The 54159-nt window shown below is 63.4% G+C and carries 61 protein-coding genes and 1 pseudogene (1 of these 62 only partly in view); 32 read left to right on the top strand and 30 right to left on the bottom strand.

Going from position 1 to position 54159, the window contains the following annotated elements:
- The 12 genes from ACM9HJ_RS28170 to ACM9HJ_RS28115 all read left to right on the top strand — a co-directional run.
- Positions 1-5 carry the end of a S8 family peptidase gene (locus ACM9HJ_RS28170; RefSeq protein ID WP_416575122.1) on the top strand. It extends 2473 nt beyond the left edge of the window, so only the last 5 of its 2478 coding nucleotides appear in the window; its start codon lies beyond the left edge, outside the window; it ends in the stop codon at positions 3-5.
- Between the two features lie 492 nt (positions 6-497).
- Complete coding sequence (locus ACM9HJ_RS28165) at positions 498-836, top strand: DUF736 domain-containing protein (protein ID WP_416575121.1); 339 nt, start codon at positions 498-500, stop codon at positions 834-836.
- 176 nt (positions 837-1012) lie between these two features.
- Positions 1013-1252, top strand: coding sequence for a helix-turn-helix transcriptional regulator (locus tag ACM9HJ_RS28160; protein WP_089290451.1), 240 nt, complete (start codon positions 1013-1015; stop codon positions 1250-1252).
- An 80-nt stretch (positions 1253-1332) separates the two neighbouring features.
- Complete coding sequence (locus ACM9HJ_RS28155) at positions 1333-1815, top strand: S26 family signal peptidase (protein WP_416575120.1); 483 nt, start codon at positions 1333-1335, stop codon at positions 1813-1815.
- A complete protein-coding gene (locus ACM9HJ_RS28150; protein ID WP_416575119.1) occupies positions 1803-2339 on the top strand; it encodes a lytic transglycosylase domain-containing protein in 537 nt (178 codons plus the stop codon). The genes ACM9HJ_RS28155 and ACM9HJ_RS28150 overlap by 13 nt, the downstream gene beginning before the upstream one ends.
- Positions 2340-2563: 224 nt before the next feature.
- Positions 2564-2839 (top strand): hypothetical protein, encoded by a 276-nt coding sequence (locus tag ACM9HJ_RS28145; protein WP_416575118.1) that lies wholly within the window; start codon positions 2564-2566, stop codon positions 2837-2839.
- 286 nt (positions 2840-3125) lie between these two features.
- Positions 3126-3491, top strand: a complete 366-nt coding sequence (locus ACM9HJ_RS28140; RefSeq protein WP_416575117.1) for a hypothetical protein — start codon at positions 3126-3128, stop codon at positions 3489-3491.
- A 263-nt stretch (positions 3492-3754) separates the two neighbouring features.
- Positions 3755-5743 carry a relaxase/mobilization nuclease RlxS gene (gene rlxS / locus ACM9HJ_RS28135; protein WP_416575116.1) on the top strand — a complete coding sequence of 663 codons (1989 nt, stop codon included), beginning with the start codon at positions 3755-3757 and terminating at the stop codon, positions 5741-5743.
- Between the two features lie 172 nt (positions 5744-5915).
- Positions 5916-7130 carry a Na+/H+ antiporter NhaA gene (gene nhaA, locus ACM9HJ_RS28130; RefSeq protein ID WP_416575115.1) on the top strand — a complete coding sequence of 405 codons (1215 nt, stop codon included), beginning with the start codon at positions 5916-5918 and terminating at the stop codon, positions 7128-7130.
- Between the two features lie 156 nt (positions 7131-7286).
- Positions 7287-7856, top strand: coding sequence for an RNA polymerase sigma factor (locus tag ACM9HJ_RS28125; RefSeq protein ID WP_416575114.1), 570 nt, complete (start codon positions 7287-7289; stop codon positions 7854-7856).
- Positions 7849-8217 carry a DUF6768 family protein gene (locus ACM9HJ_RS28120; protein ID WP_416575113.1) on the top strand — a complete coding sequence of 123 codons (369 nt, stop codon included), beginning with the start codon at positions 7849-7851 and terminating at the stop codon, positions 8215-8217. Before ACM9HJ_RS28125 ends, ACM9HJ_RS28120 begins: the two co-directional genes overlap by 8 nt.
- Before the next feature lie 104 nt (positions 8218-8321).
- Positions 8322-10346, top strand: coding sequence for a conjugal transfer protein TraG (locus ACM9HJ_RS28115; protein WP_416575112.1), 2025 nt, complete (start codon positions 8322-8324; stop codon positions 10344-10346).
- A gap of 48 nt (positions 10347-10394) precedes the next feature.
- Here the strand turns inward: ACM9HJ_RS28115 and ACM9HJ_RS28110 are convergent, their stop codons facing one another.
- Positions 10395-10682 (bottom strand): HU family DNA-binding protein, encoded by a 288-nt coding sequence (locus ACM9HJ_RS28110; RefSeq protein ID WP_416575111.1) that lies wholly within the window; start codon positions 10680-10682, stop codon positions 10395-10397.
- Positions 10683-10892: 210 nt separating this feature from the next.
- On the opposite strand from ACM9HJ_RS28110, the gene ACM9HJ_RS28105 reads away from it, so the two are divergent.
- The 12 genes from ACM9HJ_RS28105 to ACM9HJ_RS28050 are packed head-to-tail and all read left to right on the top strand — an operon-like array spanning position 10893 to position 20787.
- Positions 10893-11291 (top strand): CopG family transcriptional regulator, encoded by a 399-nt coding sequence (locus ACM9HJ_RS28105; RefSeq protein WP_416575110.1) that lies wholly within the window; start codon positions 10893-10895, stop codon positions 11289-11291.
- Positions 11288-12256, top strand: a complete 969-nt coding sequence (gene trbB, locus ACM9HJ_RS28100) for a P-type conjugative transfer ATPase TrbB (RefSeq protein WP_416575109.1) — start codon at positions 11288-11290, stop codon at positions 12254-12256. Before ACM9HJ_RS28105 ends, trbB begins: the two co-directional genes overlap by 4 nt.
- 27 nt (positions 12257-12283) lie before the next feature.
- A complete protein-coding gene (locus ACM9HJ_RS28095; RefSeq protein ID WP_416575130.1) occupies positions 12284-12607 on the top strand; it encodes a TrbC/VirB2 family protein in 324 nt (107 codons plus the stop codon).
- Positions 12604-12867 (top strand): VirB3 family type IV secretion system protein, encoded by a 264-nt coding sequence (locus ACM9HJ_RS28090; protein WP_416575108.1) that lies wholly within the window; start codon positions 12604-12606, stop codon positions 12865-12867. Before ACM9HJ_RS28095 ends, ACM9HJ_RS28090 begins: the two co-directional genes overlap by 4 nt.
- The gene (gene trbE, locus ACM9HJ_RS28085) at positions 12861-15287 is read left to right on the top strand and encodes a conjugal transfer protein TrbE (RefSeq protein ID WP_416575107.1); all 2427 of its coding nucleotides are present in this window, start codon (positions 12861-12863) and stop codon (positions 15285-15287) included. Before ACM9HJ_RS28090 ends, trbE begins: the two co-directional genes overlap by 7 nt.
- Positions 15284-15979, top strand: coding sequence for a P-type conjugative transfer protein TrbJ (trbJ, locus tag ACM9HJ_RS28080; protein WP_416575106.1), 696 nt, complete (start codon positions 15284-15286; stop codon positions 15977-15979). Before trbE ends, trbJ begins: the two co-directional genes overlap by 4 nt.
- Positions 15980-15990: 11 nt before the next feature.
- Positions 15991-17301, top strand: a complete 1311-nt coding sequence (gene trbL, locus ACM9HJ_RS28075; RefSeq protein ID WP_416575105.1) for a P-type conjugative transfer protein TrbL — start codon at positions 15991-15993, stop codon at positions 17299-17301.
- Between the two features lie 2 nt (positions 17302-17303).
- Positions 17304-18011 (top strand): conjugal transfer protein TrbF, encoded by a 708-nt coding sequence (gene trbF, locus ACM9HJ_RS28070; protein WP_416575104.1) that lies wholly within the window; start codon positions 17304-17306, stop codon positions 18009-18011.
- Positions 18008-18988, top strand: a complete 981-nt coding sequence (gene trbG, locus ACM9HJ_RS28065) for a P-type conjugative transfer protein TrbG (RefSeq protein WP_416575103.1) — start codon at positions 18008-18010, stop codon at positions 18986-18988. Before trbF ends, trbG begins: the two co-directional genes overlap by 4 nt.
- Positions 18985-20169 carry a TrbI/VirB10 family protein gene (locus ACM9HJ_RS28060; protein ID WP_416575102.1) on the top strand — a complete coding sequence of 395 codons (1185 nt, stop codon included), beginning with the start codon at positions 18985-18987 and terminating at the stop codon, positions 20167-20169. The genes trbG and ACM9HJ_RS28060 overlap by 4 nt, the downstream gene beginning before the upstream one ends.
- A 3-nt stretch (positions 20170-20172) precedes the next feature.
- Positions 20173-20463 carry a DUF2274 domain-containing protein gene (locus tag ACM9HJ_RS28055; RefSeq protein WP_416575101.1) on the top strand — a complete coding sequence of 97 codons (291 nt, stop codon included), beginning with the start codon at positions 20173-20175 and terminating at the stop codon, positions 20461-20463.
- A 3-nt stretch (positions 20464-20466) separates the two neighbouring features.
- The gene (locus ACM9HJ_RS28050) at positions 20467-20787 is read left to right on the top strand and encodes a DUF736 domain-containing protein (protein ID WP_416575100.1); all 321 of its coding nucleotides are present in this window, start codon (positions 20467-20469) and stop codon (positions 20785-20787) included.
- A gap of 254 nt (positions 20788-21041) precedes the next feature.
- On the opposite strand, the gene ACM9HJ_RS28045 is transcribed toward ACM9HJ_RS28050, so the two are convergent.
- The 9 genes and pseudogenes from ACM9HJ_RS28045 to ACM9HJ_RS28005 form a co-directional block, all read right to left on the bottom strand.
- Positions 21042-21254, bottom strand: a complete 213-nt coding sequence (locus ACM9HJ_RS28045) for a hypothetical protein (RefSeq protein WP_416575099.1) — start codon at positions 21252-21254, stop codon at positions 21042-21044.
- 125 nt (positions 21255-21379) lie between these two features.
- Positions 21380-21688: pseudogene (locus ACM9HJ_RS28040) on the bottom strand (IS110 family transposase); the annotation flags it as partial.
- Between the two features lie 149 nt (positions 21689-21837).
- Complete coding sequence (locus ACM9HJ_RS28035) at positions 21838-22455, bottom strand: NapC/NirT family cytochrome c (RefSeq protein WP_416575098.1); 618 nt, start codon at positions 22453-22455, stop codon at positions 21838-21840.
- On the bottom strand, positions 22455-22985 hold the full coding sequence (locus tag ACM9HJ_RS28030; RefSeq protein WP_416575097.1) for a nitrate reductase cytochrome c-type subunit: 531 nt from the start codon (positions 22983-22985) through the stop codon (positions 22455-22457). The genes ACM9HJ_RS28035 and ACM9HJ_RS28030 overlap by 1 nt, the downstream gene beginning before the upstream one ends.
- A gap of 3 nt (positions 22986-22988) precedes the next feature.
- The gene (gene napA / locus ACM9HJ_RS28025) at positions 22989-25490 is read right to left on the bottom strand and encodes a nitrate reductase catalytic subunit NapA (protein ID WP_416575096.1); all 2502 of its coding nucleotides are present in this window, start codon (positions 25488-25490) and stop codon (positions 22989-22991) included.
- Positions 25487-25756 (bottom strand): chaperone NapD, encoded by a 270-nt coding sequence (locus ACM9HJ_RS28020; protein WP_416575095.1) that lies wholly within the window; start codon positions 25754-25756, stop codon positions 25487-25489. Before ACM9HJ_RS28020 ends, napA begins: the two co-directional genes overlap by 4 nt.
- Positions 25753-26049: a 4Fe-4S dicluster domain-containing protein gene (locus tag ACM9HJ_RS28015; RefSeq protein ID WP_416575094.1), complete on the bottom strand. Its 297-nt coding sequence runs from the start codon at positions 26047-26049 to the stop codon at positions 25753-25755. The genes ACM9HJ_RS28020 and ACM9HJ_RS28015 overlap by 4 nt, the downstream gene beginning before the upstream one ends.
- A 15-nt stretch (positions 26050-26064) precedes the next feature.
- A complete protein-coding gene (gene napE / locus ACM9HJ_RS28010; RefSeq protein WP_416575093.1) occupies positions 26065-26223 on the bottom strand; it encodes a periplasmic nitrate reductase, NapE protein in 159 nt (52 codons plus the stop codon).
- A 173-nt stretch (positions 26224-26396) separates the two neighbouring features.
- Entirely contained in the window at positions 26397-26924 is a 528-nt protein-coding gene (locus ACM9HJ_RS28005; protein WP_416575131.1) for a hypothetical protein, read from the bottom strand.
- Between ACM9HJ_RS28005 and ACM9HJ_RS28000 the strand changes: the two genes are divergently transcribed.
- Positions 26823-27452, top strand: coding sequence for a DUF542 domain-containing protein (locus ACM9HJ_RS28000; protein ID WP_416575129.1), 630 nt, complete (start codon positions 26823-26825; stop codon positions 27450-27452). The genes ACM9HJ_RS28005 and ACM9HJ_RS28000 overlap by 102 nt on opposite strands.
- Before the next feature lie 80 nt (positions 27453-27532).
- Entirely contained in the window at positions 27533-28240 is a 708-nt protein-coding gene (locus tag ACM9HJ_RS27995) for a cyclic nucleotide-binding domain-containing protein (protein ID WP_416575092.1), read from the top strand.
- A gap of 165 nt (positions 28241-28405) precedes the next feature.
- Here the strand turns inward: ACM9HJ_RS27995 and ACM9HJ_RS27990 are convergent, their stop codons facing one another.
- The 7 genes from ACM9HJ_RS27990 to nirK form a co-directional block, all read right to left on the bottom strand.
- Positions 28406-29611 carry an NnrS family protein gene (locus ACM9HJ_RS27990; protein ID WP_416575091.1) on the bottom strand — a complete coding sequence of 402 codons (1206 nt, stop codon included), beginning with the start codon at positions 29609-29611 and terminating at the stop codon, positions 28406-28408.
- A gap of 137 nt (positions 29612-29748) precedes the next feature.
- Positions 29749-30000, bottom strand: coding sequence for a hypothetical protein (locus tag ACM9HJ_RS27985; protein WP_416575090.1), 252 nt, complete (start codon positions 29998-30000; stop codon positions 29749-29751).
- A gap of 4 nt (positions 30001-30004) precedes the next feature.
- Complete coding sequence (locus tag ACM9HJ_RS27980; protein WP_416575089.1) at positions 30005-30601, bottom strand: cytochrome c oxidase subunit 3; 597 nt, start codon at positions 30599-30601, stop codon at positions 30005-30007.
- 37 nt (positions 30602-30638) lie between these two features.
- On the bottom strand, positions 30639-31016 hold the full coding sequence (locus tag ACM9HJ_RS27975; protein WP_416575088.1) for a hypothetical protein: 378 nt from the start codon (positions 31014-31016) through the stop codon (positions 30639-30641).
- 51 nt (positions 31017-31067) lie between these two features.
- Positions 31068-31607, bottom strand: coding sequence for a pseudoazurin (locus ACM9HJ_RS27970; RefSeq protein ID WP_416575087.1), 540 nt, complete (start codon positions 31605-31607; stop codon positions 31068-31070).
- 33 nt (positions 31608-31640) lie between these two features.
- Positions 31641-32462: an SUMF1/EgtB/PvdO family nonheme iron enzyme gene (locus ACM9HJ_RS27965; RefSeq protein WP_416575086.1), complete on the bottom strand. Its 822-nt coding sequence runs from the start codon at positions 32460-32462 to the stop codon at positions 31641-31643.
- 70 nt (positions 32463-32532) lie between these two features.
- On the bottom strand, positions 32533-33660 hold the full coding sequence (gene nirK, locus ACM9HJ_RS27960) for a copper-containing nitrite reductase (protein WP_416575085.1): 1128 nt from the start codon (positions 33658-33660) through the stop codon (positions 32533-32535).
- A 171-nt stretch (positions 33661-33831) separates the two neighbouring features.
- On the opposite strand from nirK, the gene ACM9HJ_RS27955 reads away from it, so the two are divergent.
- Positions 33832-34536, top strand: a complete 705-nt coding sequence (locus ACM9HJ_RS27955) for a Crp/Fnr family transcriptional regulator (protein ID WP_416575084.1) — start codon at positions 33832-33834, stop codon at positions 34534-34536.
- An 82-nt stretch (positions 34537-34618) separates the two neighbouring features.
- Here ACM9HJ_RS27955 and ACM9HJ_RS27950 read toward each other — a convergent pair whose 3' ends face one another.
- Positions 34619-34840, bottom strand: coding sequence for a DUF1858 domain-containing protein (locus ACM9HJ_RS27950; protein ID WP_416575083.1), 222 nt, complete (start codon positions 34838-34840; stop codon positions 34619-34621).
- A 139-nt stretch (positions 34841-34979) separates the two neighbouring features.
- Here ACM9HJ_RS27950 and hemN point away from each other — a divergent pair, with 139 nt between their 5' ends.
- Positions 34980-36308: an oxygen-independent coproporphyrinogen III oxidase gene (gene hemN, locus ACM9HJ_RS27945; RefSeq protein ID WP_416575082.1), complete on the top strand. Its 1329-nt coding sequence runs from the start codon at positions 34980-34982 to the stop codon at positions 36306-36308.
- Between the two features lie 35 nt (positions 36309-36343).
- Here the strand turns inward: hemN and ACM9HJ_RS27940 are convergent, their stop codons facing one another.
- The 7 genes from ACM9HJ_RS27940 to ubiT form a co-directional block, all read right to left on the bottom strand.
- Positions 36344-38251, bottom strand: a complete 1908-nt coding sequence (locus ACM9HJ_RS27940) for a nitric oxide reductase activation protein NorD (RefSeq protein ID WP_416575081.1) — start codon at positions 38249-38251, stop codon at positions 36344-36346.
- Positions 38252-38257: 6 nt separating this feature from the next.
- A complete protein-coding gene (locus ACM9HJ_RS27935; RefSeq protein ID WP_416575080.1) occupies positions 38258-39064 on the bottom strand; it encodes a CbbQ/NirQ/NorQ/GpvN family protein in 807 nt (268 codons plus the stop codon).
- Positions 39065-39128: 64 nt separating this feature from the next.
- Positions 39129-40487, bottom strand: coding sequence for a cbb3-type cytochrome c oxidase subunit I (locus tag ACM9HJ_RS27930; RefSeq protein WP_416575079.1), 1359 nt, complete (start codon positions 40485-40487; stop codon positions 39129-39131).
- Positions 40488-40499: 12 nt separating this feature from the next.
- Positions 40500-40982, bottom strand: a complete 483-nt coding sequence (locus tag ACM9HJ_RS27925) for a c-type cytochrome (protein ID WP_416575078.1) — start codon at positions 40980-40982, stop codon at positions 40500-40502.
- 134 nt (positions 40983-41116) lie between these two features.
- Complete coding sequence (gene ubiV, locus ACM9HJ_RS27920) at positions 41117-42010, bottom strand: ubiquinone anaerobic biosynthesis protein UbiV (protein WP_416575077.1); 894 nt, start codon at positions 42008-42010, stop codon at positions 41117-41119.
- Positions 42011-42015: 5 nt separating this feature from the next.
- Positions 42016-42993 (bottom strand): ubiquinone anaerobic biosynthesis protein UbiU, encoded by a 978-nt coding sequence (gene ubiU / locus ACM9HJ_RS27915; protein ID WP_416575128.1) that lies wholly within the window; start codon positions 42991-42993, stop codon positions 42016-42018.
- Positions 42993-43547: a ubiquinone anaerobic biosynthesis accessory factor UbiT gene (gene ubiT, locus ACM9HJ_RS27910; protein ID WP_416575076.1), complete on the bottom strand. Its 555-nt coding sequence runs from the start codon at positions 43545-43547 to the stop codon at positions 42993-42995. Before ubiT ends, ubiU begins: the two co-directional genes overlap by 1 nt.
- A 137-nt stretch (positions 43548-43684) precedes the next feature.
- On the opposite strand from ubiT, the gene ACM9HJ_RS27905 reads away from it, so the two are divergent.
- The 4 genes from ACM9HJ_RS27905 (at position 43685) to ACM9HJ_RS27890 (ending at position 47506) form a co-directional block, all read left to right on the top strand.
- A complete protein-coding gene (locus tag ACM9HJ_RS27905; RefSeq protein ID WP_416575075.1) occupies positions 43685-44380 on the top strand; it encodes an NnrU family protein in 696 nt (231 codons plus the stop codon).
- Between the two features lie 214 nt (positions 44381-44594).
- Positions 44595-46607, top strand: a complete 2013-nt coding sequence (locus ACM9HJ_RS27900; RefSeq protein WP_416575074.1) for a ribonucleoside triphosphate reductase — start codon at positions 44595-44597, stop codon at positions 46605-46607.
- Positions 46608-46629: 22 nt separating this feature from the next.
- Positions 46630-46821, top strand: coding sequence for an anaerobic ribonucleoside-triphosphate reductase (nrdD, locus tag ACM9HJ_RS27895; protein WP_416575073.1), 192 nt, complete (start codon positions 46630-46632; stop codon positions 46819-46821).
- Positions 46805-47506 (top strand): anaerobic ribonucleoside-triphosphate reductase activating protein, encoded by a 702-nt coding sequence (locus tag ACM9HJ_RS27890; protein WP_416575072.1) that lies wholly within the window; start codon positions 46805-46807, stop codon positions 47504-47506. The genes nrdD and ACM9HJ_RS27890 overlap by 17 nt, the downstream gene beginning before the upstream one ends.
- A gap of 28 nt (positions 47507-47534) precedes the next feature.
- Here ACM9HJ_RS27890 and ACM9HJ_RS27885 read toward each other — a convergent pair whose 3' ends face one another.
- The 5 genes from ACM9HJ_RS27885 to ACM9HJ_RS27865 form a co-directional block, all read right to left on the bottom strand.
- Positions 47535-48719, bottom strand: a complete 1185-nt coding sequence (locus ACM9HJ_RS27885; RefSeq protein ID WP_416575071.1) for an NnrS family protein — start codon at positions 48717-48719, stop codon at positions 47535-47537.
- Between the two features lie 11 nt (positions 48720-48730).
- Positions 48731-49483 (bottom strand): ABC transporter ATP-binding protein, encoded by a 753-nt coding sequence (locus tag ACM9HJ_RS27880; RefSeq protein WP_416575070.1) that lies wholly within the window; start codon positions 49481-49483, stop codon positions 48731-48733.
- Entirely contained in the window at positions 49483-51675 is a 2193-nt protein-coding gene (locus ACM9HJ_RS27875; RefSeq protein ID WP_416575069.1) for a TonB-dependent receptor family protein, read from the bottom strand. The genes ACM9HJ_RS27880 and ACM9HJ_RS27875 overlap by 1 nt, the downstream gene beginning before the upstream one ends.
- Positions 51676-51860: 185 nt before the next feature.
- Entirely contained in the window at positions 51861-52682 is an 822-nt protein-coding gene (locus ACM9HJ_RS27870; protein ID WP_416575068.1) for an ABC transporter permease, read from the bottom strand.
- 7 nt (positions 52683-52689) lie between these two features.
- Positions 52690-53670, bottom strand: coding sequence for an ABC transporter substrate-binding protein (locus ACM9HJ_RS27865; protein WP_416575067.1), 981 nt, complete (start codon positions 53668-53670; stop codon positions 52690-52692).
- Between the last annotated feature and the right edge of the window lie 489 nt (positions 53671-54159).

Below are 54159 nucleotides of genomic sequence, written 5' to 3'. Positions count from 1 at the left end.
GGTGACAGGACCGAGCGCATTTTGCGACGAAGTTCCTGGGCGTGGCATGGGAGCGCGTGCGCTGCTGTCGTCAAAGGTGCGCGGTTTTAGCGGCAGGCTGGATCTTTCCATCACTTTGAAACGGCGCGTGATTATCCGTCTCAGCAGGCCCCAAAGCCGTACTTTGAGCGGTGGATTGCGCCTTTGCAGACGGCCACACCTCTCCGTTTCGCCGCACAATCACAGCCCCATCCCCGCTGTCCTCCTGTTGGCGTAGAGCCCGCGGTGCCCGCGCCAACCCTGGGGATGTCTAGAAAATTTCCCCTGCCGGAACCACCCCGCCGATTGGGCGGGGCCCCGGTTCCGGCATTCCGCGCGGAACAAATTTTCTCCACCCCAGGGTCCTCCACTTTGTTGCGGCCCTTCGCTTTGCTCGGGTGGCGCTGGTCACCTTTGCGGGCTCTGACGCCGGGGACATCGCGGGGATGGTCCCGCGACCGCAGCGTAGGAGACAGATCATGGCCATCACCCTCGGCACCTTCACCAAGCTCGACGACGGCAGCTTCTCGGGCATCCTCAAGACCCTCAACGTCACCGCTTCGCTCACCATCGTTCCGGTGACCAAGCTGTCCGACAATGCCCCCGACCACCGCGTCTTTGCCGGCAACGGCCAGCGCTACGAGGTCGGTGCCGGCTGGTCCCAGGTCGCCAAGTCCAGCGGCGAGACCTATCTGAACCTCAAGATCGGTGCGCCAGAATTCGGTCCCCATTGGGTGCGTGCCCGCCTCGTCAAGCTGGAACATCCGGCCGATGACGGCACCACCCACATCGCCCTGTGGGAGCCCCGCGACCGCTGATCCCGGCCTTTTCAGCCCCGTTCCGGCACCGCCGGGACGGGGCTTTTCGCCTGTTCGGGGGCAGGGGGATCGGAATTCAAGGGGATGGATTTGCGAGCGTCCGCAACCACGCCCCCGTTCGCCATGCTCTCCCCATCTGCGGCGAACCCCGCCGCTGTCACCCGAGGAGCGGTGAGATGGAGGATGAGGTCAATCGAGCGGCAAAAGCCCGCAAAGGCAGCCCGTTTCTGAACACGGCACAGGCTGCCTTCTATATCGGCCTGTCGCATCGGACCCTGGAAAAGATGCGCCTGACAGGCGGTGGCCCGCGCTTTCGCAAGCACGGGCGCTATGTCCGCTACCACATTGATGACCTGGATGCCTGGTCATTGGGGGAACGGCGCGACAGCACTTCAGACAAAGGGGATGCGTCATGAATTGCGCCCCGATGTCGCAACAGAAGTCGCAACGCCGCCCATTGCGTCGCCGCTTGTCTCGGACTTCACGGCGTCGGGCCTTGCTGCTTGCAGGCGCGGCATTGGCGGCGCTGGGCTTTTCGGTGATGGCTCGCCCGGAGCCGATCCTGGTGTGGAACAGCAGCGCTTCGGCCCCCCTTGGGCTTTATCTGGTGCTGCCGGAAACCCGCCTGCACCCGGGCGATTTGGCTCTCGTAACACCGCCGGAGAGCATTGCCGACATGGCGGCACGGCGGGGCTATCTCCCGCGCGGTGTGCCGCTGATCAAGCAGGTGGCGGCTATGGGCGGGGATCATGTCTGCGCCAAGGGCGATGTCATCGCCATCAATGGCGACACGGTCGCCGTGCGTCAGAAGGCCGACAAGGCAGGCCGTCCGTTGCCCTGGTGGGAGGGCTGTCGGGTATTGTCTGCAGGAGAAATCCTGTTCCTCATGCCAGCGGCAGAGTCCGTGGATGGCCGCTATTTCGGGCCGCTGTCGTCGGTGCATGTCATCGGTCGGCTGGTGCCACTATGGCTGCGCTGAAGGCCGTTGGGCTGACCTTTGCGCTTATGGTTACAGCGGTTGCCGGTGCGACGGATCATGCTCCTTACGATACAGCGGTGACAGCCGCTGCCCATCGTTTTGACCTGCCGCAGGACTGGATAAAGGCCGTCATCACGGCGGAAAGCGGCGGCGATGCCAGTGCCGTATCGGTCAAGGGCGCGCTGGGCCTGATGCAATTGATGCCAGATACCTGGGCGGAGATGCGCGACCGATATGGTATCGAGGGCGACGTCCTGGACCCTGCCGCCAACATCATGGCGGGCAGCGCTTACCTTGCCGAAAAGCGCAACCGCTTCGGCTATCCCGGCCTCTTCGCCGCCTATAATGCCGGGCCCGCGCGTTATGAGGCCTATTTGCGTGACGGTACGCCATTGCCAGCCGAGACCCAGGCCTATCTGGCAAAACTCGACGCCAGATTGGGATTGCCAGCAGGCGGCACCAGCGGGCTGTTCGTGCCGCTGAACAGCCCTGACAGCCGAGACAGCCGATTGTTTGCGCCCTAGTCCAAGGCTGGGAGCACTGGGCGATAGACGGTTGAGCAGGGGACTTCATCTCAGTCCGCCCATCGTACCAGCCGGGCAGCGGGCCCCGTCAAGGATCCGCGGTACCCCCAAAATGCTCCGCATTTTGGCTCCCCCGCGCCCCGCTTCGCGGTGCCTGCGGCCTCCTTGACCGGCCCCGCTCCGGCTGATGCCAGGCGCTGTCCTCGATGACGGGGACGACAGCGATGGAGGAGATCATGGTGACCGAGACTGTTACACCGATCCGCGGAACCGATGCCTATTGGCGTCAACGCCGCCTGGCCTTTGCCCTTATCCAGAGCCTGGAGCAGGCCATTCATGTCCGCAATCAGGCGCCGATGTACGTCGGCTCAGCCGATGATCCCATGGAGAATACCGGGCCGTGGGACCGGGTGTGTCAGGTTCAGGATCGGGTCCGTCAGAACCCTTTGGCCCTGGAGACCTTGGCCGCCCAGAAACGGCTGATGCTGCTGACGGCATAGCATGACGGGAGCGGTGTCCTCTGGATGCCGCTCCCTTTTCTGGAGGCCTCCGGCATCCGTGATCTGGCCCCTGAATGCGGCGGGGGAGGGGTTTCTCATCTCGCTCCGCCCATCGTACCAGCCGGGCAGCGGGACCCGTCAAGGATGCGCGGTCCCCCCAAAATGCTGCGCATTTTGGTTCCCCCGCGCCCCGCTTTGCGGCGCCTGCGGCGTCCTTGACCGGCCCCTCTCCGGCTGGACGGGAACCTCGTCCTCGATCAGGAGGACGCCAGCCAAGGAGGTTCCCATGCCGTTCATTGCAGCGCATCCCCAGGCCGCGATCGACCGTTTCGACGCCCTTGTCGATGACGTCCGGACCGAGTTCGGCAGCGACGGATTGATGGCCAATGTCGAGCGTTTCATCACCGCCGAACGTCCCGAATTCATCTGGGATGGCCGCTTCCAGGAGCATTATCTGGGCGAATGGATGGGCGATGATGACGGCGCAGAAGGCCTTCACTGCATCCTCATCCTGAGCCATTTTCGCAGCGAATTCATCGTCGCCAGCTGCGTTGTTGATGGCGATAAACGTCTGCATTCCATGACCCGTCAGCGGGCCTATGCCACGCGCGACGCCGCCGAGAAGGCCTTCCAGAATGCCGCATGTCGATAGGCGGCGCTGATACGGGAGCGGCGGTTCAGGCGGTCGCTCCCTTTCTTTCCAGCATGAGAGCGTAGAAGGGCGTGGATAAGCGCGGGTGCTGATCAGGGGCGCTGTAGGGCAAGATAAAACGGTGGTGCCAGCGCCCCCGTAACCCCCTGTCTGCACATCCCTTTTGGGGTCTTGCGGTGGTGCCAGGGGGGCGGGATCGGCACCATTCTGGCGCTAACCCCGCCCAGCGCCGCTTTGCCAGCCTCGGATTGGGAGAGACCGCGATGTTCGGCGATGATCATGACTTCCGCCCCCGTCTGGGCCGCATGCGCAGCGCCTCCGGGCGGCGTGGCAAACGCTTCCTGAACCGGGTGCTGGCGGCAACCGTTCTGGCCAGGGGCGGGCCGCTGAGTTTCACCCGCCGGTCAGGCCGCTTTGACGGCAGCCGCATTGGGCGCGGTGCCGGTGTGGGCCGGGTGCTGGCCTCGCGCGACCAGTTTGCAGCCTTTCGGCAGCGCCGTGTGATTATCAAATCCCGCATCGTCAAACTGGCGGGCAAGGGCATGGCCAGCGCCCGTGCCCATCTGCGCTATATCCAGCGCGATGGTGTGACCCGTGATGGGCAGGCGGGTCAGCTCTATGGAGCCGATCAGGACAAACTGGACGGACGGGCGTTCCTCGACCGCGCCGACGGCGACCGCCACCAGTTCCGCTTCATCATCTCGGCGGAAGATGGTGATCAGTATGACGACCTGAAGCCCCTTGTCCGTCGCCTGATGGCGCAGATGGAACAGGATCTGGATACGCGGCTCGATTGGGTAGCGGTTGATCATCACAACACGGGCCATCCGCACAGCCACGTCATCGTCAGGGGCCAAGATGATCGCGTAAAAGACCTGATCATCGCGCGGGAATATCTTTCCTACGGCATGCGCGAACGCGCCGCGGAGATCGTCAGCCTGGATCTGGGCCCCCGCACCGACCTGGAGGTTCAGGAAAAGCTGCGCCGGGAGGTGGAGCAGGAACGGTTCACCAGCCTGGACCGGCGTCTGCTGCGGGACCGGGGGCCGGATCAGCTCGTGTCGGGCAGTGACCGCGACCCGTTTCAGCAGGCCCTGCGCACGGGCCGTCTGCGCAAGCTGGAACGGTTGGGCTTGGCCGAGGACCTGGGCGCTGGTCAATGGCGGCTCGACCCTGACCTGGAAACCACCCTGCGCCGCATGGGCGAGCGCGGCGATATCATCAAGACCCTGCATCGGGAACTGACCGCGCAGAATCTGACCCGCACGCCGAATGATCTGCTCATCCATGATCCCGGTGCCGCCAACGCTCCGCCAATCACCGGCCGTATCATCGCGCGCGGCCTGTCGGATGAGATGAGTGACCGCCATTATCTGATCATCGACGCCACCGATGGTCGCACCCACTATGTCGATATCGGCAAGGGTGAGGCCACAGAGCCAACACCGTTGGGCAGCATCCTGCGCGTGGAACCGCGTGCCACCGATCCGCGCCCGATGGACCGACGTATCATGGACATCGCCTCGGCCCATGATGGCCGATACAGCATCGACATCCACTTGCGCCACGATCCCACGGCCAGTGAGGCCTTTGCCGAAACGCATGTCCGGCGGCTGGAGGCGATGCGCCGCCTGACCAACGCCGTTACCCGCGAACCCGATGGCGCCTGGATTATCCAACCCGACCACCTGGACCGCGTCGCTGATTATGAACGCACCCAGGCTCGATTCAACTCGGTCACTGTCCGGATGCTGTCTACCCTGCCGTTGGAACAGCAGATCACCACCGAAGGTGCCACTTGGCTGGACAGCGAACTGGTCGCCTCCAACCCCGTGCCGCTGCGCGATGCTGGTTTCGGTCGTGAGGTCCGTGACGCCCAGGACCGCCGCCGACAGTGGCTGATGGTCGAGGATCTGGCCCGTGAGGAGCAGGGTCGAACCTTCTACCGCGCCGACCTGCTGGCGACCCTGCGGCGGCGAGAGGTGCTGCGGGTTGCTGGCCAACTGTCTGATGAACTGGGTTTGCCCTATGTCAGCCTCGCCCGTGGCCAGTCCGTCGAGGGCACCTATCGCCGGACGGTAACCCTTGCTAGTGAGAAACTGGCCCTGATCGAACGCAGCCGTGACTTCACCCTGGTGCCCTGGCGGCCCGTCTTGGAGCGGCATCTGGGACAGCAAGTGTTGGGGACGGTTAGTGGGGATGGCGTGACCTGGAACTTCGGGCGACAGCGTGGCGGGCCGACAGTCGGGTAACGGTCGGGGCGGCTGTTGGGCTGTGCGGTTTTTGCCCAAGCCGAGACCGGTTTCGCTGGAAGCATCAGCGCTGGATACCTATATTTGACAAGGCTTTGGCGTGTGCTGCGTGCGCCGGGCTTTCCACAACCAACGGAGACCAAATGAAACCCCGTTCGAGGTGTGTGCAAGCATGTCTGCAACCCATTCCCCGATCCCGTCCGGCAAGGGACGGATAAACTCCACGCTTCGCCGCTTTCTGGATAGCGAAGCCTCCGGCGGCCTCCTGTTGATGGCTGTTGCCGCCCTGGCGATCATCATCGCCAATTCACCCCTGTCGGAAATCTACTTCTCCAGCCTCAAGGCCTATCTCGGGCCGTTGAGCGTCCAGCACTGGATCAATGACGCCTTGATGGCGGTGTTCTTCCTGATGGTGGGACTGGAGATCAAACGCGAGATGACCGACGGCCAGTTGTCGAGCTGGACACGCCGACTTCTCCCTGGCGCGGCCGCCCTTGGCGGCATGGCAGTTCCGGCTCTGGTCTATCTGGCCTTCAATCATAGCGATCCACAGGCAGCCAATGGCTGGGCTATCCCTGCGGCTACCGATATCGCCTTCGCCTTGGGCGTGCTGTCGCTGCTGGGGCCGCGTGTGCCATCCTCACTGAAGGTGTTTCTGGCGGCGCTGGCCATCATTGATGATCTTGGTGCGGTGATCATCATCGCCCTGTTCTACACCAGTGGCTTGTCCCTGCCGGATATTGCAGGTGCTGCGGCCATTGTGGCTGTGCTGTTCGCTCTCAATCGCCGGGGGGTGAACTCGCTGGTCCCTTATCTGATCTTGGGCATTGTTCTCTGGGTTCTGGTGTATCGCTCCGGGGTCCATGCGACTGTTGCCGGGGTTCTGCTGGCCCTGGTCATTCCGATTCGCCGGACGCCAGGAATGCCGGAGGCGTCGCCCGCAACATCCCCGCTGCACCGGCTGGAACATGCCCTTCACAAGCCGGTCGGGTTCTTGATCGTTCCGATCTTCGGGTTTGCCAATGCGGGCGTGTCGTTTGCCGGGGTAACGCCCTCCGTGCTGATGGAGCCTTTGTCCTTGGGGGTCGCGGGCGGCCTTGTCATCGGAAAGCTCGTCGGCGTGTTCGGCGCTGTGTTTCTGCTGGTCCGGGCCGGTTGGGCCACCCTGCCAGCGGCTGCCAGTTGGCCCCAGGTCTTCGGGGTCGCCCTGCTCTGTGGTATCGGCTTCACTATGAGCCTCTTTATCGGCTTGCTGGCCTTTGACGATCCGGCCCTGCAGGATCGCGTGAAGTTCGGCATCCTGGCTGGTTCACTGATCGCGGGCCTTGCAGGCTATCTTGTTCTGCGCTTCTCACACCGGCGGTCGGTTGCACTCTCCGTCGTCTGACAGTACCCGGCCTCAAGGTCGGCCATTTCGACTGTGAGCGGCATCGGTCGGCGAAACGCTGGCCGATGCTGTCTTCATCGCCACCAAAAATTTTCGCTGGTGGTGTGAACCGACATCCCCTCCCGGCGCACCTTATTGTCGTAGGCAACAGGGACCATGGCGATGGCCGTCGGCGAAAACAGAGTATTGGATGAATTCCTGGTTATCGCCGCCCAAGGTGGCGATGCCGGGGCGTTCAACCTTCTCGCCCATCGCTGGCAACGAAAGCTGGTTGCCCACGCCTGGCGTATGACCGGGAACATGGAGCAGGCGCACGACGCAGCACAGACCGGGTGGCTCGAAATCGCTGCTGGCTTGCGCCGGCTGACTGATGAAAGGGCCTTTCCAGCCTGGGCGTACCGCATCGTGTCGCGTGCTTGCACGCGGCAGATTGCGGGGGCCATTCGGCACCGGCAGCTGTCGGAGCAACTGGCTTGTGAGGAATTGGTGGAAATGCAGGGAGCGCGGGTTGACCCGGATCTCCATCTGGATGCAGCCCGTGTCATGGGTCTGATCCAGCGGCTTCCGCCGGACCAGCACAGCGCCATCGCCCTGTTCTACCTCGAAGAGATGAGCGTCGCTGAAGTGGCGGTGGCGCTCGACATTCCCGTTGGAACCGTCAAGACCCGGTTGCTGCATGCCCGGCGTCGGCTTCGTAGCTTTTTGGAGGAGAAAGACCATGCGTGATGTTGATCATGTCATCGAACAAGCCTTGAGCGCCGAAGAGCGCGATATACTGCGCCGGATGGGGGATGGGCCTGGATATTTCAAACAAGTCGGCGGCCTGTTCACTGGCCCGGTCGGTTGGGTGAATGCCGTCCAGATGGGTGTGCAAGCGGTGCTGTTTGCAGGTGGCGTCTGGCTCGCCTGGTTGTTCTTCGGGGCGACAGAGGTGTTGACGGCCATCCAACTGGGCTTCCCGGCGGCTGTCTTGTTGCTGGCGGCTTTGATCATCAAACTGTCAATGGGCCCGGCCCTGCACACCAACCGCTTGATGCAGGAACTGAAGCGGATCGAACTTCAGATCGCAAGCATGCGGCAGAAGTAGAACTGAATCAGCCTGTTGGCATCGTAGCTGGGCGTATGTGAGCGGGATTTTTCATTCCGCGCGTCGCATCCATCATCCGAGGGGTTCTGCTCTCGGAGGCCCCCATGACCCCCACCAAGCTGCTGATCGGCCAGATCCTAGTCGTCTTCACCATCGTTATCCTGGGCGTCTGGGCGGCGACGCAATGGGCGGCTTCCATGTTGGGTTATCAGGCACAGCTCGGCCCTGCTTGGACCGTCATCGCCGGTTGGCCCGTCTACCGCCCCTGGCAGTTGTTTGAATGGTGGTACTGGTACGAGGCCTATGCGCCGCATGTGTTTGACAAGGCCGGCATGTTGGCCGGGGCCAGCGGTTTTATGGGATGTGCTGCTGCGATTATCGGGTCGCTGCGGCGCGCCCGGCAGACGCGGATGGTCACGACCTATGGTTCCTCGCGCTGGGCGACCCGCCGGGAGGTGGAGGGGGCGGGGCTGTTTCGGCCGGCGGGGGTCTTTCTGGGGCGGTTGGGGGGGCGGTATCTGCGGCACGATGGGCCAGAACATGTCATGGCCTTTGCCCCAACCCGGTCGGGCAAGGGTGTGGGGCTGGTGGTGCCGACGCTGCTGTCCTGGACGGGATCGGCGGTGATCCATGACATCAAGGGCGAGAACTGGCAGCTGACGGCGGGGTGGCGGGCGCGCTTCTCGCACAGCCTGCTGTTCAACCCGACCGATCCGCGCTCGGCCCGTTACAACCCGTTGCTGGAGGTGCGCAAAGGGCCGGATGAGGTCCGTGATGTCCAGAACATTGCCGACATCCTGGTCGATCCCGAGGGGGCGCTGGAACGCCGGAACCATTGGGAGAAAACCTCCCACAGCCTGCTGGTCGGGGCCATTCTGCATGTACTGTATGCCGAGGAGGACAAGACCCTGGCCCGCGTGGCCACCTTCCTGTCCGATCCCAGGCGCAGTTTTGCCCATACCTTGCGCCGGATGATGGCGACTAACCATCTGGGCACGCCCGATAAGCCCATCGTGCATCCCGTTGTCGCGTCAGCGGCACGGGAGGTGCTGAACAAGTCGGAGAATGAGCGGTCGGGTGTGCTGTCCACCGCTATGTCGTTCCTGGGCCTCTATCGTGATCCGACCGTGGCGGCGACGACGGCGGCCTGTGACTGGCGGATTGCCGATCTGGTGGATGCGCCGCGACCGGTGTCGCTCTACCTCGTGATCCCGCCATCGGACATTTCCCGTACCAAACCGCTGGTGCGTCTGGTGCTGAACCAGATCGGGCGGCGTTTGACCGAGCGGCTGGAGGGTGACCCCGCCAAGCGGCGGCGGCACCAGTTGCTGATGATGCTGGATGAGTTCCCGGCCTTGGGGCGGCTGGATTTCTTTGAAACGGCCCTGGCTTTCATGGCGGGTTATGGCATCCGCGCCTATCTAATCGCCCAGAGCCTGAACCAGATCTCCAAGGCCTATGGCGAGAACAATGCCATCCTGGACAATTGCCATGTCCGCATCGCCTTCAGCAGCAATGACGAGCGCACGGCCAAACGCATCTCGGACGCGCTGGGCACGGCCACCGAATTGCGGGCGCAGCGCAACTATGCCGGCCACCGGCTGGCCCCCTGGCTCTCCCATGTCATGGTCAGCCGACAGGAAACGGCCCGCCCCCTGTTGACGCCCGGCGAGGTGATGCAGTTGCCGCCGACGGATCAGCTGGTGCTGGTGTCCGGCCTGTCCCCGATACGTGCGCGCAAGCTCCGCTATTACGAGGACCGAAACTTCACGGAACGGGTGTTGCCGGCCCCAACCCTGTCGGATGGCCCCTATGCTGACTGTCCCCCAGCCCGATCCGATGATTGGGGTGAACAGGTGCGCGGCATGGATCAGCGTCTGGCCGAGGAGGATGACGACACCGCGTTGGATGAACTGACGGAGGGTGGTCTACAGCAGCAGCGTCATCCGGGGCTGTCGGAGGAGGGAACGGCCAAACAGGTCGACCCTGACGGTGCTGACCTGTTCGGGTCTGCCGATGACGAGACGGATGTCGCGGCGGACAAACGCGCCATGGACCGGTTGTCAAACGTGGCCCGTGCCCACGCGATCAACGAAGGATCGCGCGACGATCTGCTGCCGAACTTCTGACCTCCATGGGATGGGCGATGCCCGCTGGGTGGGGCATCGCCATCCGGATCAGCCGTTCAGCACATCCTTCAGCGCCTTGGCCGGCGAGAACTTGGCCTTGGTCTGGGCGGCGATGGTGGTCGGTGCCCCCGTCTGCGGGTTGCGGCCCTGACGTTCCGGCACCTGCTGGGCCGTGAACTTGCCAAAGCCAGCCAGATTGATCTCCTTGCCATCCTTCAGGCCGGTGGCAATGGCTCCCAGGATACGCTCCACGGCTTCTTTGCCGCTGACTTTGGTGCTGCCCGTGACCTCAGCCACGATGGTGGCGAGGTCGTCCTTGCTGATCTTTTCCGTCATCTCTCAATCCGTTCTGCATTACCGGCACCAACAGCGTGCCCGATTTCCAAGCCTTTACCCTGAATGATCGGCCGCTGACCAGTTACCTGGATGGACAGGGGGATAGCCGACCCTGGTGCAGATCGAATAAGGGCGTAGGTAACGGCCATAAGAGATTCCGCCGCTCTGTCCCACGCTTGGCACCAACATTTCCGCTGTTGGAGCCGGGCCATGAAACCCCGCCATCACCTCTATCTCGATGATGAATTGTCGACCCAGCTGGAGGCCCTGGCCGCCAAGCCGGGCACGACCAAATCCGCCATCGTTGCCGATGCGCTGCGCCAATACCTGACCCGGCGAGGGGCCAATGGCATCGAGGAGGCCTTGCGCATCCGGCTGGACCAGCAGGGGCGGCAGTTGGAGCGCATCGAACGGGATGTGCAGGTGATGCTGGAAAGCCTGGCGCTGTATGTCCGCTACCAACTGACGGTCACGGCCCCGGTACCCGAACCGGATCGGGCCGCCCATGCCGTGGGCAAGGAGCGGTTCCAGAAATTCATTGATCAGGTGGGCCGTCAGATCGCCGCCCCCACCCGCACCCTGTCCGCCAGTCGGGAGGGCACAGCATGAGCCCCAGGCGCGAGGCGGATGAACGCCGCCATTCTATGCTGCGCACTGCCCTGGGGCCAGATATTGCCGCTGCCCTGGATGACCCGAGCGTGACCGAGGTGATGGTCAATCCCGACGGGATGCTGCGCCTGGAACGAGCCGGGCAGGGGATAGCCGCTACGGGCATGCAGGTGCCGGCAGAGGAGGTGGAAAGGCTGATCCGGCTGGTGGCATCGCATGTCGGTGCCGAAACCCATGCCGACCGGCCCATCCTGTCGGCGGAACTGCCAACGGGCGAACGGTTTGAAGGTTTGCTGCCCCCCGTGGTGACGGCCCCATGCTTTGTCATCCGCAAACCGGCGGCGTGCATCCTGACCCTGGCCGACTATGTCAGCGACGGCATTCTGTCGCCGTTGCAGGCTGACGCGTTGCGCCGGGCCGTTCGGGCGCGTCGTAACATCCTGGTGGCGGGCGGCACCGCGTCCGGCAAGACCACGCTGACCAATGCCCTGCTGGCCGAACTGACGGAAAGTGCGGAACGGCTGGTGCTGATCGAGGATACGCGCGAGCTGCAATGTGCCGCCCCGGACTGTGTGGCGCTGCGCACGCGACCGGGCGTGGTCAGCTTGCGTGATCTGGTGCGCTCTACCCTGCGGCTGCGGCCCGACCGCATTATCGTGGGTGAGGTCCGGGGCGGGGAAGCGCTTGACCTGCTCAAGGCCTGGAACACCGGCCATCCCGGCGGCATCGCCACTCTGCATGCCAATTCCGCCCAGGCCGCTCTCTACCGGCTTGAACAGCTGGCGCAGGAGGCGGTGGTTACCGTACCCCGTCGCCTGATCGCCGAGGCCGTGGACCTGATCGTCCATATCCAATCCCGTGGCGGTCAGCGTCGGGTGGATGCCATCGCCCGCACCGATGGGTTGGACGCCCATGGCGATTACCGGATCGTCACTCTCGGTCCGGCCGACCTTCAACAGATTTGACAGGAGATCAATATGCCCCCGCTTCGCATGCGACCGTTCCGCGTGTCCCGTTTGCGTTCCCTGGCCTTTGCCGGCATGGCTATTCTGCTGGCAGCACCCGCATATGCCGCAGGCTCTGGCATGCCCTGGGAGGATCCCCTCCAGCGCATCCTGGATTCCGTCCAGGGCCCCGTCGCCAAGATCGTGGCAGTGATCATCATCATCACCACGGGCCTGACCCTGGCTTTCGGGGAAACCTCGGGCGGTTTCCGGCGGATGATCCAGATCGTCTTCGGGCTGTCGGTGGCCTTTGCCGCCTCCAGCTTCTTCCTGTCCTTCTTCTCCTTCGGCGGCGGGGCGCTGCTGCCATGAAGGACCTGCCCGAAGGCTTCGCCGTGCCGCTGCACCGCGCACTGACCGAGCCGATCCGGCTGGGCGGTGCCCCGCGTGCATTGGCCATCCTTAACGGCACCATCGCCGCTGCCATCGGCCTGGGGCTCCAGCAATGGCTGGCGGGCCTGCTGCTGGCGCTCGGCGGGCATAGCCTCGCCGTGTTGGTCAGCAGGCGCGATCCGCACATCGCCGCCATCCTGGCCCGCCATCTGCGTCAAGCGGGAGGCTGGTCATGCTGAACCTGCGCGAATACCGCCCCCGACCCGACCGGCTGGCCGATCATCTGCCTTGGGCGGCGCTCGTAGCCCCCGGCACCGTGCTGAACAAGGATGGCAGCTTTCAGCGCACCTTCCGCTATCGCGGACCGGACCTGGATTCCGCCACGGAGGCGGAACTGGTCGCGCTGTCGGCGCGCACCAACAATGCGCTGCGGCGGCTGGGATCGGGTTGGGCATTGTTCTTTGAGGCCGAACGGGTGCCGGCGTCGGACTATCCCGACGGTACCTTTCCCGATGCTGCGTCCTGGCTGGTCGATCAGGAGCGCCGAGCCGGGTTTGAACGGGCAGGCAGCCACTACGAGAGTGTCTACCACCTGACCGTCCTCTATCTGCCGCCGCCCGACACTCAGGCGCGCGCCAGCAATGCTTTGCTGGATGGGGGTAATTCGTCTGTTGGGCGGCGCGACTGGCGGCGGGAGTTGGATCAGTTCCAGCAGGAATTCTTCCGGCTGGCGGGGCTGCTGCAAACCATCCTGCCCGAACAGCACGATCTGGATGATGCCGAGACGCTGACCTATCTGCATGGCTGCATTTCCACCCGGCGGCATCCTGTCGCTGTACCGGACGTGCCGCTCTATCTGGACGGCTTGCTGGTGGACACGGCCCTGTTGGGTGGGCTGGAGCCGATGCTGGGCGACCGGCATCTGCGGGTCCTGTCGGTGCTGGGTTTTCCCAACCAGACAAGCCCTGGCCTGCTGGATGGGCTGAACCATCTGGATTTCCCCTATCGCTGGGTCACCCGCTGGATACCGCTGGACAAGGAGCAGGCCACCCGCAGTCTGAACCGGTTGCGCCGCCACTGGTTCGCCAAGCGCAAAACCATCGGTGCGCTGCTGCGCGAGGTGATGACCAATGAGCCCTCGACCCTGCTGGACAGCGATGCCGACAACAAGGCGATGGATGTTGATGAGGCGCTGCAATCGCTTGGTGCCGACCATGTTGCCTATGGCTACCTGACCACCAGTGTCACGGTCTGGGATACAGACCAGCAGGTGGCAGACGATAAGCTGGCCGCTGTGGAGCGGGTGCTGACCGGGCTGGGTTTCACCGTCATTCCCGAACGGGTCAATGCGGTGGAAGCTTGGTTGGGCAGCCTGCCCGGCCATGTCTACGCCAATGTCCGCCAACCGCTTGTTCACAGCCTGAACCTTGTCCATCTGATGCCGCTGTCGGCGACCTGGGCAGGGCCTGCCCGCAATGGGCATCTGAATGGCCCGCCACTGTTTCAGGCCGAGACCACCGGGGCGACGCCGTTCCGCTTTTCCACCCATGTCGGCGATGTCGGGCATATGCTGGTGGTGGGGCCGACGGGCGCGGGCAAGTCGGTGCTGCTGGCCCTGATGGCCTTGCAGTTCCGCCGCTATCCCGGTGCCCAGGTCTATTTCTTCGACAAGGGCAACTCTGCCCGTGCCGCCACACTGGCCATGGGTGGTCGCCACCATGCGTTGGGGCAGACGGGCGATCTGTCCTTTCAGCCGCTGCGCCGCATTGACGATCCCGACCAGCGGGCCTGGGCTGCCGATTGGATTGCGGGCCTTCTGGATCATGAACAGGTCGCGGTGTCGCCAGAGATCAAGGACCTCATCTGGTCAGCGCTGAACAGTCTGGCCGGGGCACCAGCGGAACAGCGCACCCTGACTGGCCTGTCTCTGCTGCTGCAATCCAACCCGCTGAAGGCCGCCCTTCAGCCCTACACGCTGGAGGGTCCGCACGGCGCTTTGCTGGACGCCGCCACAGATGGCTTGGACTTGGCCACCGTACAGTGTTTCGAGATGGAGGCGCTGCTGCACCGGACGGGTGCCGTGCTGCCGGTGCTCGCCTATCTTTTCCATCGGTTGGAGGAGCGCTTCACAGGCGCGCCCACCCTGCTGATCCTGGATGAGGCCTGGGTCTATCTCGACAACCCGGCTTTCGCCGCCCGGATCCGAGAATGGCTGAAGGTTCTGCGCAAGCGGAACGTGGCGGTACTATTCGCCACCCAGTCCCTGGCTGATATCGCTGGGAGCAGCATAGCGCCGGCGCTGATCGAAAGCTGCCCGCAGCGTATCTTCCTGCCCAATGACCGCGCCATCGAACCGCAGGCCAGGGCCGTCTATGCGGCCTTCGGGCTCAACGACCGCCAGATCAGCCTTATCGCTCAGGCCACGCCCAAGCGGGATTACTACCTGCAATCAAGGCGCGGCAACCGGCTGTTCCAGTTGGGTCTTGGTCCCGTGGCCAAGGCCTTCTGCGCGGCCTCCGATCCCGCATCGCAGGCGCTGATCGACAAGGTTATGGCTGAGGCCGGACCGGGTGGCTTTGCCGCCGCTTGGCTGTGTGCCGCGGGCCTGGATTGGGCGGCCGACCTTCTCCACCGAATCCCTGAGGAGACCCAACCATGAGCGCCAAGCTGTTCGCGGCCCTGGTGGCCGTGACCCTGATCATCGGCAGGGCGGATGCCTTCACCGTCTATGACCCCGCCAACCATGCCCAGAATGTGCTCCAAGCCGCCCGCGCCTTGGAACAGATCAATAACCAGATCCGCACCCTGCAAAATCAGGCCACCATGTTGCAGAACATGGCCCGGCAGCTTCAGCGGCTGGATTATTCATCGCTGGGCCAGATCACCAGCGCTTTGAACCGCATCGACGGGCTGATGATCCAGGCCGACAGTATCGGCTTTGATCTTGCCGGTAGCGATGCCGCCTGGCAGCGCACCTACCCCGGCAGTTACCGGGGTGCCGATGCCGCCAGCCTGGACCAGCAGGCCGACATCCAATGGCACAGCGCCAGAGCCGCCTATCAGCAGACCATGCGGGTTCAGTCGGGCATCGTGACCGCGATCCAGGCCGATGCGCCGTTACTGGCCGATCTGGTCAATCGCAGTCAGGGGGCAGATGGCAGCTTGCAGGCCCAGCAGGCGGGCAACCAGCTCCTCGCCATGTCTATCAAGCAGCAGATGCAGCTGCAAAGCCTGATGGCCGCCCAATACCGCGCCGATGCCGAAACCCAGGCCGCTATTGCCGAAGTCAATGCCATGGCACAGGAACGCACCCGGCAGTTTCTGGGCGATGGTCACGCCTATAGCCGCTGAGGAAAACCATCATGGGCGACCTCGGCATCATTGACCGTTTCACGGAAACCTTTATCCGCTATATCGACAGCGGCTTTGGGCTGCTGTCGGGGGATGTCGCCTATCTGACCGCCACCCTGATCACCATCGACATGGTGCTGGCGGGGCTATTCTGGGCCATGGACGGCCATCAAGACGTGATGCCGCGCCTGATCCGCAAGGTGCTCTATGTCGGTTTCTTCGCGCTGGTGCTGGGCAATTTCCAGGCCCTGTCGGAAGCCGTCTACAGCTCCTTTGCGCAGTTGGGGTTGCGGGCAGGCAATTCAAGCCTCTCGGCCAGTGACCTGTTGCATCCGGGACAGTTGGCGGCGGTGGGGTTTGAAGCTGCGCATCCGCTGCTGGATCAGGCGCGCACCATGCTGGGCTTTCCTGACATCTTCGGCAACGCCCTGAACCTGACCATCATGGTTCTGGCCTGGTTCTTCGTGGTGATCGCGTTCTTCATTCTGGCGGTGCAGCTCTTCATCACCCTGGTCGAATTCAAGCTGACCTCGCTGGCCGGGTTCGTCCTCGTGCCCTTTGCCCTGTGGAGCAGGACAGCTTTTCTGGCGGAGCGCGTGCTGGGCCATGTCATCTCGTCTGGCATCAAGATCATGGTGCTGGCCGTCATTGTCGGCATCGGCTCCAGTTTCTTTCGAGAATTCACCGAGGCGTTGAATGGCAAGGTCCCAGGCATCAATGAGGCGATGACCATGGTGCTGGCATCCCTGGCGCTGCTAGGGTTAGGCATCTTTGGCCCCGGCATCGCCGCTGGGCTGGTGTCTGGCGCACCGCAGCTCGGCGCGGGTGCTGCCCTGGGAACCGCTGGGGCCGCCGCCGGCACGGCTTTGCTGGCGGGTGGTGCGGCTGTCGCTGGTGCCCGACTGGCCGGCGGGGCTGGTTTCGCCGCCGTGCGCGCAGGGGCCAGTCTCGGCGGTGCCGCTACCGGTGCCTACCAGTCTGCCCAGGCCGCTGGACAGTCGGGCGTGGACGGTGTGGCCCGTGCTGCTGGAGAGGCCACCCTGCGCAAGGCCAAGGATGCCGGCCACCGCATGACCGAACCATTGCGCGAGGCCTATCAGTCCGGTCGCCAGTCCACCAACCCCGATCCTTCGCCTGAGACAGGCGGGGCGGGGGCTGGCACTGCATCGTCGGCTACCACCGACAACGCCCCCGCCTGGGCCCGCAAGCTGCGCGCCGAACAGGCCGCGCGCGCCCGCCGCCACAGCACCGAGCAGGCCATCAAGGATGGGGATCGGTCCGGCGGCAGTGCCGCCCCGTCCCTCGATCAGAAGGATGATTGACCATGTTCAAACGCACCCTGCAACGTTATGGCACCACGCCGGACCCGGTGACGCCCTACCAGAAGGCAGCCCAGCTCTGGGATGAACGGATTGGCAGCGCCCGTATCCAGGCCCGAAACTGGCGGCTGATGGCTTTCGGCAGTCTGGGGCTGGCCATGGGGCTGGGTGGCATCGTGGCCTGGCAGTCCGGCCAGAGCCGGATCATCCCCTATGTGGTTGAGATCGACCGGCTGGGCGAGGCCCGTGCCGTGGCACCGGCGACCAGTGCCTATCAGCCAACCGACACCCAGGTCGCCTATTACCTGGGGCGCTTCATCAGCAATGTCCGGTCGCTCTCCACCGATCCCGTTCTCGTGCGGCAGAACTGGTTGTCTGCCTATGATTTCGTGGCCGACCGCGCCGCCTTGTTCCTCAACGAACAGGCCAAGATCAACGATCCCTTCAGCCGCATCGGCACCAACAGCGTCACGGTGCAGGTGACCAGCATCGTCCGCGCGTCCGATCAATCCTTCCAGGTCAAATGGACCGAGCAGCATTTCGAGCGCGGCAGTCTGGTCCGCACCGAGCGCTGGACATCAATCCTGGCGGTCAACCTGCGGCCCCCCAACACGCCGGAAGCCCTGGCCCGCAACCCCTTGGGCGTCACCATCACCGCCATCGACTGGTCGCGGGAGTTCGATGCCCAACCATCCCCGAGGAACACGCCATGACCAAGCTGATCCTGCCGGTCCTCATGGCCGGGATACTCTCCGCTTGCGCTGGCCAACCCAAGACGCCACCCGTCATCGCCTATGACAGCAGCGATTTCCAGGCTGCGGCGGTTGAACCCGAGCCTCCCCTGCCGGTGCAGATTGTCGAAAAGCCCGTCCCCCTGCCGCTGCCCGGTCAGTTGCAGCCGCTGCCATCAGTGCCGACCGTTGTGGCACCAGACAATCGCCTCCCGACCCAACGGATCGCCGACGCCAACAAGGCGGCCACGCTGGAGCCCACCCGCAGCGGCTATCTCAACGCCATGCAGGTCTATCCCTATACCGAGGGGGCCCTGTACCGGCTCTATGCCGCCCCGGAACGGGTGACCGATATCGCCCTCCAACCGGGCGAGGCCCTTGTGGCCGTTTCCACCGGCGACACGGTGCGCTGGATCATCGGCGATACCAGCAGCGGGGCAGGGGAGGCCAGCCGGGTACATGTGCTGGTGAAACCCGTTGCTGCCAGCCTCACCACCAACCTGGTCATCACCACCGACCGCCGCGCCTATCACCTGCTGCTGGAAAGCACCCCGCAGACAGCCATGGCTTCGCTGTCCTGGACCTATCCGCAGGACCAGCTGCTGGCGCTGCAACGCCGCAACAGTCAGGCAGCGACGGCGCAGCCGGTTGCCTCCGGCCTGTCGCTGGAGAACCTACATTTCCGTTACGCCATCACCGGCGAGAATCCGGCTTGGCGTCCGCAGCGGGTTTTTGACGATGGGGACAAAGTCTATATCGAGTTCCCCGACCGCCTGGACCAGGGCGAAGCCCCGCCTTTGTTTGTCATCGGCGCTCAGGGTGAGGCACAGCTGGTGAACTACCGCGTGCGCGGGCGACACTACATCGTCGATCGCCTTTTCGCTGCGGCGGAACTGCGTCTGGGCGGCGAGCCGCAGCAAGTGGTGCGCATCGAACGCACAGATGGGAGGCCATCATGATCACGGCCTCTTCCGAAACCAAACACCCGCCCGAAAAGCTGGAACTGCGGGCCGCCCCGCGCCGGGCGCTGCGCCTGCGACGTGGGGTGATCATTGGCGGCAGCGGCATTGCCGCCGGTGCCATCCTGACTCTGACCATGCTGTCCCTCCAGAGTCCGTCCGGTAAACGCGACGCCGAGCGCCAGGAACTGGCCCAGCCCGCCAAATCACCGGCGCCGGAAGGGCTGGCCGGACTGCCCACCGACTACAGTCAGGTCAAGCCCCACACGCCGCTGCTGGGGCCACCGCTACCCGCTGATCTGGGCCGCCCGATCCTGGAACACCGGCGGCGCCACGGTGCGGGAACGGAATGGCCGCCGATGGAACCGACACATCAGCCGAGCCCGGAACAAGTTCAGGCAAGCCATGCCCGGCAATCCGGTCTGTTCTTCCGCAGTGAACCGAAAACAGTGCCGGTCGTATCGGAAAGTGGGAATCCGGCGATGCTGCCGGGCCCCAACTCCACGACGGATACCATCGTCGCCGAACCCGTTGCGCAACAGCGAAAGCTGGACTTCCTGGCCCGTCCCGGTGCGGGCGGGATCTACAATCCCTATGCCGAGCAGCGACCGGCAACTCCGAACCAGATCATGGCCGGCAGCGTTATCGCCGCGGCGCTGGTGACAGGCCTCAATTCTGATCTGCCGGGCACGGTCGTGGCGCAGGTGACGGAGAATGTCCATGACAGTGTCACCGGCCGCATCCTGCTGATCCCCCAGGGCTCCCGTCTCATCGGCACCTATGACAGCCGGGTCAGCTTCGGGCAGGAGCGTGCCCTGCTGGTCTGGCAGCGGCTGATCCGCCCGGACGGCTCATCCCTGCAACTGGACAACCTGCCGGCCAGCGATACCGAGGGCCGGTCAGGCCTGTCGGACCAGGTGGATTTCCATACCGGCCGCCTGCTGAAGGGTATCGCCATGGCGACGCTGCTGGGTGTCGGCACGGAACTGACCTTCGGGCAACGGGAAAGTGACCTGATCCGGGCCGTCCGGGAATCTGTGCAGCAGAACGCCGACCGCGCCGGCCAACGGCTTGTCGAACGCAACCTCGACATCCAGCCGACTCTGACCGTCCGCCCCGGCTGGCCCCTGCGCGTCATCGTCCGGTGGGATGTGACCCTCTCCCCCTATCGTGGAGGCTGACCTATGTTGAAGCTGCCCAAACTCCCCGATCGCACGCCGGTGAAACTCACCTTGTCGCTGAGCCCGGATTTGCACCAACGGCTCCTTTCCTACGCCGCCCTTTATAGGGCAACCTATGGCGCGGACGAGCCGGTGGCAGACCTGATTCCCTTTATATTGGGCGCCTTCCTGGACAGCGATCGCGCCTACGCCAAGGCCCGCAAGGAAGACCTGCCGCCCATTCAGGAGCCCATTTGCCGCCGGGGTCGACAGAAGACACGCGATACCGGCACCGTGACCGCGACGGAGGCATGAGCCATGAGCGTCATCGGCCATTTCACTCTGACCAAAGACGGTGGCTGGGCTGGCACCATCCGCACCCTGACAATCAATGCCAGAGTCCGCTTGGTTCCCAACGACAACCGCGACCAGGACAATACACCTGCCTATCGCCTGCTGCTGGGACATGATCGCATCGGCGATGCCTGGGAGGCACAGACCACGGGCGAAGACTCCTGCTCCTATCTCCGAGTACGCTTTGATGATCCAATTCTGTCCGAACCTATCAGTGCAGCCCTGTTCCCCGGCAAGGACGGAGCAAACGCGCAACTGGTCTGGAACAGGCGTCGGGCAGGGTAGGATATCGGCTTCTCTATGCCATCTGTCGAAGCTGGTTCAATGCTTTGGTCGTTAGCACGGCCAAGTCGTTGGCAAGGAAGGACCTTGACCGAGACGGTTTTGGTTAGGCTCTCCGCCTACCGCCACCGAGGTGCCGGTAGCCTGAACTGAAACCCCGGCACCTCCGAATGTGCCGGGGTCTGACCGACAATTCGCGCCGCGACCTTCCAGTCATGTTCGTAGCGTGACGGGAAGCCGCGCGGAGGGCGGCGCCATCACATCACGCGTTTGAAGTCGGTGTAGTCGCCGGTGGCGCGCACCATGACGGTGACGTTCTTGTCGCCTCTATTGCGCCAGAACCAGCCATGCTTGCCGTCGAAGGCGGCGACGATTTTGCCCTCGTCACTGGCAACGCCGCGGCCCTTCTCATAGGAATGGGCCTTGTCAGGAGCGGCGAAGGATTCGCCATGCGTGCCGAAATTGACCACGCTACCCCTCGACCTTCCAGGAGAAGCGCAGCTTGGCACTTGCCTTCATCACAACCTTCACTTCCTCCTCCTTGCCGGGGGCCAGCGTCACGGTCATCTCTTCTGTCTCATCCTCCTCGCCATGAATATCCCATCCGCAGCAGCTGCGCGATGCCGCAGGCGTCCTTGCGATCGGTCTTGATCACTATGGTCGAGAGCGCCGCCTTGACATGCCGGGTTTCCAGCAGCACGGCGTCGAAGCCTGCGGCCACCAGACCCGCGCGCAGCGACTGCGACAGCGGGCCCGCCTTCAGGCCGACCCCCGTCGGCGACGGCTGAAGCTCTACCAGAAAGCCGATCAATGCCGCCAGCTCGCTGGCCACCTTGGCTTCCCGCAGGATCTTCCCTTGGCTGTCCACGACATACACGCTGCTCAGTTCCAACGAGACATCAATTGCGACATACCTTTATACGTACCTCCTCCAATGAGGCTTGAGGCTGATCCAGTCGGACCCCGCTGTTGACACCATCCTCTGGCGGACTGCCGACCCGCCCGCTACTAGCTGGCGTAGGCCCATTACGGCATCTAATGCGGAGCGGCCGCCTACTGCGGCATGGTCCAGATTGGCACGCCCGTCATGTCGGGCAGCCGATGGGCGATGCCCTTGTGGCAGTCGATGCAGGTTGCCTGACCGGTGAACAGGAAACGCTGGTGGGCTTCGGCCCCGCGCGCGCCCTGGCGGGTGATGTCCATACTATCGGCGCTGTGGCAGTTGCGGCATTCCAGGGAATTATTGGCCTTCAACCGCGCCCATTCATGGCTGGCCAACTCTTTGCGCTTGGCCTCGAACTTCTCCGGTGTGTTGATCGTGCCGAAGATTTTGCCCCAGACCTCCTTCGAGGCCTGCATCTTGCGGGCGATCTTGTCCGTCCATTTATGCGGCACATGGCAATCCGGACAGGTAGCCCGCACGCCCGAGCGGTTGGAATAATGGATGGTCTGTTTCAGATCGGCATAGGGATTGTCCCGCATCTCGTGGCAGCCGATGCAGAACGCTTCCTTGTTGGTCATTTCCAGGGCGGTGTTGAAGCCACCCCACCACAGCACACCGGCGACAAAGCCGCCGATGGTGAGGAAACCGAGGGAGAGATGGCCGGCGGGACGGTTGAAAGCCCGCCAGACCGCCATGGCCAAATCCAGCGCGCGGCGGATGATACCCATCATTGCCCCCCTTTGGCGGCGGCACCCGTTTCCCGGATGACGCTATCCACATCACGGAAGCTGTTGGGCACGCGCGGCTTCACATCAGTTTGCGGCACATGGCATTGCAGACAGAAATACCGGCGTGCCGACACGGCCCCCAACACCTGTCCATCACGATCCTGGAAATGGGTGACGGAGATCATCGGCGCCTGACTGTCGCCGGTAAATTCCCTTGCGTGGCAGGTCAGGCACTTGTTGGCGCGCAGGTCCAACTGATAGCCCACGATCTGGTGCGGAATCACTGGGGGCTGTTCAGGGTAATTGCGCTGGCGGCGGCGGTCGTCGGTGGCATCCTTCGGAATGGGTGGGGCTTCCTGCACGGTCAGCCCCTCGGCGCCGGTGAAGGCGGGGCGGCCGCTGGCGTTAACGTCGCGGACGGTGGCGCCGGGTGCCGGGTCGGTGGCAAAGGCTTTCTGTGCCACCGGCACACCCAGCACGGGCAAAGCGGCCAGCAAAGCAAGGATAAGGGCCATGCGAAGGTTCTTCATGGTTCAAACCCCCTGGACCGGCGTGATGCGCACGGCGCATTTCTTGTAGTCGGTCTGTTTGGAGATCGGGTCGGTGGCGTCCAGCGTGACGCGGTTGATCAGCACATCGGCATCAAACCAGGGCACGAAGACCAGCCCGCGCGGCGGCTTGTTGCGGCCGCGCGTTTCCACCCGCGCCCGCACCTGACCCCGGCGCGAGGCCACCAGCACTTCCTGCCCGCGCCGTACATTCATCGCTTGGGCATCATCAGGATGCATGTAGCACAGCGCCTGCGGCACGGCGCGGTGCAGTTCCGGCACCCGCCTGGTCATGGAACCGGAATGCCAATGTTCCAGCACCCGGCCCGTCGACAGCCAGAAGGGATAATCCGTGTCCGGGCTTTCGGCCGGCGGCTCGTAAGGCAGGGCATAGATGCGGGCCTTGCCATCCTTGTGGCCGTAAAAGCGCATCCCTTCGCCCGCAGGCACGTAAGGGTCACTACCCTCCCGGAAGCGCCAGCGTGTTTCCTGACCGTTCACCACCGGCCAGCGCAGGCCGCGTTCCTGATGATAGCGCTCATAGGGGGCAAGGTCATGGCCATGGCCACGGCCAAAGCTGGCATATTCCTCAAACAGCCCTTTTTGCAGATAGAATCCCAGTTCCTTGGACTCGCGGTTCTCATAGGCCGGATCGCACTCGGCGACGGGGAACCTGTCCACCTGCCCGTTGCGATAGAGGATATCGAACAGGGTCTTGCCGCGGAATTCCGGGGCCTTGGCCAGCAGTTCCTCCGGCCAGACCTCTTCCACCTTGAAGCGTTTGGAGAATTCCACCAACTGCCACAGATCGGACCTCGCTTCGCCCGGCGCATTCACCAACTGGTGCCAGACCTGGGTGCGGCGTTCGGCATTGCCATAAGCACCTTCCTTTTCCACCCACATGGCGGCGGGCAGCACCAGATCGGCGGCCATGGTGGTGACGGTGGGATAGGCATCGGAGACGACGATGAAATTGTCCGGGTTGCGATAACCGGGCCAGGTTTCGTTGGCGGTATTCGGGGCCGCCTGCATGTTGTTGTTCACCTGCACCCAATAGCAGTTCAGCTTGCCATCCTTCAGCATCCGGTCCTGCTGCACGGCATGGAAGCCGGGCTTGGCCGGGATGGTGCCTTCCGGCAGCTTCCACAGATGTTCGGCATGGGCGCGGTGTTCGGCATTCGTCACCACCATATCGGCGGGCAACCGGTGGGAGAAGGTGCCAACCTCACGCGCGGTGCCGCAGGCGCTTGGCTGACCGGTGAGGGAGAAGGGGCTGTTGCCCGGCTGGGAGATTTTCCCCGTCAGCAGATGGATATTATAGCAAAGATTATTGGCCCAGACGCCGCGCGTATGCTGATTGAAGCCCATGGTCCAGAAGCTGGTGACCTTGATCTTCGGGTCGGCGTAAAGCTCCGCCAGCGCCTTCAGCCGGGCCGCCGGCACACCGGACTGGGCGGCCACCTTTTCCAGCGTATAGGGGGCGACGAAGGCGGCGAATTCCTCAAAATTGATCGGGTCGGACTCATTGGCGTTGCCGGCATTCTTGGCCGCCATTTCTAGCGGATTGTCGGGCCGCAGCCCATAGCCGATATCGGTGCGGCCCTTGACGAAGGTCGTGTGCTTGCCCACGAATTCCTTATTCACCCGCCCGGTCTGGATGATGTGGTTGGCGATATAGTTCAGGATGGCCAGATCGGTCTGCGGCGTGAACACCATGGGGATGTCCGCCAACTCGAAGGAGCGATGTTCGAAGGTGGACAGCACTGCCACCTTCACATCCGGGTTGGACAGGCGGCGGTCGGTGACGCGGGTCCACAGAACGGGGTGCATCTCCGCCATGTTGCTGCCCCACAGCACAAAGGCGTCGGCGGCTTCGATATCGTCGTAACAGCCCATCGGCTCATCAATGCCGAAGGTGCGCATGAAACCGGCCACGGCGGATGCCATGCAATGCCGGGCGTTGGGATCAATATTGTTGGAGCGGAAGCCGGCCTTCATCAGTTTGACGGCGGCATAGCCCTCATGCACAGTCCATTGGCCGGACCCGAACATGCCGATGGCTTCCGGCCCTTTGGCTCTCAGCGTGGCCTTCCATTTCTCGGCCATGATATCAAAGGCCTGATCCCAGGTAATGGGGGTGAAATCCCCGTCCTTGGCATATTGGCCGTTCCTCATGCGCAGCATCGGCGTGGTCAGCCGGTCCTGGCCATAGATGATCTTGGACAGGAAATAGCCCTTTACGCAGTTCAGGCCCCGGTTCACCTCGGCCTTCTGGTCGCCATGGGTGGCGACGATACGGCCTTCCTTCACCCCCACCATGACGCCGCAGCCGGTGCCGCAGAAGCGGCAGGCGGCCTTGGACCATTTCACCTTGGCATCCATGCCGGTGGGCAGTTGTGCGGCACCGGCCTGCAGGGTGACGCCGGCGGTGGCGGCTGCCGTGGCGGCTGCCTGTGCCTTCAGATAATCGCGGCGGGTCAGTGTCATGGCATAGGCTCCGCAAGGCACGCCGCAGGTTCGGCGTGGTGATAGACGGGAAGGGCGCTGTAGACGCCCGCAATGGCATTAATGGCATCCAGCATGTCCGCCGTGGCGCGGGCGCTGGGCTGTTCGACCAGCACGATCAGGCGGCTGGCATCGCCGCTGGTGGGCACGATCTCGCCCCCCAGCGCCTCTATGCAGGCAGAGACGGTCGCCAGCGCATCGGGGCGGGCATGGACGATCAGGCTGGAAATGTGGATTTCGTCGCTCATGTGCGGTCTCCATCGCGGGGGGCAAGCCGGATGGCACCGGCGGGGCAGGGGGCCAGGCAGTCACCACAGCCGGTGCAGCGATCCCCATCCACATCCGCCCGTGCCCGTCCGCGTGGCTGCAACAGGAAGCGGATGGCCGCCTCCGGGCAGGCATCGCCACAAGTCCGGCAATAGGCACCGGTTTCCGCTAGGCAATGGGCGTCAATAACGGCCAGTGGCGGACCGGCAGGCGGTACGGCGGCAGGGTTGGCTGCCCGACCGAACAGGGCGCGGCGGGAAAGTCTTGTCTCCATGGTGTTCGTCCCCCGTCACATGCCCGGCGGGCCGGCGAACATCTGATATATCCAGACGGCGAAGCCATAGGCGGCTACCACCCCGACCGACAGAACCGGGATGAAAACGAAGGCCAGAAAGACGAACTTCAGCAGTTCGGCTTTTCTGGAGTCCGGAGCGGGGGTTGCATCCATGACATCCTGCCAAAATCTATTATTTGCTGACAAAACCATACCCCCAATTGTAGAGGCAAACATTGATCAGGATCAATCTTGCATAACGTCAGCACTAATCATCGTATGACGTTATACACAGAGATTTATGAAAAATTGATAATAGTCTAAATACGAATTGATAATAGTCAATTTTAACCTGCGTGATTTTCCTCATCATTTATGATGCCGCACTTGTGCGGAATTTGCCAAAGCGCAAGGACTGCGGTGTTCAGGCCTGCTTGGATGGCCTGTATCCCCACAGTGAAGGTTCTTGATAGATGAAGACGCAATTCATCCAGTTCCGACGTGATGCCGCTCACCTCTTGCTGTTGCCGCAGCATGCTGTGCTCGGCGCACAGGCCGATGGATCGGTTATCTGTGCCATTGACGATTGTCCCGAGGCACTTCCGTCCGAGCGGCTGTTGCAACGGTTGCAGGGGCTGTTCCCGACACCGGGCACGACCCGCATCAGCTTTATCGATCTGCCTGAACGTGACGGTGGCTGCTGCGGCGGCCGCTGTGGCGGCTGACAAGGCCCGAGGAACGACATGACATCCCTGACACAACCCATATCGCTGTTGGCTGCCACCATTCCAGGCGCCACCGCCGTCTTTCGGCGCCATGGCATCGACTTTTGCTTCAGCGGCGGCTTGCCCCTGGCTGACGCTGCCAAGGCCCAAGGGCTTGACCCGGCTGGACTGTTGCGGGAACTGAAGAGCCCGCCGGATGGCGAGGGTGCGGCCCCCGCCAGCGTGTCCACCCCGACACTGATCAGTTTGATCCTGAGCCGCTTTCATGAAGGTCACCGGCGACAGTGGGAGGAATTGCTCTACCTGTCGCGGAAGGTGGAGAGCGTCCATGGCCAACACCCGGACTGTCCCAAGGGCCTTCATACCCTGTTGGTCCAGGTGGCGGCAGAGTTGGAGGACCATATGCAGAAGGAGGAGCAAGTGTTGTTCCCGGCCATGCTGTCCGGCGGTTCCCTGTTCCTTGTCGGCCCCATCGCCTGCATGATGGAGGAACATGACGTATTCGGCGATCAGTTGCAGCAGATGGCGGCGCTGACGCGCAACTTCACGCCCCCGGCTCGCGCTTGCGCCACTTGGCGGGCACTCTATAGCAGCCTGCACCATTTCGTGCAGGAGGCCGGGGAGCATGTGCACCTGGAGAACAACGTCCTGTTTACGCGCTTCAATATATCGATCTGAGCAGTGATATTGACGCAGGAGCGCCGCATATCCTACCTAGCCAAGGGACATCAGATGACCTCGCATCACAGATAATGACAATGAAGCCCGACGACCTGAGCTTGGTGCGCAGCCTTCCGATGTTTCGCAAGCTGGCCGATGGGCCATTGTCGGCCCTGGCGGCATGTGGATCGCTGCAGCGCTATCCGCGTTCCACCCTGCTGTTCAACGAGGGGGAACAAGCCGATTTCCTGATGGTGCTGCTTGAGGGTGCGGTTGAACTGTTTGCCCGCGACCAGGATGAGAAGGAGGCGGTGGTGGACATCCTGTTCCCCGTCGATAGTTTCATCCTGGCCGCGGCGTTGACTGGCGCCCCCTATCTGATGTCGGCCCGAACCCTCATGTCATCACGCATTTTTCTGTTGGAAACCGGGGCCTTCCGTCGGGCTGTGGCGGCTGATCCTGATCTTTCCATCCCGGTAATGGAGGAGCTTGCCCAGCATTTCCGCAGGCTGGTCCGCCAGATCAAAGATCTGAAGCTGCGAACAGGAGCCCAGCGCCTGGGTTGCTATGTGCTGTCCTTGGCGGGGGAAACGGATGAGGCGATATTGCCTTTTGACAAGCGAATTTTCGCTTCACGCCTGGGCATGACGGCGGAAAATCTCTCGCGTGCCTTTGCAACATTGCGGGACCATGGATTGTCTGTTGAGGGAAGCCGGATGGTGATCCGGGATCGGGTTCGGCTGACCGCCTTCTCCCGTCCGGCAGCCCTTATCGATCACGATGATAAGCCGCTCTCCATCATTTAGGGCGGCTTTGCTTTGGCTGGAGGCCGGTCCAGTGGCGACTGCCATCGGCACCGCTCGTTCGGCGTAAACTCAAGCTGCGGATGCGGTGTCGGTGATTGCGGAAAGCGAAAGCCTGGAAAAGCGGGGGCAAGGCGATGCCTGTGCCCCCTGTTAAAACCGGTCTTTTCATCCCGGTCGGCCGTCGGCGCGCCGGGAAACCAGAATCGGTGCATAGATGATGAGGAACAGGATGAAGGCCGCCACCCAGGCGGTTCCGGCAATCCTGTAGGCGATCATCATGTCGGGCAGCAACGGCGCAAGAACCCGGACCAGCGCGCCCAGGGTCAACAGCAGGTACGCGGCGACCGTTGCCTTGGCGGCAACAATCTCCCGCCCGGTATGGCCCAGCGCCGCACGGCTCATCACGGCCAGGATCATGGTGGCGAAGGCACCGGCGGTCAACGCATGCACCCAGCTCTGGCCGACAGTCAATCCCGTCAGCAGCCATCCCGCCTTCAGGATCAGGCCGACGGGGATCCAGCCATAAGCCACATGCAGGATAAACAGGATGGGCTGATCCACCCCTTTCCATCCCTGCCAGCGGGCCAGACGCAGCCCATGCGCCAGACCGGCGACAAGCGCAAGTACCCCCGGCACCCACCCGTTCGGTTGCAGGATATCGGCCAGCGTCAGCGCCAATGAGGTGGCCAGGGCCAGCCGGTCAGCCCAGCCGAAGGTGGGTATGGTGGCCGGTCGACCCAGCCGCTTCAACGCGCTGCTGGTAAAGGAGGGAACGATCCGTCCGCCGATCAACGCCACCATGATCAAGACCATGTCGATGGCCAGAACCCGACCGACCGCCCAAATCCCCGGCACCCAGCTCAGGCGATCCAGATGGTAGAGGGCGCTGGCGGCAGTGAGCAACAGCAGCAACAGCATCATCATATAGTTACGCCGGTTGCGCGCGCGGATGATGGAGGGAAGTACCATCACCCCCAGCGCCGGAAAGAAGGCAAGGTCGATCAGCGCCCCCGGCAATGGCGGCAGCGGCGCGATCGGGTTCAGGGCCAGCCGCCCGGCCAGCCACAGCAGTGTCAGTGCCACCAGCTTGCCGCCCGCGAATCCTCGCTCCCCGGTCCAGTTCGGCACCGCGGTCAGCAGGAAGCCGGCGATGGCGGCCCCGGCGAAACCGAACAGCATTTCATGGCCATGCCAGTCGGCCGGATTGCCCAGACCATCGGGCCAATGACCGCTGTGCAGAACATGCAGCCAGAGCGCCAGCAGGATAATGGCATGTAGCCCGGCCGCCAGAAAGAACGGGCGGAACCCGTAAGCGAACAAAGCGAAGCGGGCAGGGCGGGGACGGAATGTCTCTTCAAAAGGCTGGGTCATGGTGGGGATACCTTTTACTGCGTCCCCCCTTCTTATCGCCCCCCAGAATGCGCTGGCGTTGTGGTGGCACAAACAGCCGCCAGCATTTCGTGGGGCTTATGTTGGAGGGTGCCATTGCATTCCCATCCGCAAAGGCGCTACCCGCCGATCCCGGTCAGCCTGTGCAGCAGGAACAGGCAACCGATGACTGCCACGAAATAGGAACCAAAGGCGATTTGCCAGGACTGCCCGACGTGGCGCATCTCTGCGAAAACCAGCAGGACGATCATCACCTTGGTGAAGGTGAGCCCGAAAATCAGGGCAACGACACCGGCGGGAAGGGTACTGGCGACCATGGACAGGCTGGTCAGGCTGAGCAGGGTGATGGTGGCGATATGGATGGCACGCATCATGTCACCGGATGATATAGAGCGTCGGGAAGATCATCAGCCAGATCATATCCGTGAAATGCCAGTATCGGGCATAATCCGCCAGATAGAGCTGTTGCGATTTCAAGAAGGACAGGCTGAACAGCACCAGCCCCAGCGCCACATGCAGCGCGTGGAATCCCGTGATCAGATAATAGATCTGGGCGAATGTCGCTTCATAATCAAACCGGTCGATGCTGATGGCATATTCCTGGATTTTAAAGACCAGGAACAACAGGCCGGAAGCCATGGTGCCGATCAGCGCCGGTTTGAAACGGCACCCATGACGCTGGCGTTCCACGGCGATGGCGGCAAGCCAGCCGCTGATGATCAGTGCGAATGTTTCCAGGATGGCAGGCGCGACCGCCAGCATCGACTGGCCTTCCACGAAAGCATCTCTGTTCAGCAGCTTCATCACGCAAAAGCCGATCAGCAGGCCCGAAAAGACCAGCAGATCGCCGATGATGAAGATCCACATCATGACATTGCCGGGAATTTTCGCCTGATCGGCAAGGGTGCTGTCGGCATCATCGGTTCCCCCGGTCGCAGGACCGGCGGCAGATATGGCGCGCGGTAAATACATGATGGTCCTCCGGCATAACCGCGTCGGTACGGATGGATCAGGCCGGTCCGTACCATAGGCGCGGCAGCACCGCATAAGCGGCCAGGCCCGCCAGTTGAATGGCCCCCGCCATTGTCATGAACCGGGCGAAATGCGTGGTGAGGGGAACGCCGCACAGGCCAACGGCAATGGCGGCATCAAGGCCGAAGAACAGGCCCAGCGCCACGAGGCCTGCCCGAAGCGGTTGATCCCCGATCCGGGATGCGATCATTCGCCAGCGCTGCGTCAACGCCAACCCCACGACGCCCGCCGCAAGAAAGCCGGCCAGTTCAACCAAAGCCCCGAGCGGGGCACCGACCCGCGCATCAAGCCATAAGGTGCGCAACAGCCCGGTACCAAAATAGAGCAGGCAGAGGGGAAGCCCGTAGAGAATCATGACGAGTTTCCCCTGTTTCCCGATGCTGGCGGCGCGCGACCATTGCTGCGGTTAAAGCCCGCCCAACAGGGTCTCGAACTTCTTGCCCGCCCGGCCTGGGTTCTTCACCGCTTTCACGGCATCCAGATTGGAGGGTTTGCCAACGATGACCGCCCCCACCATGCCCATTGCGAAATGCGGCTTGCATTTCACACCATAGACCCCTTCGGTGGTGAAGGTCACGGTGACATCCTGGCCCATTTTGCCGATAAAAGCTTCAGCCCCGGTGGGCAGCATGCTGGGGATCGTTTCGGCATTATGGCCGGGATCGGTGGCTTTGAAGGTGACGCTGTCGCCCGGCGCGATCCGGATCAGTTCTGGCTCGAACACCATGGCACCGGCGGCTCCCTTGTTCAGCATCTTCACCTCGTGATCGGCTGCCGTCGCCATCGTGGGCAGGCCGATGACAAGGGCGGCGGCGAGGAGAAGGCTTTTGGGGTTCATAATTGGCTCCATCAGTGGATTTCGACATTCGTCACCGGCATCGATATCGCGGATGGAAAGCGACACCTTTGCGCCAGGGCAAACAGGAGATGAATAGCCGCATGGCAAGCGGCCATCAGGACAGGATGTCGCGAGGCTGTCTTACAGCCCCAGCCATCGCCGCAGGCCGCCTTCGTCCCGCACCAGCCGGATGCCCAGGTTGGTGGGCGGGACGCCAACGGAGCAGGCACCGGCTTTCGGATCGCGGATGAAGCCGACCATCAGGGCTCGGTGGCTCCCCTCGGCAACGCGAACGCCACAATTTTCCGTCACCTGCGTCTGCCCGTCCGGTTTGACATGGTGGCGGATATAGCAGGTGGAGGTCCATTCCCAGACATTGCCTGACAGATCGGCAAGGCCATGTTCGTTGATCCCGAAATGGCCAATCGGCATCGGCGTGGAATCAATCTGCTTCTGCCCCTGGGATTCTGCGGTGTAGGTGGCGATCCAGCGCTTTGACGGGTTGTTGGGGTCGCTGACCTCCGTATAGGCGTCGTCCTTATAGCGGGAGCCGGCGGCCAGGGCCCATTCCCGGTCGGTTGGCAGCCGCCATCTTTCCCCCGTCTTGGCCGACAGCCAGTTTGCATAGGCCACGGCATCGTCATAGTTGACGCCCGTCACCGGGCGTTCGGGCTTGCCGGTGATGTCCAGGGTGGGGCAGGTGCCGTCAGCGATGCATTGATCATACTCACCTCTGGTCACCTGGTTGCGCATGATGGTCAGGGGCGCTTGAAGCTTGATGTCACGCAGCGGGCCGTTGACGGGTGTGCCGTGGTGGAGAAATTCACCTGGCTCCCGATAGGCCAGGGAGGCGGCCCTGATGCGCACGGCACCGCTGTCGTCCGGCGGAGGGAAGAAGATCTGGGCGGCGGTGAGCGCCGAAAGCCCGATCAGGGCTGCTTTGATGCTGCTGGATGTCAACATGGGACACCTCTGGACCGCATGAGGAAAGCGGCAGGCGGCCCGCAGAATGCTGCGTGCCGCCTGCGCGTGATCAGTTCATGGTGATGGGGCCGGGCGGTGTCACCTGCTTCATCAGGTCGTTGTTCCAGTTGCCCTCGACCTTGACATGGGCGGTGGCACCCAGTTCCGCCGCTTCGATGAGATTGTGGTTCACATAGGCGTAGATACCGGGCTGGTGGAACGTGTAAGTGGCCACGCCGGCGCTGCCGCCCGCGACAAACCAGGTTTCCAGTCCCTTTTCCGGGGCATTGGCGAACTTGCCGCGTTCCCAAACATAGTCGCCATGGCCGCCGATCAGGTGGGGGCGGGTGTCGCGGTTGGCCGTGCTGTGGATGAACAGCACCGTCTCGCCCACCTTCGCATTCAGGGCCTTGTCGCCGGTCAGCGCGCCGACTGCACCGTTGAACACCACATGCGTCGGGATCAGGCCCTTCATCACCTCCGCGGTGTCGGCATAGGAGTCGCCGGCACTTTCATAATCCTTGTATTTGCCGTTGGCATCCTTGGGCACATAGAGGTCGAATTCGCCGATCGTGTAGGCCCGGTCATAGCGGATGGGCTTGCCCCGCTCATCCTTCAGCCCGTCGCGCGGCAGGACCATAATGGTGCCCGACATGCCGCTGACCACATGCCAGGGGATCATGCCCGGCGGGGCGCAATGATAGACGAAGGCGCCCACCTTGGTGGCCTTGAAGCGCAGGGCCGCCTGTTCGCCGGGATTGACCAGCGTCAGTTGTGCCCCGCCCAAGGCGCCGGTGGCGCTGTGAAAGTCGATATTGTGCGGCATGGAATTGGTGTCGGGGTTGATCAGCGTCAGCTCGACATAATCCCCTTCATGCACCACCATGGTCGGGCCGGGCATCGACCCGTCGAAGGTCATGGCCTGGAAGGTCGTGCCTTCACCATCAATGACGATCTCCTTTTCCTCGATCTTCATGGTGAACTGGACGACCTTGGGCCCGCCCTTGGCAATCTGGTCATGTTCCATCACAAAGGGCGGGGCCACCAGCTTCGCCTTAACGCGCGGCAACCCGATGGTCAGATCGGCTTGGTTCTTGGCATTGAATGTGGGATTGGGGCCTTCATCGGCCCGGATCGGGGCTGCCATCAGCAGGGCGACGGCAGCGGCCCCGCAAAGGGCGACGCGGAGGGACAACATGGCACTTCCTTTCTTGGCTTTTGCCGTTGCTGTTGACGGGAGTAGACGACGAAGCATCATTGCGGTATTTGAGAAAAGGCAATGAGTGCCTCAGCTGGTGAATAGCCGGTCATTTGGTCGCATGTGCGACGGTCAGTATTTAGATGGCACTTTGGAGTACTGGAGGCGTGAATGGCGGCGCAACGCCTTGACCAGTCGCTAATTCGTGGTCACAGCATCTTTCAGGCGATGAATGGTGATGATTTTGACGCTGTTCTTGCCATGGCATCGGTTCGCCGCTTGGCCGAGGGGACTGCCGCCTTCACCCAGGGGCATGAGGCGACCGAGTTCTTCTGCTTGCTGAACGGTTGCCTGAAAGTGACCCAGACGACGCAGGATGGGCAGCAGGTGGTGATGCGACACGTCAATCCCGGCGATATTTTCGGTATCGCCATGGCCATGCGCCGCCCCGACTACCCGGCGACAGCTGTTGCCGTTGTCGAAAGCCTGGCGCTGGCCTGGCCGTCCAGCCAGTGGGACAATTTCATTGCCAGATGCCCGGCGCTGGCGGTCAACGCCTTGCAAGCGGTCGGGCAGCGCCTGCAGGATGCCCACACAAGGATCCTGGAATTATCAACGGAGGAGGTGGAGCGCCGGGTTGCCCATGCCGTGCTCCGTCTGGCCCGTCAGGCAGGTCGCAAGACGGAGGAAGGAATCCTGATCGATTTCCCGGTAACCCGGCAGGATATCGCGGAGATGACGGGAACGACGCTGCATACGGTCAGCCGTGTGATGGCGGCGTGGGAGGTCAAAGGGCTGATCACCTCCAGCCGCAAACGCGTCATCGTGGTGGATGCGCATCGGCTTTTTATATTGGCCGAAGGCAGCGGTGAGTAATGGCGGCGTGAGGGCAGATCGCCTGTGAGTGCGGATATGGCGGCGGATACCGCCTGAAACGGCATCCGCTTCAATCCATTCTTCAGCGGTCGGCCATGATCGCACCATTGATTTCGGCGAGAAACGCCGAAAGCGGGATGCCATGTTCGGTGCAAGCCTGCTGCACATCATGCAGGCTGGCGATGGGGCAGCCGACACACATCATCTTGCAGCGGATGAAGATCGGGATGGTCACCTTGTATGTCGCCATCAAATCATCAAGGATCGTTTCCGCTCTGATCGGTACGGTTAACGCTGCGGCCATGGTGCACCCTCCTCAAATCATGGGTCGAGGCTAGACCTGCCAAGCGCTGGCGACGTTGACGCCGCGCAACGTTCATTCTGCATCGCAGGGTCATGGTTTTGTCCTCCTTTACGAGCCCACCCGCAGGACGCAACGCATCATGACAGCATCAATCTCCCCTGAACTGGTGGCCCTGTCGGGCCAGCCGGTTCCCCGGTACACCTCCTATCCCACGGCACCGCATTTTTCCGCGGACATTACCGCTGCGGATTATGGGGAATGGCTGCGGGCGGCGGGTGTGACCGGCAAGCCGGTCTCGCTGTATCTGCATATCCCCTTCTGCCGGACCATCTGCACCTATTGCGGTTGCACCACCAAAGCGGCATTGCGCGATGATCCCATCCGCGCCTATGCCGCCACCGTCCATGATGAAATTGCCCTGGTGGCGCGGCATCTCGGACCCGCCCCGCTGTCCCATATCCATTGGGGTGGCGGCACACCCAACATCCTGCCGCCGGATTGTTTCACCGGCCTGGTGGAGGATCTGGCCCGCCGCTTCCGGTTCCAGGCGGGCATGGAACATGCCATCGAACTGGACCCGCGCCATGTGACGCCGGAAGGCGCGCGGCATCTGGCACGTCTGGGCATCAACCGTGCCAGCCTGGGCGTACAGACGTTGGACCCGGCGGTGCAGGCCGCCATCGCCCGTATCCAGCCGCTGGAACGGATTGAGGCCGCCTTTGCCGCCCTGCGCGCTGCCGGCATCACCGCCATCAATGCCGATTTGATGTTCGGTCTACCGCGCCAGACGCTGGACTCCATCCGGGGGACGGTGGCCGCCCTGGTGCGGCTGCGTCCGCAGCGGATCGCGGTATTTGGCTATGCCCACGTGCCCTGGATGAAGCCGCACCAGCGGTTGATCCGGAACGAGGATTTGCCCGATGCGGCCAGACGGCTGGCCCAGGCGCAGCTGGCGCGTGATTTGCTGCTTCAAGCAGGCTACTGCGCCGTCGGCATCGACCATTTTGCCCTGCCGGACGATGAACTGACGCTGGCCGCCAATGCGGGCACGTTGCGGCGGAATTTCCAGGGCTACACAACGGATAAGGCGGAAAGCCTGATCGGCATCGGTGCCTCCTCCATCAGCCGGACGCCGCATGGTTACGCCCAGAACGCCCCTGACAATCATGGTTGGCGGCGCGCGGTGGAGGAGGGGTGTCTGCCCGTGGTGCGGGGGCACCGCCTGCTGCCCGATGATGTGGCGCGGGGCCGGGTGATCGAGGATATCCTTTGCCGCTTCAAGGCAGAACTGCCGCAACCGGATATGGCCGTCCCACCGCAACTGGCGGCCCTGGTGGAACAGGGCTGGGTGCGGGTGGCGGCGGGGCGGGTGGAAATTCATGACCATGCACCGGAAATCGCCCGCATCGTCGCCAGCGCCTTCGATGCCTATCTGCCCAGCGGCGGCAGGCATTCAGCAGCGGTGTAGGGGCCAAGCGGGGTGCCTTTTGGCGGCACCCCGCTTCAACCGACCAATTGGCGATAAATGGCAGGCAGGGCGGCAGGCAGCCGTTCGGGATGGGTGATGATGGCATAGGCGCCCCGGCCAAAAAGATAGGGGAAATAATCCTGCGCCGTCTCATCCACCGTGACGCCGAAGACTTTCAGCCCGGCCTTGCGCGCCTCCCGGATGGCGGCGCGTGTATCCTCAATGCCATAGCGGCCTTCGTAATAATCGATATCGTTGGGCTTGCCGTCTGTCAGCAGCAGCAACAGCCGGTGCCGCTGCGGGCGCTGGGCCAGTTGCGCGGTGACATGGCGCACCGCCGCCCCCATGCGGGTATATTGCCCCGGCTTCAGCCCCTCGATCCGGCGTACCACCCTGGCATCCACGGGATCGGTGAAATCCTTCACCAAATCCACCCGCACATCGTTGCGACGGCGGGACGTGAAGGCGAAGATCGCGTGTTCATCACCACAGGCGTCCAGCCCCTGGCTCAGCGCCAGCAGGGCCGCCTTTTCCACATCAATCACCCGATGCGCGTCGATGGCGGCATCGGTGGATAGCGATACATCCATCAGCACGGCCATGGATAAATCCCGTTCAATGGCACGCCCGGCGATGAACAGATTCTCCGACCCTGCACTGCCGGCCTTGCGGTCGGCGGCGGCGCGTACCAGGGCCGACAGGTCCAGATCATCGCCATCGGGTTGGCCATGCAACACCACCCGGCTGGGTCGCAGCGCCTCGAACTGCCGACGCACGGCGCGAATCTGGCGCTGCATCTCCGGCGATGGCTGCCACGCTTCGCCATCCTCCTTGGCGCGGGCGGTGATGACGCGGCAATGGTCGGGCCGGTGGGCCTGCTTTTTCCAGTCCCATTCCGGGTAGGTCAGTCCCTCGCTCAGCGCCGTTTCCTCCACGGCGGCGGGGGCGAGGTCCAGATCCAGTTTCAGCCGTGCGGCTGTGCGCTGGCTGTTGCTGCCGATGGTCAGATCGGTCAGATCGTCGGCAGCCTGTCGGGCACCTTCCTCATCATCCTCATCCACCCGGCGGTTCACATTCACCATTTCGGCCAGGGAGAAGATGGTTTCAAACCGGTGGAAACAGAGCGGGTCGCCCCGGTCGCTCTGGTCCGTCTGCCGCCGTTCCGCTTGTCGGCGGCGATGATCGGCGGCATCGGATGTGCCGGCCCCTTCCTCCCGATCCTCCGGTGGGGCCGTTCCCGGCATCTGCCGTACTTCCCCGAACAGCGGGATGGGCAGGAAGGGGCGATAGCCGCGCGGGGCGGAGAGGGGGCCGATTACCGCCCCCGGCTGTTCGATCAGAAATAGAAAAGCATTATCCGGGGGGCGATACCCGCCCAGGATGGCGCGGATCGCTGCTTCCATCTGCGCTTCCACCGCTGGCAGGCGGCGTTCCGGGCGGGCCGCCAGGGCGGCCGCGCGTAGGCGGTGGAACAGGGGGCGCAGGCCCGGCCAGGCCTTCAGGGCGGCGCGCGTACCGGCCACGGCGCCGCGTAACGCCTGGATATCCTGGACCAGCGCGTCATCAGAATCCGCCACCGGCACGGCATGGGCGAACCAGCCGGCCAGCCATTCATAAAGGGCGGCATTGTCCGCCGCGTCAGGGAAATAGTCGATCACCGCCGGCAGGCGCAGGCTGGTACTGTCCAGCACGGCGCGTTCCAGCTTTTCCTGCCCCAGCCCGACGTGGTGCAGGAAGCCCAGCCGATGCCGGGATGTAGTTGCCGCCGCCTCGGCAAGGCGGATGGCGCCATCCCCGCCCAGCGCACGGAACAGAACGCCCAACCGTCCCCTTACATCGGCCAGCCTGACGGCGGCTGGCGGATGATGGGGCAGGGTGGTCAGGCCGCCCACCAGCCGGTGCCAGCGGGTGCCGATAAATTCCTCTGGTTCGAAGATGGACATGGGCGTTTACCCCCAGGCCAGTTCGGCCACCCTGGCCAGGGCGGCCTGCACATCCGGATCGTCGCTCAAGGGTTGCAGCAAGGCGGCCTCCAGCGCCGCATCCGGCTTGATCCCGGACCGGATCAGGGTGGCGGCATAGACCAGCAGCCGGGTGGATGCCCCTTCTTCCACATCCTGGCCCTTCAGGTCGCGCAGCGCATTGGCCACCCGCACCAGCGGCACGCAGCGTTCCTTGGGCAGCCCGCTTTCGGCAGAAACGATGGCGGCCTCCGTCTCCGGGTCGGGATAGCCGAATTCCAGCGCGATGAAGCGCTGCCGGGTGGAAGGTTTCAGTGCCTTCAACACATTCTGGTAACCGGGGTTGTAGGAGATCACCAGCATGAATTCCGGCGGGGCGGCCAGCATCTCCCCCGTCCGTTCCAGGGGCAGCACGCGCCGGTCATCGGTGACGGGGTGCAGCACTACGGTCACGTCCTTGCGCGCCTCCACCACCTCATCCAGGTAAAGGATCGCGCCTTCCCGCATCGCCCGGGTCAAAGGGCCATCGGCCCAGACCGTTTCCCCACCTTTCAGCAGGTAACGGCCGGTCAGATCGGCGGCGGTCAGGTCATCATGGCAGGCCACGGTATAAAGCGGACGGCCCAGGCGGGCCGCCATATGCGCGACGAAACGGGTCTTGCCGCACCCGGTCGGCCCTTTGAGCAGCACCGGCAGGCGGTTGCGATAGGCCTGTTCAAACAACAGGCACTCATTGCCGGTTTGGGCATAGAAGGGCGAGGCTTCGACCGCCTGCAGGTTTGCAGCTGTTTGCATGGCTCAACTCCTGTTAAGGCGAAAGGGCCGGGTGCGGCGGCAGCCCACCGCACCCGGCATCACTTCACTCGGCAGCGACGGGGGCAGCACCGCCGCGTCGCTGCACCACCTTGCGGGCGTCGCGGACCGGGCCGAACACGGCCCACAGGAACATCAATGCCGCCACGACAACCAGCACACCGGAGCCCAGCCGCACCCAGTAGAAGGGGGCAATATGGTCCTGCACCTCCATGTAGGACATGCCCATCACCCGCTGCAGATGCACCTGGATGGCCCCGGCGAAGGTCAGCGCGAAGGTCATCACCGTCATGCCGCCGGCCATGATCCAGAAGGCAACAATGTTCAGTGTCTGGTGGTAGGGGGCCTTGCCGCGCAGATAGGGCATGGCATAGCTGATCATGGCGAGGTTGAGCATGACATAGGCCCCGAAGAAGGCCAGATGCCCATGCGCCGCCGTCACCTGCGTGCCATGGGTATAGTAGTTGACGAAAGACAGCGTGTGCAGGAAGCCCCAGATCCCGGCACCGAAGAAGGCGCCGACGGTGCAGCCCAGTGACCACAGCATGGCGGCACGGTTGGGATGGTCCTTACGACCCTTGAACACCATCCTGAAGGCGAAAATCACCATGGCGAAGAAGGGGGCGATTTCCAGCGCAGAGAAGATCGACCCGATCCACTGCCAATATCCCGGCGCGCCGATCCAGTAATAATGGTGACCGGTGCCCAGCAGGCCGGAGAACAGGGCCAGACCGACGATGGAATAAAGCCACTTCTCAATGACTTCGCGGTCCACCCCGGTCATCTTGATCATCAGGAAGGCGAGAACCGAGGCCATCACCAGTTCCCACACGCCTTCCACCCACAGATGGACGACGTACCACCAATAGACCTTGTCGACGGCCAGGTTATCCGGCGTATAGAAGGCGAACAGCCAGAAAACGGCGATGCCCCACAGGCCCAGCAGCAGCACATTGGTCACCGCCGTGCGCCGGCCCTTCAGCACGGTCATGGAGACATTATAGAGGAAGATCAGCGCCACCACGACGATGGCGGCCTTGATCCAGAGCGGTTGTTCCAGGAACTCCCGCCCCTCATGCACGCCCTGCGTATAGCCGACGACGGCGGCCAGGGCCCCGAACATCAGCAGGCCCAACTGGATATAGGCCAGCAGGGGGCTTTCGATGTCGCGCTCGGCTTCCTCCGGGATCAGATAATAGGTGCAGCCGAAAAAGCCCATCAACAGCCAGACGATCAGGGCGTTAGTGTGGATCATGCGGATGATGTTGAAGGGCAGCAGCTCTGACAATGTGTTGGGCAGCACATAGACCGTACCGGCCAGCGCACCCGCCGCAATCTGCACCCCGAACAGGATCATGGCGCAGGCGAAGTACCAGTAGGCCACCTTTTGTGAAGCGTATTTCATGATCGTCCCTCCTCAGCCCGCATCATTGGGCGGCCAGCCCTGGGTGTTGATGCGGCTGGTCCATTCCAGGAAATCGACGAGATCGTTGAGTTCCTGGTCGCTGAGATTGAATTGCGGCATCTGGCGGCGGCCTTCGATGCCGGATGGCTGCGACTGCATCCAGGCGATGAGCCCTTCGCGGGCGCTCTGCGGATCATCCCGCCCGCCAAAGCGGACCCAGACATTGCCCAATTCCGGGGCGAAATAGGCACCTTCCCCCAGGATCGAGTGGCAATTGATGCAGGAGTGCTTTTCCCAGACATGCTTGCCGCGCAGCACGCTTTCGCTCAGCGTCGACTCGTCGGTCGATTTGTTGAGGATGTGCCAATGGCTCTGCGCCGTCAGGCCGACAAAGATGACGAAGAAGAAGACAGAACCGCCATAGAATATGTTCCGAGCGGCGGATTTGCTGAATCGCTCGACCGGTGGCCGATGCGGTTCATGGGTTGACGACATGCTGTGCTCTCCCGTTGCTGGTCCATTGAAGGCAGGTGGCGAGGTTGAGATCACAGCTACGGCGTTTCCCGGTCGGGGACTTTGCCACGGCGCAAACAGCCGGACGTTTGGCCCGGGCCGTTGGCGGGATGCTTCTATGCGGATATGCGCCAGGATACCCCGCTGGGCCCTTCCAGAAAGCCGTCGCAGAAGGCCCCGCCCGGTGCCAGGGGCAAAGCCTGTGCGCTCAGTTCATCTCCATCAATGTGTCCGGCGATCAGGTCACGGAACAGGCCGATCACCTCGAAAAAGCCGGTGCTCTGTGGGGAGAGGCGCAGCGCCGATACTCCCATTCCCGCCAGCCGGTCCAGCGCATGGGCCATGTTGGCGCAGGGTGACGACAAGGTCTGCACGCCATTGATGGCCAGGAATTTCCGGTCATCCAGCGTATCCACCGCCAGACCGTCCGGGTCGCCTGCGCAGACGAACTGGCACTGGTCCTTGGGCCGGTCATGATAGCGGGCATGGTAGCAGCGACCGGAAATCGCCAGCGGCAGCCGGCCCCATCCCCAGACTTCCACAGGCACCGGGCCGGCGGCGGCCGTCAAGTGCCGGATGGAGTCGGCGGGCAGTTCCGGCGGTAGGCAGAACCGGGTCGCCCCGCGCCCGGCCAGAAGGCGCAACGTGCCTTCATTATAGACATTGATCAACGGCCCGGAGGAGAAGGCGGCCCCCGGTGGCAGATGGGCCAGGGCGGTCAGATCATTGATCTCCACTTCCAGCCCGGTGCCGGCCAGTTCCGCCGTCATCTTGCGTTCACGTTTCAGGGTGACCAGGGCCAGGGAGGTGACGGCCACCTGCTTGCCCCCGGCCAGCAGCCGTTCGATCGCGTCGGGAATGCGGGTCTGATAGAAGGGTAGGCGTTTAGAGCAGACAAGCTCCCCGATGATCACCCGGTTGACACCGGGTTCATCGGCAAGCCGTGCATAGAAATCGCCCCAGCGATTGGCATCCCAGAAGCCCTGTATCGGGCCGATCGTCAGGTCCATCGCACTCATCTCCAGATTTTGTTATAGGCACCGGCGGTGGCGCTTTGCCCCTCGGTCAATGCGGCAAGCGTCCCGGTGGGCAGCGGGCGTCCCGCCGCCATGGCCTCCACCGCCTGGCGGAAATTGCGAACGACCTGCGCCACATAGGCCCGCGATCGCTGGCGACCTTCGATCTTCAGCGCCGTGACACCGGCCCGTGCCAGGGCCGGCAGCAGGTCGGAGGCATCCAGGCTGGCCGGGTCTTCAAAAACATAGCCGGTGCGGGGCCCGACCTTGAAACAGCCCTTGCACAAGGTGGGATAAGGGGCGGGTGCCCCCTTGGCGGCCCGGTGGATGGTGTAGCCACCCAGCCGCGCCGCCAGTTCCGACCCTTCTTCGGCATAGGCGACGTGGCTGGCGGGGGAGCAGACCCCGTTCATGTTGGGCGAACGGCCGGTGATGAAGGAGGAAAGGGAGCAGCGCCCCTCCGCCATCACGCACAGGCCGCCGAAGATGAAAACCTCCGTCTCCACCTCGACCTCCCGGTTGATGGCGGCGATTTCCTCCACGCTCAGCACGCGGGGCAGGACCACGCGCTTCACGCCGAAGGTACGGGCATAAAAATTGATGATGTCCGGATTGGCGGCGGCGGCCTGCACCGACAGGTGCCGCCGCGGACCGGGATGATATTCCGCCGCATGGGCGATCAGGCCCAAATCGGCCAGGATCACCGCGTCGACCCCGGCCTGTTCGGCATCGGCGACAGCCCGGTGCCACAGTGCCTCATTGCCGGCGCGCGGAAAGGTGTTGATAGCGACCAGTACCCTGGCCCCGCGCGCATGGGCATAGGCCACGCCATCGGCCAGTTCGGCGCGGGAGAAGTTCAGGCCGGGAAAATTGCGGGCATTGGTATCGTCGGCAAAGCCGCAATAGATGCTATGCGCGCCAGCATCCACAGCGGCCCGCAGCGACGCCGGGGTGCCGGCCGGGCAGACCAGTTCCATCATCGGGCCGCCCCCATTCGGGTCAGCGGCACGCCAGTCAGATTTTGCACCAGCCCGATCAACCGGCGGACAGAGGGGCGGAAAGGGCCCGCAATCTCCGCAGCTTCCGCCCCCAAATCCAGTTCCGCATCATCAATGGCGTTGCGCAGCGCCAGGGCGGCTGATGTGTCGCCGTCGATGGTGAGATCACGGGAGAAGAACAGCGCATCCCCGTCCCATAAGCCATGCACCAGCCCGACCAAGGCCGCCAGCTTGCCGGTGATATGGGCATCTGCGGCGGGTGGGCTGGCGTGAAGGGTGATGGCGACCGGATCGCGCGACAGATCCAGCAGAAAGGTGAGCGGCACATCGCTGGCGGTCAGCGCGAACCGGCTGTGCCGGTAGCAACCAAGCCTCACCATAAGGCCGGGATGGCGGCCCATCATGCGGCGTGTCATCAGGCTCAGGCAGAAGGCGGCTGGGGCCATCGGCGCACGACGCAGGGCGAAGGCCAATAGCGGCGGGATGTGCGGGATGGCGCGGGGCGGCCCCGCGTCCCCTTCGCAGATGCTCATGCGGATCTCCAGAATTCGTGGATCGGGGCCGACCATAGACGGACCAGACGGGCCGCTTGTTGACCTGTCGCAACCTTCCCGGCGAAGGGCTGGATTATAAGATGTCCCTATCACCGGTTATCGGCGGGAGAGGGAAAATGGACAGCGTGTTGCCGCTCGGGGAATTCATCCTCGCCTTTGCGGCGTTCCTGGCTTCCCACCGGTTGCCGATGCATCCGCAGGTGCGCGGCGTGCTGACCAACCGCTTGGGCACGCATGGTTTCCTGCTGGCCTATTCGGCCTTGTCCGTCCTGCTGCTGGGTTGGGTCTTCGGTGCCGCCGGCCGGGCGCCCTACATTCCGTTATGGGGGACGAGCCCGGCACTGGCGCATCTGGCGCTGGTAGCGATGGCAATGGCCTTCCTGTTGGCATGCCTGACGCTGGGCCGGCCCAATCCCTTCTCCTTCGGGGGTGCGCGTAATGATCACTTCAATCCAGCCCGACCGGGCATGGTGCGACTGACCCGGCATCCGCTCCTGGCGGCGCTGGCTCTCTGGTCCGGCGCGCATCTGCTGGCCAATGGCGATGGGGTGCATGTGCTCCTGTTCGGCAGCTTCCTGCTGTTTTCCATCGCCGGGTACCGGGTGCTGGACCGGCGCTGCCGGGACCGGATGGGGCCATCCTGGCGGGCGTTGGCCGATGCGGTGGCGGCGGCCCCCTTGTCCGCAGCCCTGTTCCCGTTGGGCCCGACCATCCTGCGCGCCATGCTGGCCTTTCTCCTGCTGGGGCTGGTGCTGCTGCTGCATCCACTACTGTTCGGTGTTGATCCGCTGGGTGCCTATTTCCTGCCGTGACAGGCAGGATGGCCACAGACTGAAACATCTGAAGAATGAATGATTTTGGGGGTTGATTTTCTCTGTGTCAATTCCTGCGACAAGACGTCACTCGACTCCAAAATTCATACATATTGTGTCTAGAAATTTCATGAACACTAGATATTGATATCTCCGCTTTGGCCCTTCGGGGCTGATTTTCCTGCTTTTCCTCATCGTCGGGATCATTCCGCCAATGTCTACATCATTGCCTCTGACCCTTGTGACCAAGCGCGACGGGCGCGTCGTGCCCTTTGATGGCGGCAAGATCCGCGTGGCCATCGCCCGTGCCGGGGAGGCGACGGGGGAGTTCGGCGCCGAGGCGGCAGACAAGCTGAGCGAGAATGTCGTGAAGGTTCTGTGTCACCGCCATGCCGGGCAGGCACCGCAGATTGAACAGATCCAGGATGTGGTGGAACAGGCGCTGATCAGCGCCGACCATATCAAGGCCGCCCGTGCCTATATCGTCTATCGCGAACAGCATGCGCGGCTGCGCCGGGATAAGGCTACGCTGGTCGATGTCGCCTCCAGCATCAATGAATATCTGGATCACGCCGACTGGCGCATCAATGCCAATGCCAACCAGGGTTACTCGTTGGGCGGGCTGATCCTCAATGTCTCGGGCAAGGTGGTGGCCAATTACTGGCTCTCCCACGTCTACCCCGCAGAGATTGGGGAAGCGCACCGGGAAGGCGACATCCATATCCATGATCTGGACATGCTGGCCGGCTATTGTGCCGGCTGGTCCTTGCGGACCTTGCTGGCGGAGGGGCTGAACGGCGTGCCTGGCAAGGTGGAGGCCGGGCCGCCCCGCCACCTGACCAGTGCGGTTAGCCAGATCGTCAATTTTCTGGGTACGCTGCAGAATGAATGGGCCGGTGCCCAGGCGTTCAGTTCCTTCGACACCTATCTGGCACCCTATGTGCGACTGGACAACCTGACCTATGAACAGGTGCGCCAGTGCATCCAGGAACTGGTCTATAACCTGAACGTGCCGTCCCGCTGGGGCACGCAGACCCCCTTCACCAACCTGACCTTCGACTGGACCTGCCCGGAAGATTTGCGCGAACAGGTGCCGGTGGTGGCGGGGCAGGAAATGCTCTTCACCTATGGTGATCTGCAGCACGAAATGGACATGATCAACCGCGCCTATATCGAGGTGATGACCAAGGGGGATGCCAAGGGGCGCGTCTTCACCTTCCCCATCCCCACCTACAATATCACCCCGGATTTCCCGTGGGAGAGCGAGAACGCCACCCTGCTATTTGCCATGACGGCCAAATACGGGCTGCCCTATTTCCAGAATTTCGTGAATTCGGAACTGAAGCCCAACATGATCCGGTCCATGTGCTGCCGCCTGCAGCTGGACCTGACAGAGTTGCTGAAACGCGGCAATGGCCTGTTCGGCTCGGCTGAACAGACGGGCTCCCTGGGGGTGGTGACCATCAATTGCGCCCGGCTGGGCCATCTGCACCAGGGGGATGAGGCGGGCTTGTTCGCCCGCCTGGACCATCTGCTGGAACTGGGTCGCAACAGCCTGGAGATCAAGCGCAAGGTCATCCAGCGCCTGATGGATAACGGCCTGTTCCCTTATACCAAGCGCTATCTGGGCACCTTGCGTAACCATTTCTCTACCCTGGGGGTGAATGGCATCAATGAGATGATCCGCAACTTCACCGGCGACCACGAGGATGTGACGACCAATTGGGGGAGGGCCTTCGCGCTGCGACTGCTGGACCATGTGCGCGCCCGCATCGTGCAGTTTCAGGCCGAAACCAGCCATATGTATAATCTGGAAGCCACCCCGGCAGAGGGCACGACCTATCGCTTCGCGCGGGAGGATCGCAAACGCTTTCCCGGCATCCTCCAGGCCGGCACGGCGGACCAGCCCTATTACACCAATTCCTCGCAATTGCCGGTGGGCTATACCGACGATCCGTTCGAGGCGCTGACCCTGCAGGAACCGTTACAGGCCAAATATACCGGCGGCACCGTGCTGCATCTCTATATGACGGAGCGGCTATCCTCGGCCGATGCCTGCCGCAAGCTGGTGCGCCGGGCGCTGGAGAATTTCCGGCTGCCCTATATCACCGTGACGCCCACCTTCTCCATCTGCCCCACGCATGGCTATCTGGCTGGCGAGCACGCCTTCTGCCCGAAATGCGACGAGGAGATCCTCGCCCGCAAACGCCGCGAAGCTTCGCGGTAACCCTCTGACCGAAGGATCAATCATGAACAATATCGTCGCCCTGGCCCCTGCCCAGGACATGAAGATCGAATTGACCGATGCCGAGCGCCAACCTTGTGAGGTCTGGACGCGGGTGATGGGCTATCACCGCCCCGTTTCCGCCTTCAATGCCGGCAAGAAGGGGGAGCATCAGGAACGCCGCTTCTTCCAGGAACGCCATGCCCGTTGTGCCTGAACCACGCATCGGTGGTCTGTCGCCTCTTTCAACCTGCGACTGGCCGGGGCAACTGGTGGCGACAATCTTCTGCCAGGGCTGCCCCTGGTCCTGTCGCTATTGCCACAATCCCCACCTGATTCCAGCCGACCGCGCCGGGGATATTCCCTGGCGCGATGTGCTGGCTTTTCTGGAAAGACGGCGCGGCCTGCTGGATGGCGTCGTCTTCTCCGGCGGGGAACCGACGCTGCAGGTCGGACTGGTTGATGCGATCGCCGTTGTGCGCGACCTGGGCTTTCGGGTGGGGCTGCATACGGGCGGCCCCTATCCCGACCGGCTGTCCGGGCTGTTGCCCCGGCTGGATTGGGTCGGCTTCGATATGAAGGCACCGTTCGCCGATTATGCCCGTATCACCGGCGTGCCGGGCAGTGGTGAGCGTGCCCGGGCCAGCCTGGGCATGCTGCTGGACAGTGGTGTCGATCTGGAAGTGCGCACGACGGTGCATCCGGCCTTGCTTTCCACGGCTGATCTTGCCGGGATGGCGGAAAGCCTGGGTATCTTGGGCGTGCGCCGCTTCGTGATCCAGTGTTTCCGCCCGCAGGGCTGCGCGGATGACGAACTGGCGACGCTGCCATCCGCCCTGGACGGTGAGGCCATCGGTGGCATTATGGCGCGGTTCCCGGAGGGGTATATCCGGGTGGGGTGATGACGTGTTCTCCCGTCATCGGGGTTTCTTAGCAACGCGCCGCGTCATCCGCGGCCCCACCGGACAGGAATGGCCAGTAAAGGCGGAGCCAGACCAGAAAGCCCACGCTCCAGAACAGGGCCGCCACCGCGTAGGGCGGGCCCGGCGGTGCAGGGGTTATATGCAGATCGGGCAGAACCCGCAGCAGCACGGCGACAATCAGCAGCAGCAGGGCGCTGCCCATGCCACGTGGAAACGGCAGGGTCCGCCCCGTATGCATCAGGCCGGCGATAGCGAAGACCGTCATGACACCAAGCCCCAATCCGCCCATAAGGGCCAGATGCAAGCCCGGTATTTCCGCAAAAGGGGCACCCAGCCGTGCGGCACCGACCAATATCAACCCGATACCTGAGAACAGGCTTGATCCGGCGAGCGCCAGAATTTCGATCCGCAGCCCCTCCCTGCCGACAAAGGCCTCACCCACGCGGTCGATGAAGGCAGCCCCGGCGGCGATGAACAGCCAGCCCGTGACGCCGCTGGAAAGCCCCAGCAATTCGCCCGTCAGGATCACGGCGATTAGTGCCGGGGCGAGGTTCCGGCGGCCGGGATGCGGGCGGTAGGGAGAACTGGCCTGCGACGGGTCCAGGACCAGATTGGTCACGGGTACGGTGATGCGGGAAAGCGCGAGACCGAGGAGCCCCAGAAACACCAGTCCGGCGATCCGCAACAGCATGAGTGCGGTCTCAGGATCATTCAGCGCCATGGCCATCCGAGCGGCGATCCCTGCCGTCGCCAGGGCGGCAAGCCAGATCAGGAAACCGAAGAGATGTTCCGTTCCTCGCTTCCGGGCCACGGCGACCAGATAGAGCGGCAGGAAGACAAGCCATGCCCCGTCGGCAATCAGGCCAAGCCACGCCAGCGCGTCGGCACCAAGCAGACCGACCAGACGGGCAATAAGCCAACACCCAGCCAAAATATACAGGCCACGTCCCCGAAGCCGGGGCGTGTCCGACCATTCCGGCACCGCCGTCGTGATGAAGCCGATCAAGGCCGCGCCGTAGGTGCCCAGTATCATCTCGGTCGCGTGCCAGATGCCGGGCGGCATTTGGTGCGCCAAGGGCAGTGACAGGCCATGCAGCGCCGTCCATAATAGAGGCCATAGCGCCGCATGCAGCGCCGAAAGGGGAAAGAACAGCCGCACCCCCTCATCGCCCAAACGCCGTACTATCGTCATGCAGGGCCACCTCACGGTATCCGCCTTTCATCAACATCGAAGATGTGGCGGAACAGCGGGTCATCGCGATGCCAGCTATCGGTCAATCTATACAGCGCCTCGTCGCTGCGGGCTCCCGGTTCACCCGGCACCCTGCGCTCGCCGGCGATGCCCCGGCCATGCGTATCCATCACCAGGACACGGTGAGCGATGCGCGCCGCCTCCATCAGGTCGTGGGTGATGAACAGTGCTGCAAAGCGGGCGGCGCCCGCCGCCATGATCACAAGATCCTGCATACGCCGCTTCAACGCCGCATCCAGTGCCGTGAAGGGTTCGTCGAAATAGATGAAGTCGGGTTCGACGACCAGCGCCCGGGCGATCGCTGCCCGCTGACGCATACCTCCTGACAGTTCGACCGGATATTTCAGCAGATCGGCGGGTTCAAGCGAGACGCGGGCAGCGGCGGCGGCGACCCGCCGCGACCGGTCCCGCCTCGCGGTAGCCGCCAGACGCAGCGGATAGGCAATATTGTCATGCGCCGTCGCCCAGGCGAGCAGCCGGGGTTCCTGGAATACCATGCCATGGCGGCGGTAAAGCCGGGACACCCGCCCGCGCGATGGTTCGATCAGCCCGGAGGCGATCTGCGCGACCGTGCTTTTACCACATCCCGACGGGCCGACCAGGGCGGTGATTTCCCCGGCGCCGATACGCATATCGACGCCGGAAACCACAGTACGCCCGAGATAGGCATGCTCGACGCCTTCCAGGACAAGGGCCGTTTCCATCAGAACCGAACCTTGAGGCCGGTATAGAGGGCGCGACCATCTGCAGGCAGGAAGGCGGCCTGTCCGGCGACCGCCTGATCGACGATGAGGGTTGAGGACGCGTAATTTGTATCGAACAGGTTTCGGACCTCGCCGTAGAGGGTGATGCTCTTGTTGAATGCGTAGCTGGCACCCAGATCGGCGGTGATGAACGAGTCCATGTAGAGCGTGTTCATATTGTCGACCGGCGTGCGGCCGGGCCACCAGTCCATCTCCGCGCGCAGATGAAGCGATGTCGTCACCTGATAGCCAAGCTGGGCGTTGAGGATATGCCGGGGCGCACCGGCCAGGCGGTTATTTTGGCGAAGCGGGTCATCATGGAAACGGAAATCCTGATACGTATAGGCGATCCGTCCGGAGAGGGAATCGCCGATCCAGGTGGACACGCCCAGTTCGATGCCGAAATGCCGGGTTTCATCGGCATTGATGGCGCCCAGCGAAACGCCGGTCGCGTCGCGCAGATTCAGCAGCTCCTTTTCGACCCACGAATAATAGATCACCGCATCGGTCATGACCGGTGCCAGATGGCCGCGCCAGCCAAGTTCCACGGTCGTTGATCGTTGCGCGTCCAGGTCCGGCGTGGCGAAGACGGCGGCGGCCAGCGCCGGGTTCGCCGGATTGGGCCGGCCGGGGCTGCTGTTGGGCGTGCCATTGACGGTGGCCAGAAGATCATCGTGGGTTGGCGGCTCGAAGCCGCTGCTTATGGCCCCGAAGAGCATATGTTCTTCGTTCGGACGCCAACTCAGGCCCAGGCTGGGCGTGAAGCCGCTATAATTGCGTGCATAGCTGGTGTCGGTGGTGGCGACGCTGCCGGCCGGCAGCGCCGTGGTGGGGTTCGCCGGGCTGAAAGCCAGCGTGGGCCGGCGCGCGCTATCATAGGTGTCGTCAAAGTCGCGGCTGGCATGGGCGACCGCGATGGCCGGGGAAAGGGTGACGCCAGTGCCAAGGGGGATGTTCGCCCCGGCACTGACGGTCAATGTATCGGAATCAAGGGTTCCCTTCCCGAACAGCGCGCCGCGCCTGCGGGCATTGTTGAGATAGTATTCCCGATCGGCGGAGCCGACGACATAGGTCGCGGTGGCTTCAAGCAGGGGCAGGGCAGCCGTCGCCACCGGCGCATAGGCATAGCGCGCCGCCAGCGTCAGGTCACCGCCCTCGGTGACGCGTACGCCCGATGATACTGGAAAGCGGAACATGTCGTCGGTGTAGGCGTAACCGGCTGTCACATCCATCAGATGCGGTCCAAGGCTCGCCGTCGTGCGGTTGCCGATCCGATATTGCTCCGTTTCGCGTCGGGGCTTGTCCCGAATGACATTGGGTCCGGGCGCCACCGCCACGCCGCCGACAATGAGGGGGCCGGTATGGACGGCGCGGGGATCGGTATTCAGCCTCGCTTTCGTCGTCGGTCCGGCGACATCAAAGCCAAGATCGGTATAGCCCGCGAAGAAGCGGGTTCGCAGGGCTTCGGTCAACTCCAGGCCGATGTTGGCGTCGAAGCCTGTTCGTTCCGATTGGTTATAGCCGCGGTAACCGTCGCGCTCGCTATGCTGGGCGGCGATCATCGCATCGGTCCGGTCCCATTGCTGTCCGACCTGCGCCCGCGCGTTGAACTGGCCGAAGCTGCCGCCTTCCAGGATGAAGGTGGCGCCGGGGGCGGAGGAACCGGTCGGGGACACCAGATTAAAAGCACCCCCCAGGACGGTGGCACCCAGTCGGTTGGCTGTGTAGCCCCGGTAGATTTCGGTGAACGCCGCTCCCCGCACATCGGCCAGGCCGACAATGTAGGAACCGTCGGCCCGGTTCAACGGCAGGCCATCCTTGAGGGCCAGGATACCGCGTTCCACAGGGTTCTGCTGCAGCCCCGATCCCCGGATCTGTATCCGGGGCTGGTCATTGCCGCCGAAAAAGGTCTGGACGACCACCCCGGGCACCGTTGCCAGCGTGTCGGCAAGATTGAGGTCAAGCTTGCCGAGCAGATCATCGCCATCAATGACCGCAATGCCGCCGGCCACGGCCTCCAGCCGCCGTCGGGCCTCATCGGCGCTGGTTTCTACGCCCTCCACCTTCAGCGGACTCAGGATCACGACGGCGCCCGGCCCGGCTGATTGGGCCATGGTCGCCGGCGGCAAGGCCAATATCCCGGCGATGCCCATCCCTGCCGCCCTCCAGCGCCGCGCCATTCGATCAGTCCCCACCATTTTGGCTCCATATATGCGATTAAGTTGCAATTGCATATATTAGGAATTCCCGTCTCGGCTTTATTGTCGCCGGACAAACTGAGCGCCGAAAAGCCGCCTCGGCGCAGCAATGGTATCGGCGCGCAATTTGTTGAACGGGTTCAGCGCTTCACCCCCCATGGGCGCGCGGCGTCCCGCCAGCGTTCAATCTCGGCCCGGAATGGATGCAGCAGCGCATATTCGGCGGTGATCAGGCCTGCTACGGCGATAAGCACCCAAGCCATCGCCCCTGCGACATCGAGATTGGCCCGCGCCAGGGCCAATTCGCCGCCCATCCCGCCGGTATTGGCGAGCAACTCCGCCATGACCGTCACCTTGCAGGCGACGCCCAGGGCGACGCCCAGTGCCGGAAAGAGGAAGGCTGCCGCCTGTCGTGCGCCCAATGTCCAAAGACGGGCGCAGGCGCTTGCCCCAAACAGGCGAGCCATATCATCCAGGCCCCGATCACGCGTCATAATGCCCTCGGCGACACCGGCGAAGATGATGGGGGTTGCCGACACGGTGACGACGGTCGCCACCATGTTATCGGTCGATCCGAACCAGATCATGGCGAAGACGATCCAGGCGATCGGCGGCACGCCGAGCAGCACGGTCAGCAAGGGACGTGTGATCCGCATCGCCGCTGGGGAGTATCCGGCGACGGAACCAGTGATGATGCCGACGGCGACCGAGAGTGCGAAGCCCTCAGCCGCTCGCAGCATCGTCGTGGCGATGATCGACCATGAGATGGGATCGGCGACAATCATCCCTGCCGCGGCCATCGTGTCCAGCGGCGATGGCAGGATGAAAGCGCCATAGGCTTCGTAGCCGGCCTGCCAGAGGCCGGCAAACAACGCCAGCCCGGCAATGCCCGCCCAAGCAGACCACAGAAAGCGCCACACACGCCCCAGACGATTCGCCGATGCCGAGATCAAGCCCATCATGACCCCGTCAGAGATAGAAATCACTGTCCGGGATCTTGCCACCCAGAATACGCGGATCCATCGCGGCGATCTGCTGGAAGGCGGCCTCGATGGATGGTCTCGCCTCCCGCGCCGTCACGGCCACCAGATTGCAGTAGGGAATGGCCGCCGCAAGCACGGGTGCGGGCATTCCCAAGGCATCCGCTGCGTCCTTTGCGCCATGCGAAGGATTGGCATTGACCGCCGCCGTGGTCTGCACCAGCCCTTCATGCAGGGCCGTGACCAGGCCCGGCTGTTCGCGCAGGAACGCCTCGCTGACCCCCAGCCCGGCCTGTGGCAGCGGTCGGCCCTGTGCGGCGACCGCGCTCCATATCTGCTGCATGTCCATGGTACGGGTGACCTGTTTTCCCACCATGCCGGCCCGCATGATGGCTGCCGCCGCAGCCGGCTCCGGGAGCAGGGCGGCATCCGCCCTGCCGGCGTAAAGCAGTTGAATGGCTTCCATCGGCGTCCCGGCGAATTGCAGGGAAAGATCCGTATCGGCGTTCAGGCCGTGCAGTGCCAGCAGGCGCCGCAGCGTCAATTCCACCGTATCGCCGCGGAACGGAAGGACGATGGTTCGGCCCTTCAACGCGACGATGCTGGAAAGGGATGCGTCGGTTGCCACCATGTACAGCAGACCATTGGTCAGGACATTGACCAGACGAACCCGAAGGCCACGGTTATACAGGTTGGCCGCCGTGTTGACCGGCATGACAACGGCCTGCATGGTGCCGGAGGTCAGACCGGCCCGCAACTCGTCCGGGTTGCGCCACGCCTTAAAGGTGACCTTGTCCGCGATGTCCCGCATGTATCCGGCCGTGATGGCGTGCGCAACCGTGATCGAGGGACCGGCCGGTGGCCCCCATATCGTGAGTTCACGGAGCTTTTGCCCGCCATGCGCCGTAAGTGGCAACCCGGCGAGGGCTGTGAAACCGGCCAGGGCGGCGCGGCGAGAAATCAGGCTCATTGCGGGTATCCCATCTTGTTCATCGCATTGCGATTGAGAGGCGGTCGCCTTCGCGGCGCTCACCGGTGTGCTAGGCCTCTCGTCAATGCAACTCTAAGCGATGGTGCGGAAAGCAGCTTGACCTGGATCAACATCCGAGAGTGATTTATCTGTCATTTCTTGATGGATCGTGGCGCCCCTGGGGCGCGCTCATCGATAATTCCCGCGGAAATCAGGCAAGTTGATGCGCCATCTCCTCCTGTTCACCCTCCTGCTTCAGGCAATTAACCCGACAGTGACAAGGGTGAACGGGAAACCGCACAGGCCAGCCTGCATCTGGACCTTGTGGGGGGGCACGGCAGAGGCTTACTGAACCGGCTGAAGGATGAGCGCTGGGTGCAGTTCTCCGCCAATGTTGCCCAGCAGGAACAGGTGGCCGATGAATAGCAGCGGGGCGATATCGCCGCAAAACAATACCATCTGCCGGGTATGGGGCTGCATAGCGTGATG

The sequence above is a fragment of the Niveispirillum sp. KHB5.9 genome, assembly GCF_048066115.1.
Lineage (GTDB): Bacteria > Pseudomonadota > Alphaproteobacteria > Azospirillales > Azospirillaceae > Niveispirillum.
Note: the sequence above shows the minus strand (reverse complement) of the source record. Positions and strands in the feature narration are given on the sequence as shown.

What these genes read in the sequence shown, in the direction of transcription:
- ACM9HJ_RS28165 (WP_416575121.1), top strand. Translation starts at nt 498, where the DNA reads ATGGCCATCACCCTCGGCACCTTCACCAAGCTCGACGACGGCAGCTTC.
- ACM9HJ_RS28160 (WP_089290451.1), top strand. Translation starts at nt 1,013, where the DNA reads ATGGAGGATGAGGTCAATCGAGCGGCAAAAGCCCGCAAAGGCAGCCCG.
- ACM9HJ_RS28150 (WP_416575119.1), top strand. Translation starts at nt 1,803, where the DNA reads ATGGCTGCGCTGAAGGCCGTTGGGCTGACCTTTGCGCTTATGGTTACA.
- ACM9HJ_RS28145 (WP_416575118.1), top strand. Translation starts at nt 2,564, where the DNA reads ATGGAGGAGATCATGGTGACCGAGACTGTTACACCGATCCGCGGAACC.
- ACM9HJ_RS28140 (WP_416575117.1), top strand. Translation starts at nt 3,126, where the DNA reads ATGCCGTTCATTGCAGCGCATCCCCAGGCCGCGATCGACCGTTTCGAC.
- rlxS (WP_416575116.1), top strand. Translation starts at nt 3,755, where the DNA reads ATGTTCGGCGATGATCATGACTTCCGCCCCCGTCTGGGCCGCATGCGC.
- nhaA (WP_416575115.1), top strand. Translation starts at nt 5,916, where the DNA reads ATGTCTGCAACCCATTCCCCGATCCCGTCCGGCAAGGGACGGATAAAC.
- ACM9HJ_RS28125 (WP_416575114.1), top strand. Translation starts at nt 7,287, where the DNA reads ATGGCGATGGCCGTCGGCGAAAACAGAGTATTGGATGAATTCCTGGTT.
- ACM9HJ_RS28120 (WP_416575113.1), top strand. Translation starts at nt 7,849, where the DNA reads ATGCGTGATGTTGATCATGTCATCGAACAAGCCTTGAGCGCCGAAGAG.
- ACM9HJ_RS28115 (WP_416575112.1), top strand. Translation starts at nt 8,322, where the DNA reads ATGACCCCCACCAAGCTGCTGATCGGCCAGATCCTAGTCGTCTTCACC.
- ACM9HJ_RS28110 (WP_416575111.1), bottom strand. Translation starts at nt 10,682, where the DNA reads ATGACGGAAAAGATCAGCAAGGACGACCTCGCCACCATCGTGGCTGAG.
- ACM9HJ_RS28105 (WP_416575110.1), top strand. Translation starts at nt 10,893, where the DNA reads ATGAAACCCCGCCATCACCTCTATCTCGATGATGAATTGTCGACCCAG.
- trbB (WP_416575109.1), top strand. Translation starts at nt 11,288, where the DNA reads ATGAGCCCCAGGCGCGAGGCGGATGAACGCCGCCATTCTATGCTGCGC.
- ACM9HJ_RS28095 (WP_416575130.1), top strand. Translation starts at nt 12,284, where the DNA reads ATGCGACCGTTCCGCGTGTCCCGTTTGCGTTCCCTGGCCTTTGCCGGC.
- ACM9HJ_RS28090 (WP_416575108.1), top strand. Translation starts at nt 12,604, where the DNA reads ATGAAGGACCTGCCCGAAGGCTTCGCCGTGCCGCTGCACCGCGCACTG.
- trbE (WP_416575107.1), top strand. Translation starts at nt 12,861, where the DNA reads ATGCTGAACCTGCGCGAATACCGCCCCCGACCCGACCGGCTGGCCGAT.
- trbJ (WP_416575106.1), top strand. Translation starts at nt 15,284, where the DNA reads ATGAGCGCCAAGCTGTTCGCGGCCCTGGTGGCCGTGACCCTGATCATC.
- trbL (WP_416575105.1), top strand. Translation starts at nt 15,991, where the DNA reads ATGGGCGACCTCGGCATCATTGACCGTTTCACGGAAACCTTTATCCGC.
- trbF (WP_416575104.1), top strand. Translation starts at nt 17,304, where the DNA reads ATGTTCAAACGCACCCTGCAACGTTATGGCACCACGCCGGACCCGGTG.
- trbG (WP_416575103.1), top strand. Translation starts at nt 18,008, where the DNA reads ATGACCAAGCTGATCCTGCCGGTCCTCATGGCCGGGATACTCTCCGCT.
- ACM9HJ_RS28060 (WP_416575102.1), top strand. Translation starts at nt 18,985, where the DNA reads ATGATCACGGCCTCTTCCGAAACCAAACACCCGCCCGAAAAGCTGGAA.
- ACM9HJ_RS28055 (WP_416575101.1), top strand. Translation starts at nt 20,173, where the DNA reads ATGTTGAAGCTGCCCAAACTCCCCGATCGCACGCCGGTGAAACTCACC.
- ACM9HJ_RS28050 (WP_416575100.1), top strand. Translation starts at nt 20,467, where the DNA reads ATGAGCGTCATCGGCCATTTCACTCTGACCAAAGACGGTGGCTGGGCT.
- ACM9HJ_RS28035 (WP_416575098.1), bottom strand. Translation starts at nt 22,455, where the DNA reads ATGGGTATCATCCGCCGCGCGCTGGATTTGGCCATGGCGGTCTGGCGG.
- ACM9HJ_RS28030 (WP_416575097.1), bottom strand. Translation starts at nt 22,985, where the DNA reads ATGAAGAACCTTCGCATGGCCCTTATCCTTGCTTTGCTGGCCGCTTTG.
- napA (WP_416575096.1), bottom strand. Translation starts at nt 25,490, where the DNA reads ATGACACTGACCCGCCGCGATTATCTGAAGGCACAGGCAGCCGCCACG.
- ACM9HJ_RS28020 (WP_416575095.1), bottom strand. Translation starts at nt 25,756, where the DNA reads ATGAGCGACGAAATCCACATTTCCAGCCTGATCGTCCATGCCCGCCCC.
- ACM9HJ_RS28015 (WP_416575094.1), bottom strand. Translation starts at nt 26,049, where the DNA reads ATGGAGACAAGACTTTCCCGCCGCGCCCTGTTCGGTCGGGCAGCCAAC.
- napE (WP_416575093.1), bottom strand. Translation starts at nt 26,223, where the DNA reads ATGGATGCAACCCCCGCTCCGGACTCCAGAAAAGCCGAACTGCTGAAG.
- ACM9HJ_RS27995 (WP_416575092.1), top strand. Translation starts at nt 27,533, where the DNA reads ATGAAGCCCGACGACCTGAGCTTGGTGCGCAGCCTTCCGATGTTTCGC.
- ACM9HJ_RS27990 (WP_416575091.1), bottom strand. Translation starts at nt 29,611, where the DNA reads ATGACCCAGCCTTTTGAAGAGACATTCCGTCCCCGCCCTGCCCGCTTC.
- ACM9HJ_RS27985 (WP_416575090.1), bottom strand. Translation starts at nt 30,000, where the DNA reads ATGCGTGCCATCCATATCGCCACCATCACCCTGCTCAGCCTGACCAGC.
- ACM9HJ_RS27980 (WP_416575089.1), bottom strand. Translation starts at nt 30,601, where the DNA reads ATGTATTTACCGCGCGCCATATCTGCCGCCGGTCCTGCGACCGGGGGA.
- ACM9HJ_RS27975 (WP_416575088.1), bottom strand. Translation starts at nt 31,016, where the DNA reads ATGATTCTCTACGGGCTTCCCCTCTGCCTGCTCTATTTTGGTACCGGG.
- ACM9HJ_RS27965 (WP_416575086.1), bottom strand. Translation starts at nt 32,462, where the DNA reads ATGTTGACATCCAGCAGCATCAAAGCAGCCCTGATCGGGCTTTCGGCG.
- nirK (WP_416575085.1), bottom strand. Translation starts at nt 33,660, where the DNA reads ATGTTGTCCCTCCGCGTCGCCCTTTGCGGGGCCGCTGCCGTCGCCCTG.
- ACM9HJ_RS27955 (WP_416575084.1), top strand. Translation starts at nt 33,832, where the DNA reads ATGGCGGCGCAACGCCTTGACCAGTCGCTAATTCGTGGTCACAGCATC.
- ACM9HJ_RS27950 (WP_416575083.1), bottom strand. Translation starts at nt 34,840, where the DNA reads ATGGCCGCAGCGTTAACCGTACCGATCAGAGCGGAAACGATCCTTGAT.
- hemN (WP_416575082.1), top strand. Translation starts at nt 34,980, where the DNA reads ATGACAGCATCAATCTCCCCTGAACTGGTGGCCCTGTCGGGCCAGCCG.
- ACM9HJ_RS27940 (WP_416575081.1), bottom strand. Translation starts at nt 38,251, where the DNA reads ATGTCCATCTTCGAACCAGAGGAATTTATCGGCACCCGCTGGCACCGG.
- ACM9HJ_RS27935 (WP_416575080.1), bottom strand. Translation starts at nt 39,064, where the DNA reads ATGCAAACAGCTGCAAACCTGCAGGCGGTCGAAGCCTCGCCCTTCTAT.
- ACM9HJ_RS27930 (WP_416575079.1), bottom strand. Translation starts at nt 40,487, where the DNA reads ATGAAATACGCTTCACAAAAGGTGGCCTACTGGTACTTCGCCTGCGCC.
- ACM9HJ_RS27925 (WP_416575078.1), bottom strand. Translation starts at nt 40,982, where the DNA reads ATGTCGTCAACCCATGAACCGCATCGGCCACCGGTCGAGCGATTCAGC.
- ubiV (WP_416575077.1), bottom strand. Translation starts at nt 42,010, where the DNA reads ATGGACCTGACGATCGGCCCGATACAGGGCTTCTGGGATGCCAATCGC.
- ubiU (WP_416575128.1), bottom strand. Translation starts at nt 42,993, where the DNA reads ATGGAACTGGTCTGCCCGGCCGGCACCCCGGCGTCGCTGCGGGCCGCT.
- ubiT (WP_416575076.1), bottom strand. Translation starts at nt 43,547, where the DNA reads ATGAGCATCTGCGAAGGGGACGCGGGGCCGCCCCGCGCCATCCCGCAC.
- ACM9HJ_RS27905 (WP_416575075.1), top strand. Translation starts at nt 43,685, where the DNA reads ATGGACAGCGTGTTGCCGCTCGGGGAATTCATCCTCGCCTTTGCGGCG.
- ACM9HJ_RS27900 (WP_416575074.1), top strand. Translation starts at nt 44,595, where the DNA reads ATGTCTACATCATTGCCTCTGACCCTTGTGACCAAGCGCGACGGGCGC.
- nrdD (WP_416575073.1), top strand. Translation starts at nt 46,630, where the DNA reads ATGAACAATATCGTCGCCCTGGCCCCTGCCCAGGACATGAAGATCGAA.
- ACM9HJ_RS27890 (WP_416575072.1), top strand. Translation starts at nt 46,805, where the DNA reads ATGCCCGTTGTGCCTGAACCACGCATCGGTGGTCTGTCGCCTCTTTCA.
- ACM9HJ_RS27885 (WP_416575071.1), bottom strand. Translation starts at nt 48,719, where the DNA reads ATGACGATAGTACGGCGTTTGGGCGATGAGGGGGTGCGGCTGTTCTTT.
- ACM9HJ_RS27880 (WP_416575070.1), bottom strand. Translation starts at nt 49,483, where the DNA reads ATGGAAACGGCCCTTGTCCTGGAAGGCGTCGAGCATGCCTATCTCGGG.
- ACM9HJ_RS27875 (WP_416575069.1), bottom strand. Translation starts at nt 51,675, where the DNA reads ATGGGCATCGCCGGGATATTGGCCTTGCCGCCGGCGACCATGGCCCAA.
- ACM9HJ_RS27870 (WP_416575068.1), bottom strand. Translation starts at nt 52,682, where the DNA reads ATGATGGGCTTGATCTCGGCATCGGCGAATCGTCTGGGGCGTGTGTGG.
- ACM9HJ_RS27865 (WP_416575067.1), bottom strand. Translation starts at nt 53,670, where the DNA reads ATGAGCCTGATTTCTCGCCGCGCCGCCCTGGCCGGTTTCACAGCCCTC.